This window comes from Bradyrhizobium sp. LB13.1, assembly GCF_054056815.1.
In genome coordinates, this window is the sequence record NZ_JBSRYQ010000001.1 from 7427501 (window position 1) to 7483513 (window position 56013).

Consider the following 56013-nt stretch of genomic DNA (forward strand, 5'->3'; position numbering starts at 1 on the left):
GGTATTCGTCCGAGGCGATACCTAAATATCTTTCGCGGAGAACCAGCTATTTCCCAGTTTGATTGGCCTTTCACCCCTAACCACAAGTCATCGGAGTCTTTTTCAACAGACACCCGTTCGGTCCTCCAGTGAGTGTTACCTCACCTTCAACCTGCTCATGGCTAGATCACTAGGTTTCGGGTCTAATACAACGAACTTGACGCCCTATTCAGACTCGCTTTCGCTACGCCTTCGCCTATCGGCTTAAGCTTGCTCGTTAAATTAAGTCGCTGGCCCATAATACAAAAGGTACGATGTCACCCAGAACGTATCTTGGGCTCCATCTGTTTGTAGGTGTCCGGTTTCAGGTCTATTTCACTCCCCTCGTCGGGGTGCTTTTCACCTTTCCCTCACGGTACTGGTTCACTATCGGTCGCTGAGGAGTACTTAGGCTTGGAGGGTGGTCCCCCCGCGTTCAGACAGGATTTCACGTGTCCCGCCTTACTCGTGGATACATCATCGCATTACTCGTACGGGGCTATCACCCTCTGAGGCCCAGCTTTCCTGACTGGTTCCGATTGTCTTTGATGTATCACTGGCCTGGTCCGCGTTCGCTCGCCACTACTAACGGAGTCTCTGTTGATGTCCTTTCCTCCAGGTACTTAGATGTTTCAGTTCCCTGGGTTTGCTTGAAACCTCCTATGTATTCAGAAGTCTCATACCTTCTCTTGATAACCGGAAATCCAAAACCTCTTCGATCGAAATCTAAAGGTCTAGGCATCTCACATTTCTGTTCGAACCCCACACCGATGTCTTTCGACAAAGGTCTTGGAGTTCCGGCTATCGAAGGTGGGTTTCCCCATTCGGAAATCCATGGATCAAAGCTTCTTCGCAGCTCCCCACGGCTTATCGCAGCGTAGCACGTCCTTCATCGCCTCTCAGCGCCAAGGCATCCACCGAACACCCTTAAGGCACTTGATTGCTCTCATTATCAATGTCCACACACTCGGCAGAATGTTGTCTGTACGATTGCCTTGCGGCGCGCGCCCTCGATGAACGCTACGTACAGCCGGACAATGATTAGAAAGACCAGCTTGCTTCGTAAGATCGTTCCGATAGCGAGGCGGTCAAGCTTCGCTAAAAGGATCATTTACAACTCGCTTGTCTTTCAATGCAGCCTTGTGAGCTACCCTGGAAGACGCACGAGCGCCGAAATGATCCGGAGATAATGGAGTACCGCGCAGAAATCTTCTGCACGATCCAACTCGGATCGATCTCCTCTTTACGATGTCAGAAATCACGCACGTCACTGTCCATCCGGACTAGTGGGTGCGAAGTGATGTTTCGCGGACGACGGTTGAGTTGTCGGTGATCAAACCATCTGGTGGAGCCAGACGGGATCGAACCGACGACCTCATGCTTGCAAAGCACGCGCTCTCCCAGCTGAGCTATGGCCCCGTAACCAGAAGACGAATGCTCACTCGATGAGTGTGGTGGGCCTGGGAAGACTTGAACTTCCGACCTCACGCTTATCAAGCGCGCGCTCTAACCAACTGAGCTACAAGCCCCTAACGCATATCCAGTTAAGGACCGGGATCCTGCAACCATGCAGGCCCAGCGCGTGTTCGTCCGCGAAGAAAGAGAAACGAAGACGGCGAAATCCCGCCAATGCAGCTCAACGATCCTGACGACCGTTGGCCACTGATGTTTCTAAAACGATCCGATAGTTAGCCGAAGCTAAGCTGAAGGATCATCCTTAGAAAGGAGGTGATCCAGCCGCAGGTTCCCCTACGGCTACCTTGTTACGACTTCACCCCAGTCGCTGACCCTACCGTGGCCGGCTGCCTCCATTGCTGGTTAGCGCACCGTCTTCAGGTAAAACCAACTCCCATGGTGTGACGGGCGGTGTGTACAAGGCCCGGGAACGTATTCACCGTGGCGTGCTGATCCACGATTACTAGCGATTCCAACTTCATGGGCTCGAGTTGCAGAGCCCAATCCGAACTGAGACGGCTTTTTGAGATTTGCGAAGGGTTGCCCCTTAGCGTCCCATTGTCACCGCCATTGTAGCACGTGTGTAGCCCAGCCCGTAAGGGCCATGAGGACTTGACGTCATCCCCACCTTCCTCGCGGCTTATCACCGGCAGTCTCCCTAGAGTGCTCAACTAAATGGTAGCAACTAAGGACGGGGGTTGCGCTCGCGTTGCGGGACTTAACCCAACATCTCACGACACGAGCTGACGACAGCCATGCAGCACCTGTGTTCCAGGCTCCGAAGAGAAGGTCACATCTCTGCGACCGGTCCTGGACATGTCAAGGGCTGGTAAGGTTCTGCGCGTTGCGTCGAATTAAACCACATGCTCCACCGCTTGTGCGGGCCCCCGTCAATTCCTTTGAGTTTTAATCTTGCGACCGTACTCCCCAGGCGGAATGCTTAAAGCGTTAGCTGCGCCACTAGTGAGTAAACCCACTAACGGCTGGCATTCATCGTTTACGGCGTGGACTACCAGGGTATCTAATCCTGTTTGCTCCCCACGCTTTCGTGCCTCAGCGTCAGTATCGGGCCAGTGAGCCGCCTTCGCCACTGGTGTTCTTGCGAATATCTACGAATTTCACCTCTACACTCGCAGTTCCACTCACCTCTCCCGAACTCAAGATCCTCAGTATCAAAGGCAGTTCTGGAGTTGAGCTCCAGGATTTCTACCCCTGACTTAAAGACCCGCCTACGCACCCTTTACGCCCAGTGATTCCGAGCAACGCTAGCCCCCTTCGTATTACCGCGGCTGCTGGCACGAAGTTAGCCGGGGCTTATTCTTGCGGTACCGTCATTATCTTCCCGCACAAAAGAGCTTTACAACCCTAGGGCCTTCATCACTCACGCGGCATGGCTGGATCAGGGTTGCCCCCATTGTCCAATATTCCCCACTGCTGCCTCCCGTAGGAGTTTGGGCCGTGTCTCAGTCCCAATGTGGCTGATCATCCTCTCAGACCAGCTACTGATCGTCGCCTTGGTGAGCCATTACCTCACCAACTAGCTAATCAGACGCGGGCCAATCTTTCGGCGATAAATCTTTCCCCGTAAGGGCTTATCCGGTATTAGCACAAGTTTCCCTGTGTTGTTCCGAACCAAAAGGTATGTTCCCACGCGTTACTCACCCGTCTGCCGCTGACGTATTGCTACGCCCGCTCGACTTGCATGTGTTAAGCCTGCCGCCAGCGTTCGCTCTGAGCCAGGATCAAACTCTCAAGTTGGACTTGAACTTTGAACCGGCTGATCACAACGTTTTGACGAGGTCCCACCATTTTTCATCGACCGAAGTCGATGAGCTGCCCGCGATTCACATCGCTGGCAACGATGGTGTAACCTTAAAACGTGTACCGCCGAAGTCTTTCGTCCGGTCCCGATCCAAAAAGCCGAAGCTCTTTAAATGCGAGACCCGCAAGGACTCCGCCGTCCACGTTTCTCTTTCTTCATCTTCACTTGTCAAACAGCCCGGGACCGATGTGGCCCCAACCTTCCAGAGAGGAAGGGTTCCGACACCCTTACCGACGATGAATGAACTCCAATCGACTTACGTCGACTGTTGTGTCACTCAACAAGGTGAGGAGCATCAGTGGCGCGTTCGCTCGCCTTGGTCAGTGACCCGGCGGCGCCGCGCTCAGTGGTCGGGTTATAGGCCCCACCCATCGGAGTTGTCAACGACCATTGTCAGAAAATCGTCGCACGGTGGATTGTTCTAAAAAACCGCGTGATTCCATGCGGTTAGAGAAGCGTGGAGCGGACGGTTTGGATCGGCGCGGCGAAAAAACCCAAAAAAAGTTTGGCCTGCGGGGGCTTCTGGAGGCTGCCTGCAGCGCCCCTCCAGACAGGTCCCTCGCGCCGGGTCGTTCAGGAAACTTTTCCATATTAGGCGCCGTACTTGAGCCACATTCCCGCGGCGTTCTGGTACAGACAGAGCTTGAATCGCAGGAATGCCAGTGGGGGCTGCCGGCGGTTTGCTTGGGGTCAGAGGAAGGCGATCATAGGATGAAGCGGCCTTCTTCAGACGTTCGCGAGACATCGAGAGATCTTTTTTCCGCTTAGCTGTTCGTAGTTTCGGCCGGCCCGTCATCAGGGCCTTCTGACCGCGGACGCCTATGCGGCTTGCCCTTTTCGAGCGGTGCCCCTGAAGAGGGCGGCGTAAGAAGGGGCTCGAAACCGGCTCTTGGGTCGTTGATTGGGGGATTTGGGTTGAACCAAAGGACGTCACGCGGCGCTTACGGGCGTGAGACCGGGATCATCGATCTCGGCCACGAGCCGCCGCTGTCCGTTGATGGTTCGGAAGCCGCGGTCATCGATCGCCGCCGTGTCTCGGTGCAATGGTTCAGCGGGACGATCTTGACCGGACTCTGCGGCGCAGCCCTGATCGGCGGCGCCGTTTTCGCATCGCTCGACGGCGAAATGACCTTCGCCAAGGTGCCGGAGCGGGTCGAAGGCGCGCTGCGCGGCGCATTCGGTGCGGCTGACCGCGCCGCCACGCTGCACAAGAGCGACCGCCTGCCACCGCCCAACGAATCCACGGCCTCGCGCAACATCGTGCGCGTCTCGACCGTCGCCCGCGTCGGCAGCCGCGACGTGATGCGGGTGCGCCCCTTCATCCGGATTGCCGGCAATCTGTCGATGACGACGAGCGACCTGTCGGCGAAGATCCCGCCGTTCAAAACGCCCAGCGCCTTCTCACCGATGTCGGCTCCGATCCGAAGACCGCATCCGACGATCCCAACAATCCGGAAGCGGTCGAACCCGACGCCGAGGTCTCCTTCGTCACCAAGGACCTGTCGCCGGTGCTGCCGAAGGCCAAGATTTCCGCAGTGGTGGCGCTCGACGACATCCTGATGCGGGTGCGCGATGCCGCCAACTGGCGCGGCAATGGCGGGGTGCGCTACGCCACGCTCGCCACCGCCGACGTCTCCGGCGCGACCGGCCCGTCCGACATCAGAAGCGCCTACGCCACCGAAGTGTCGCCGTCCGATCCCTATGCCGGCTTCGAGACGCGCGTGGTGCCGGAAAACGTCACGCTGCTGCCGAAGACCAAGGAGCAGATCACCGGGGGCAATCCCAACGGCGAACGCGTCCACATGGTCAAGAAGGGCGACAGCGTCGCTGGCGTGCTGCGCGATCTCGGCGCCACGGCCGACGAGATCAAGGCGATTGCCGCGACGCTCGGGCCCCGCGGCCGCGACGGCGGCCTGAAGGAAGGCGAGAAGCTGCGCATCCTGATGGCGCCTGCAAGCCCTGGCGCCCGTCTGCAACCCTACCGCGTGGTCATCGCCAACGAGACCATGGTCGAGGCGATCGCGGCGCTGTCCGATCTCGGCAAATACGTCGCGGTCGACGTCTCCAGCATGAACACCGTCGCCGACGCTGGGGCCAACGCCAACAGCGACGACGATGACGACGATGACGGCACTGGCGTGCGGCTCTACCAGAGCATCTACGAGACCGCGATGCGCAACAAAGTGCCGATGCCCGTCATCGAAGACATGATCAAGATCTACTCCTACGACGTCGATTTCCAGCGCAAGGTGGCGCCAGGCGATTCATTCGACGTGTTCTACGCCGGCGAAGACGAGGGCGTGACCGCGAGCGAAAAGAACGACGTGCTGTTCGCTTCGCTCACGCTCGGTGGCGAGACCAAGAAATACTACCGCTACCAGAGCCCTGACGACGGCGTCGTCGACTACTACGACGAGACCGGCAAGAGCGCGAAGAAATTCCTGGTGCGCAAGCCCGTCAACAACGCCATCATGCGCTCCGGCTTCGGCGGCCGCCGCCACCCGATCCTCGGCTATGTGAAGATGCACACCGGCGTCGACTGGGCCACCTCTTACGGAACCCCGATCTTCGCCTCCGGCAACGGCGTGATCGAGAAGGCCGGCCCCGAGGGCGGTTACGGCAAGTACATCCGGATCAAGCATAACAACGGCTACGAGACCGCCTACGGCCACATGTCGGCCTTCGCCAAGGGCATGGAGCCCGGCAAGAAGGTGCGGCAGGGCCAGGTGATCGGCTTCGTCGGTTCGACCGGCGCGTCGACAGGCCCTCACGTCCACTACGAAATCCTCGTCAACGGCCGCTTCGTCGATCCGCTGCGCGTAAAGTTGCCGCGCGGCCGTTCGCTGGAAGGCCCGATGCTGGCCGGCTTCGAGAAGGAGCGCGACCGGCTCGACGGCATGATGAGCGGCCGCGCCGGCGCCATCGCGAGGATGTCGGACGCGACGGGCGGGCCGTTGCAGGTCACCAACCGGTAGCCCACGGTCGTCGCCAATCGTCAGAGAACCCACCGGCGCCCGTCGGGCGTCGGCTCCAGAACCTTCCGTTCTGCATCCGATTTGCGTTCTGCATCCGATTTGGTTGGAACCGGCCGGGGCGCGAACCGGTTGGTTTCCCACTAGGCAGGGGCTGAATGGAGGATGTTATGGACAATTGGACGAACGCAAAGCTGTGCGACGTCGCCAACCTGATCCTCGGTGCATTCCTGTTCTTCTCGCCGTGGATCTTCGGCTTCGACGCCGGAAGGCCCTCCCAGAACGCACATATCGCGGGCATCGTGATCGCAATTTTGGCCATCGCGGCGCTTGCCGCCTTCGCAGTATGGGAAGAATGGCTGAACCTGATCGTCGGCCTGTGGACTCTCATTGCGCCTTGGGTCCTCGGATTCGAGGGGACCAAGACGGCGATGACGATCCACGTCGTGGTCGGCATCGCAGTCGCCGTGCTTGCCGCCATCGAGCTCTGGATCATGTCACAAAACCCGCCGCGGCTGACCGCAGGCCGCTAGTAGACTGCGCCCCGCCCCACGCACGGGCGGGGCCACGATTGGAGCGGCGCTACGGCAACGCAGTTGCGCGCACGATCACGAAGACGATCCCGATCGCCGTAAGACCAAACGAGACGGCCATGAGTGGCAGCAGGACATCGATCGCGGCATCGGTGCCGTGAAGCGTTGCACCCCAAACCTTGAAGTCGCCGGCTTCCCAATCATGCAATGAGGGCTGCTGTGGATGCGGCTCATCGGACACGTGGTGCCTCCAGACCCGCGACAATATCCACGGAATGCCCGCCGCGACCAGGAACAACAGGCTGACAAACGCAAGCAACAGGCTGACATCACTGCTGCGATCGAACAGTACCCAGGCCATCAGCGCGAACCAGGCGACAAGGACGACCGCGGCACCATAGATCTTTGGATGAAGCTCGTCGAAGGCCGGTCGGTTGCGAGAGACAAGATCCTTGTTCATGGCGATACCCCACATTTGCGGGATTCGCCGGGAACCCATGGCAAGTGCCTTAGCAGCCGACAAGAACTATCGGACGCGACGTCGGTCAACTCCGACGCCGGATTGGTGCGTCCAACCGACGGATCCATGTGGGGCAACCTGGCCCGGTCGCAGCAGTTTCATTAAATATCCCCAACTCGAGCCAGAGCGGGCGAGATGCTTCTGTTAGCGGAACCAACCAATGGTCGCCATGATTGGTTTTGGTGGCGGTTTCCTGCCTGTTCAGTCAAGAGGAGGACAATCCATGCAGCGCCTCTCACGTGACGACGTGATCAAGGCCGTCAGCGGAGCTGACGACGTCACAATTGCACAGATAATCGGAACCGGCGCGACAGTCGAGGAGCTTGCCGAGGCCCAGGCATGGCTCGCCAACGACGAGCCCATGATCAACGACCTCCGTCCACTGGCGCAGGGCCGGGTGCGCGAGCTCGTGGATATCCTTTCGGAGCTTGAACAAGAAGGCGACGAGGAAGGTCCGGCCGATCCCGGCTCTGCGCCCGCAGTCAGTTAGCAAGCCGACCGAGTTGACCAAACATTTCGCCCCGGAGAGGCATCGCCTTCCGGGACGTTTTTCATTTTGCGGTGAGCGCTAGGTTCAGTTGAGCTTGCGCTTCGACACGGGCACGTCGAACTGGGCGATTTCCGCAGTCTGCGCCGCCTTGCCGTTGAAGGTCAGCACGTTGCCTGCCGATGAAATCGCAACCGCATCGCCGTCCCTGACGTCGCCGCCGAGGATCATCTCGGCGAGCGGATCCTGGACGTAGCGCTGGATCACCCGCTTCAGCGGCCTGGCGCCATAGGCGGGATCCCAGCCCTTTTCCGCGAGCCAATCGCGCGCCTTGCCATCCAGCGTCAACACGATCTTGCGATCGGTCAACAGGGTTCTGGAGCCGCGCGAACTGGATCTCGACGATCCGGCCCATCTCGCTCTTCTGCAAACGATGGAACAGGATGATTTCGTCGACGCGGTTGAGGAATTCGGGGCGGAAATGTCCGCGCACCGTCGCCATCACGTGCTCACGCACGGCGGAGGTATCCTCGCCCTCCGGTTGATTCACCAGAAACTCCGAACCGAGGTTCGAGGTCATGACGATCAGCGTGTTGCGGAAATCGACGGTACGGCCCTGGCCGTCGGTCAGGCGGCCGTCGTCGAGCACCTGCAACAGGACGTTGAACACATCCGGATGCGCCTTCTCGACTTCGTCGAACAGCACCACCTGGTAAGGCCGGCGCCGCACCGCTTCGGTGAGTGCGCCGCCCTCGTCGTAGCCGACATAGCCCGGCGGCGCGCCGATCAGCCGCGACACCGAATGCTTCTCCATGTATTCGGACATGTCGAGGCGGACCATCGCGGTCTCGTCGTTGAAGAGATACTCCGCGAGCGCCTTGGTCAGCTCGGTCTTGCCGACGCCGGTCGGACCCAAGAACATGAACGAGCCCATCGGCCGGTTCGGATCCTGAAGGCCTGCGCGCGAGCGGCGCACGGCGGTCGCGACCGCACGCACGGCCTCAGCCTGCCCGACGACGCGTTGTCCGAGCTGCGCCTCCATCCTCAGGAGCTTTTCTTTTTCGCCTTCCAGCATCTTGTCGACGGGCACGCCGGTCCAGCGCGAGACCACCTGCGCGATATGATTGGCGGTAACAGCCTCCTCCATCATGTCGCCGGAGCTCTGCGTTGTATTTTCCTTGGCCTCGATATCCGCAAGCTGCCTCTCGAGCTCCGGAATCCGGCCATAGGCCAGCTCGCCGGCGCGCTGGAATTCGCCGCGCCGCTGGGCGCCGGCGAGATCGACACGCAAGCTGTCGAGTTCAGCCTTCAGCTTCTGGGCGTTGGAGAGCTTGTTCTTCTCCGCGCTCCAGCGTGCGGTCAGCGACGCAGATTTCTCCTCAAGCTCGGCCAGCTCCTTCTGGAGCGTCTCGAGACGGGACTTGGAGCCGAGGTCGCTTTCCTTCTTGAGCGCCTCCTGCTCGATCTTGAGCCGGATGATCTCGCGGTCGAGCGAGTCCAGCTCTTCCGGCTTGGAATCGACCTGCATCTTCAGCCGCGCGGCCGCCTCGTCCATGAGGTCGATGGCCTTGTCCGGGAGGAAGCGGTCGGTGATGTAGCGGTTGGACAGCGTCGTCGCCGCCACGAGTGCGGAATCGGCGATCCGCACGCCATGGTGCTGCTCGTATTTGTCCTTCAGCCCGCGCAGGATCGAGATCGTATCCTCGACCGTGGGCTCGCTGACGAAGATCGGCTGGAAGCGCCGCGCCAGTGCCGCATCCTTCTCGACATGCTTGCGATACTCGTCAAGCGTGGTCGCGCCGATGCAATGCAGCTCGCCGCGCGCAAGCGCGGGCTTGAGCAGGTTCGATGCGTCCATCGCGCCATCGCCCTTGCCCGCGCCAATCAGCGTGTGCATCTCGTCAATGAACAGGACGAAATTGCCGTCGCTCGCGGTCACCTCCTGAAGCACGGCCTTCAACCGCTCCTCGAACTCGCCGCGATATTTCGCGCCGGCGATCAGCGAACCGAGGTCCAGCGACAGCAGCTTCTTGTCCTTCAGGCTCTCCGGCACATCGCCATTGACAATGCGCAGCGCCAGGCCCTCGGCGATGGCGGTTTTGCCGACGCCGGGCTCGCCGATCAGAACGGGATTGTTCTTGGTCCGGCGCGACAGCACCTGGATCGTACGGCGGATCTCCTCGTCGCGGCCGATGACCGGATCGAGCTTGCCGTCGCGCGCCGCCTGGGTCAGGTCGCGCGCATATTTCTTCAGCGCGTCATAGGCGTTCTCGGCGGTCGCGGAATCCGCGGTCCGGCCCTTGCGCAGCGCCTCGATCGCCGCATTGAGGTTTTGCGGAGTGACGCCGCCCTTGGCGAGGATCGCGCCGGCCTCGCTGGTCTTCTCCAGCGCGAGGCCAAGCAGCAGCCGCTCGACGGTGACAAAGCTGTCGCCGGCCTTCTCGCCGGCCTTTTCGGCGGCGTCGAAGGTGCGGGCGAGCTCGGGCGCCAGATAGATCTGGCCGGCGCCGCCGCCAGAGACCTTCGGCACCTTGTTAAGAGCGTCCTCGGTCGCCCTCAGAATTGCGCGGGAATTGCCGCCGGCACGGTCGATCAGGCCGGCAGCGAGGCCTTCATTGTCGTCCAGCAGCACCTTCAGCAGGTGCAGGGTCGAAAACTGCTGGTGCCCTTCGCGCACCGCAAGCGATTGCGCGGACTGGACGAAGCCCCTGGAGCGTTCGGTATATTTGTCGATGTTCATTTATCTTCTTTCCCTCGGCCTGCCCCAGGAGCCCTCTAAGGCACTCCAAACGGCATCTTCATTGGGTTTCCGATGACCGCATTGACGTTTCTCAACCGGTAACGGTCGTTATCAGCCGGCGCTGGCGCCGGCCATTGACCCAGATGTGGGAAGCGTGCCCTTGGACCGGAAGAGGCGAGTTCACAATTTCGTGCGCGGATCTGCCAGCTTGGCACCGGTGGGTCGAATCCCCTAAGTAGCGGCATGACAGCTAGCGCAATGACAGCCAACCAGATCGCCGAGATCACCGGCCTCTACCGTTATCCGATTAAAGGCCTGACGCCGGAGTCCCTGCCCCGGATCTCACTGCGATCCGGCCAGACCCTGCCCGCCGACCGCCGCTACGCCATCGAGAACGGCCCGAGCGGGTTCGACCCTGATGCGCCCCAATGGAAGCCGAAAATCCAGTTCCTGATGCTGGCGCGCAATGAGCGGCTGGCTTCCCTCGACAGCCGTTTCGAGGACGCGACCAACCGCCTGACTATCCGCAAGGACGGCCAAATCGTCGCCAGCGGCGATCTCGAGACCGCGGCCGGGCGCGCCGCCATCGAGGGCTATTTCAGCGAGAACTTTCAACCGGAGTTGAAGGGCCCGCCCAAGGTTCTGTCCGGCCGCGACCACAGCTTTTCCGACGTCGCTCGCAAGGTCGTGTCCATCATCAATCTCGACAGCGTCCGCGCGCTCGAGACTATGCTCGGCGCCGCGGTCCACCCTCTGCGTTTCCGCGCCAATCTCTACGCGAAGGGCTGGCCGGCCTGGTCCGAGCTCGACCTCGTCGGCCAGACGCTCGCGATCGGGCGGGCCCGGCTGGAAGTGGTCAAGCGCATCAAGCGCTGCCCGGCCACCAATGTCGACCCTGATACCGCAAGGCGCGATCTCGAAATCCCGGCCACGCTCTCAAGCAATCTCGGCCACATGGACTGCGGCATCTATGCCGAGGTGATCGCCGACGGCGAGATCGGCGTCGGCGATCAGATCGCGGTGGAAGAGCCGAAGCTGGTGTGACGCGGCGCCGGCTCCACGTACTCCGTCATTGCGAGCGCAGCGAAGCAATCCAAATATCTATCTGTTGAGGCAGTCTGGATTGCTTCGTCGCTTTGCTCCTCGCAATGACGGGGCAGAACCTCAGTTCGGCATCACATAGGCATAGATCCGGCCGCGCGAGATCGGCGCTTCGCGGACGCGGTTGCCGTTGTTGCCGGAGATCATGATCGGATTTCCCTGCGCATCGACGCCGGTGATGATGCCGACATGGCCGCCGCCGCGACCGCGCGACATGACCGCGATGGCGCCGACCTGCGGGCCCGAGACGCGCGTGCCATAGCGCGCAAACGAACTCGCCATGTCGGAGCCCGTGCCGCGATGGCCAGTATGCTCGAGCACCATGTTCATGAAACGCGCGCACCACAGGCTGCCGCGGCCGGTCGGATTGCCGCCGACATAGCGGCGTGCCTCGGACACGAGGCCCGACCCGCCGCTGAAGCCGCCGCTGCTCATCGCCACGCCTTCGCCGCTCGCGGCCACTCCACCGCTACGGCTCATGGCCATCCGACGGCTAACGCGCGGGGTCGTTCCACCGCCACCGCTCATGGCAATGCCGCCGCTGTTGGCGTTCGGATCATAGCTGGCGAAGGCGTTGCCGAAGCCGCTCGCCTGCAATTGCGCCGCGCCGCGCTCGAAGCGCGAACTGCGTGCATGATGCCGATAATGATGATGTCTGCTGGCGTGATGCGCGTAAGCGTGCCGCTCTGCGCTATGACGATGAGACCGTGCTGACGCCGGAGAGGAGAACGCGGCGACCGCCGCGAAGAAAACAGCCAGCGCGACGACACAACGCGACAGGCGAGACGCAAACAACTCGAACATTCTTCATCCTTTTGACACCCCCACTTCCCAATCGGCCTGTGCGGTGGCCGACATCCGCCGGCTGTATCAGTATCCCGATGTGGCGAGAACAAGACGGGGTCGCGAAGATTTTGGACGATGATTAACGAGTGTTAGGGTGCATGCGCTGACCGCAGAGCGGCATTCCAATGCCGCAGCCACCTCAGGGAGAAACCGGATGCCGTACGCCCTCACGAAGGACAACCACCGTCTCTATTTCGAAGAAGCAGGCGCGGGCACGCCGATTATTTTTCTGCACGAATTCGCGGCCGACTACACCAATTGGGAGCCGCAGATGCGCTACTTCTCGCGCGGCCATCGCTGCATCACCTATTCGGCGCGAGGCTACACGCCATCGGACGTACCTGATGGCGAAGTCTACAGCTACATGCATTTCTACACCGATGCGCTCGCGGTGCTCGATCATCTCAAGATCGAACGCGCGCACCTCGTGGGACTGTCGATGGGCGCCTATTCGTCGCTCCAGATCGGGCTGAACGCACCGCAGCGCGCGCTATCGATGACGCTCGCCGGCGTCGGCTCCGGCTCGGAGGTCGAGAACCTCGACGCCTGGCGCAAGCAGTGCCGCGCCAACGCGGAGCAATTCGAGACGCTCGGCTCCGCGGAAGTCGCAAAAGTCACGCGCGAAGCGCCGAGCCGGATTCCCTTCTTGGTGAAGGACCCGCGCGGCCACGCCGATTTCTACGCCGCACTGGCACGCCACGACGCCAAGGGATCGGCGCGCACGATGCGCGGCTTCCAGGGCGGCCGCCCCTCGATCTTTGCGATGACGGACGCGATCAGAGGCGCCGCGACTCCGGCACTCATCATCTGCGGCGACGAGGACGATCCATGCATCGCGCCGAGCCTGTTCCTGAAGAAGCATCTGCCTGCGGCAGGGCTCGCGATGTTTCCGAAGTCCGGCCACGTGCTCAATCTCGAAGAGCCGGCGCTGTTCAACGAAACGGTGGAACGGTTCCTCACGCTGGTGGAAACCGGAAGATGGCCGGCGCGCGATCCGAGGTCGCTGGCCGCGCATTAGAGCAAGGGCGTCACCACACGCTCCGTCATTGCGAGCGCAGGCGAAGCAATCCAGAATCCCTCCGCGGGAAGACCCTGGATTGCTTCGCTACGCTCGCAATGACGAAAACTACTTCCTGCCGCCCCGCGTCAGCAGAAACACGCCCTGCTCGCCGAACAGATTCCACACCCCACCACGGCATCCGCAGCCGCAGTGGGCGGCCGTAGAGGTCGAGCGCCTCGGCACGTTCCATCTTGACGTCGATCGCGTCGCAGAGCTCGACGAAATCCTTGATGGTGCAGAAATGAATGTTGGCGGTGTCATACCAGCTTGCGGGCAGATTTTCCGTGCGCGGCATGTGGCCTCCAATCAGGAGCTGGAGCCGCATCTTCCAGAAGCCGAAATTCGGGAACGACACGATGGCGCGGCGGCCGATGCGCAGGAGGTTCTCCAGCACGACCTTGGGCTGCCGCGTCGCCTGCAGCGTCTGCGACAGGATCACGTAGTCGAAGGCGTCGTCGGGATAATTGATGAGGTCGGTGTCGGCATCGCCCTGCACCACCGCGAGCCCCTTGGCGACGCAGCGGTTGACGCCCTCGCGCGACAGCTCGATGCCGCGGCCGTCGATGCCGCGGGTCTCCAGCAGTTGCAGCAGGTCACCCTCGCCGCAACCGACGTCGAGCACCTTCGAGCCCGGCTTGACCATCTCCGCGACCAGCAGATGGTCGGCGCGAAACTGACCGGATTGCCCGGTGGCAAGGCCCCCCAGCGGCAACGCTTCCTGTACAGACATGGCTATCCGTCCCTGAGGGTGAGTCCGCGGGCCTTGCCTGCCGATTGCAGGAAGGCGCGGGAGATATCAAGGAATTCGGGCACGTCGAGCAAGAAGGCGTCGTGGCCGCGATCGGTCTCGATCTCGGCGAACGACACCCGCGCGCTCGATGCGTTCAGCGCATGTACCAGCGCGCGCGATTCCGAGGTCGGGAACAGCCAGTCGCTGGTGAAGGAGACCACGCAGAAGCGAGTCTGGATTGCCGCGAACGCCTTCGCCAGCACGCCGCCATGGTCGCCGGCGATGTCGAAATAATCCATCGCCCGCGTCAGATAAAGATAGGAATTGGCGTCGAAGCGCTCGACGAAGGACGAGCCCTGGTAACGCAGATAGGACTCGACCTGGAAGTCGGCATCGAACGAGAAGGTCGGCAGTTCGCGGTCCTGCATGCGCCGACCGAATTTGCGATGCAGCGCGGCGTCCGAGAGATAGGTGATGTGCGCCGCCATCCGCGCCACAGCGAGGCCGCGATGCGGATGGAGGCCGTGCTCGGCATAGCCGCCACTGTGCCAATCGGGATCGGCCATCACGGCCTGCCGGCCAAGCTCGTGGAACGCGATGTTCTGCGCCGAGTGCCGCGTCGAGCAGGCAATCGCCAGCGCGGAGAACACGCGGCTCGGATATGCCGCGGTCCATTGCAGCACTTGCATGCCACCCATCGAGCCGCCGACCACCGCGAACAACGTGTCGATGCCGAGCCGGTCAATCAGCATGGCCTGCGCGCGCACCATGTCGGGGATGGTGATGACAGGAAAATCGAGGCCCCAGACCTTGCCGGTCGCGGGATTGATCGAAGCCGGACCGGTCGAGCCCATGCAGCCGCCGATCACGTTGGAGCAGATGATGAAGTAGTGTTGAGGATCGATCGGTCGGCCGGGGCCGACCAAGGTGTCCCACCAGCCGGGTTTGCCGGTGACGGGATGCACGTTGGCAACATGCTGGTCGCCGGTCAGCGCATGGCAGAGCAGAACAGCGTTGGAGCGATCGGCATTGAGCACGCCATAGGTTTGATAGGCGATCTGGAATGGGCTGAGATCGACACCGCAATCGAGCCGCAGCGGCTGCTCCGTGCCGAACTGCGCGACCTGCGAGCTCGGATGATCCACCTCGTGCGACCGCTCGTCGGCAGTGATCGCGGGACTCGGAATTGACTGGACGCCAACCATCTGACCATCGACCTCGTTTGCGATCGTAGTGGTGACCGCATTGACATCAGGCCATAAAAAACCCGGCCTGAACGATAGGTTCGGCCGGGATCGAAAGGGTCCCCGGCCTGTTTAGCGAGTTTTTTAACGTGGCTGCAAGCCGGCCGGCTCAAATGACCACGGAACGCGTAAAAGCTACCGTCTTGGACGGTTTTCGTCAAGTCGCGGCCCGGATCAACCAAATTCGCCTGTCGCGCCATCGGCGGAACGGGTCCCATTTCCCTTTGCATTTCTCTTTGCTTTCGCGGCCCTGACTGCCTAATCAGGACAGATAGCAGCGGTGTCGGCTCGACTGATCCGCATTGGAACGCCCTCAACAACGCCTGTCAGACATGTCCCAACGTCCGCCCGCGCCACCATCTCTCCAGGAATTGCGCAAGGAGATCGACGCGATCGACGAGGGCATGCACCGTCTGTTGATGCAGCGCGGCGACATCATCGATCGCCTGATCCAGGTGAAGCAGACCCAGGAGGTCGGCTCGGCGTTCCGTCCGGCGCGCGAGGCTTCCATGATGCGTGACCTCGTCCAGCGTCATCGCGGCATCCTGCCGCTCGACACGGTCGAGAGCATCTGGCGCGTCATCATCGCGACCTTTACCTATGTCCAGGCGCCGTTCTCGGTGCACGCCGACATCTCGGCAAGCGAGCCGGCCATGCGCGATTCCGCGCGATTCCATTTCGGCTTCACCGTGCCTTACGTCGCGCATTTCAGCGCGCAGGCGGCGGTCGAGGCCGTCGCGAAGTCCAAGGGCGATCTGGGACTGGTCTCGGCGACCTCGAGCCGCACGCCATGGTGGCTGTCGCTGGAAGAAGCCGGTGCGCCAAAGATCATCGCGCGGCTGCCCTTCGTCGAGCGCGCGGACCATCCGGCGGCGTTGCCCGTGTTTGCGGTCTCGCGCGTCGCCGACAGCGCCCTGGTGACGGAGGTCGAGACCTTCAGCGTGCGCGTGTCGGGGTGGAACGCCGAGGTCGCGCGCGCCCTGTCGCCGCTCGCCGAGATCGTGGCCGTGCCCGATACCGCCTTCGACGGCGCCGCGCTGCTGGTCTCGGTCACCGCGACGAGCAGCCTCGACAAAATCAAGACTGCCCTGATCGAGGCGGGGGCCTCGGTGCGCTCCACGGCCCTCGTCGGCAGCCATGCAACGCGCTATACGGTGCCCCCGACCGGGTCGAAATCGTAAGTCGCGAACCGCCTAAGCCACTCCGGAGTTGAAGATGTCCCGCCCCGTGCCGAATCCCGGCATTCTCGATATTGCGCCCTACACGCCCGGCAAGAGCCCGGTGGCAGAGCCGGGCCGCAAGGTCTTCAAGCTCTCGGCCAACGAGACGCCGTTCGGGCCGTCGCCGAAGGCGATCGAGGCGTTCAAGAACGTTGCGGATCATCTGGAAGACTATCCGGAAGGAACCTCGCGCGTGCTGCGCGAAGCGATCGGGCGCACCTTCGGGCTCGATCCCAATCGCATCATCTGCGGCGCCGGCTCGGACGAGATCCTCAATCTGCTCGCCCACACCTATCTCAGCCAAGGCGACGAGGCGATCTCCACCACGCACGGCTTCCTGGTCTACCCGATCGCGACCATGGCGGTCGGCGCCAGGAACGTCGTTGCAGCGGAGAAGAACCTCACCTCCGACGTCGACGCCATTCTCAAGGCCGTGACGCCGCGGACAAAACTGGTCTGGCTCGCCAACCCCAACAACCCGACCGGCACCTATCTCCCGTTCGACGAGGTCAAGCGCCTGCGCGCCGGCCTGCCCTCGCACGTGCTGCTGGTGCTGGACGCAGCCTATTGCGACTACGTCTCGCGCAATGATTACGAGATGGGGATCGAGCTCGTCGCCACCACCGAGAACACGGTCGTGACGCACACCTTCTCCAAGATCCATGGTCTTGCGGCGCTGCGCATCGGCTGGATGTTCGGCCCCGAGCACATCATCGACGCGGTCAACCGCATCCGCGGACCCTTCAACGTGTCGACGCCGGCGATGTACGCTGCCGTTGCCGCGATCGAGGACACCGGCCACCAAGCCATGTCGAAGCAATTCACCGAGACCTGGCGCAACTGGCTAACCGAGGAGATCGGCAAGCTCGGGCTGAAGGTGACGCCGAGCGTCGCCAATTTCGTGCTGATCCACTTCCCGACCGAGGGCAAGACCTGCGGACGCGGCCGACGCCTTCCTCACCAAGCGCGGGCTGGTGCTGCGCGGGTTAAAGAACTACGGCCTGCCGTATTCGCTGCGCATGACCATCGGCACCGAGGAGGCCAATCGTCTCGTCGTCGAGGGCCTGCGCGACTTCATGGCCGGCAGATGAGCGCGACCCCGCACTTCCAGCGCGTCGCGCTGATCGGCTTCGGCCTGATCGGCGGCTCGATCGCCCGTGCTGCGAAGCTCCAGGGCCTGGCCGGCGAAATCGTCACCACCGCGCGCTCGGAGAAGACGCGCGCACGCGTGATGGAGCTCGGCATCGTCGACCAGGTCGTCGCGACCAATGCAGAGGCGGTGAAGGACGCCGATCTGGTCATCCTTTGCATTCCCGTCGGCGCCTGCGGGCCGGTGGCGCAGGAGATCGCCGCGCATCTCAAGCCCGGCGCGATCATCTCCGACGTCGGCTCGGTCAAGGGCGCTATTGTCAGGGACATGGCGCCGCATTTGCCGAAAGGCATCCATTTCGTGCCGGCGCATCCCGTCGCAGGCACCGAGCATTCGGGCCCCGATTCAGGCTTCGCCGAGCTCTTCATCAACCGCTGGTGCATCCTGACGCCGCCGGAAGGCGTTGATGCGGCTGCCACCGATCGTCTGCGCGGGTTCTGGGCGGCGATGGGCGCCAAGGTCGAGGTCATGACGCCGGATCATCATGATCTGGTGCTCGCGATCACCAGCCATTTGCCGCATCTGATCGCCTACACCATCGTCGGCACCGCCGACGAGCTCCAGCAGGTGACGGAGTCCGAGGTCATCAAGTTCTCCGCCGGCGGCTTTCGCGATTTCACCCGCATCGCCGCGTCCGATCCGACGATGTGGCGCGACGTGTTCCTCGCCAACAAGGAAGCCGTGCTGGAGATGCTCGGCACCTTCACCGAGGACCTCGCCAAGCTGACGCGTGCAATCCGCCGCGGCGACGGCGAGGCGCTGTTCGACCATTTCACCCGCACCCGCGCCATCCGCCGCGGCATCGTCGAAATCGGCCAGGATTCGGCCGCGCCCGACTTCGGCCGGCCGCATGCGGCGCTGAAAAAGCCGTAGCCACCCTCTCACCTCCTTATTGCGAGGAGCGCAGCGACGAAGCAATCCAGACTGTTTCCGAGGAGAAAGTCTGGATTACTTCGCTTCGCTCGCAATGACGGAGGAATCAATACAGCGGCGGGATCTGGCCGACCTTGATCGGGCCGAGCAGCACAGCGCCGTCGACGAATTTCAGCGGGAAGCTGCGGGCCTTCTTGCCTTCCAGCGTGCTCTCGGTGCCGATCGAATTGATGCCGGCGGCAACGCCGGCATTGGCATTCTGCTTGATGACCTTGCCGAGCCCGGGAACGGCACGGTCGAGTGCACCGAACAGATTGTTGAGGTCCTGCGACTTCACGCCGGGGGCGACGCGATCGAGAGTGGCCTGCGGCACACCCTCCTCCAGCATCTTCTCGATGCCGAGCGCGGGGATCACGCGCTCGAGGCCCGTCACCGTCATCTGCAATTCACCGTCGAGTCGGCCATTGGCCGAGAGCCCAAGCGTGCCGGCCGCGACCGCGATCATCTCGCCCTGCTGGATCCGCGACTGCACGATCTCGATATGGCCGCCGGCGGCCTGGATCTCGCGGAAGCGCTGCGGCCACGGCTTTGGCGTGAGGTCGGACAGACCGGTGATCTTCGCCCGCGTGTCGGCCTCGAACGGCTCGGCGAGCAGCGGATGAACGCCCTGGATGCTGCCCTGCGCGATCTGAACCACGGTCTCGATCACGGGATGATCGGACGGCGATCCGTCCGCGAGGCGTCCATGCAGCTCGACCTGTTTTGCGCGCGCGAGCGGCACCTGCACCGTGCCGTCGAGCCGGTTGACGGTGGGATCGTCGAATACGACGGAGGCGCGCTCGGGCACGGCGGGCAGGCCGACCACGCTGCTGCGACCCTTGCTCCAGTTCACCACGAAAGTGCTTTGCGTGACGCCGTCGGTGAGCGTTGCCGGCGCAGAGAACTCGGCGATGATGCGCTTGGGATCGTAGACCTGGGCGACGACCAGGATGTTGTCGAGCTTCGCCGTGAACGGCGTCTTGCTGGCGTTCTGCGATACCAGAGCGACGCTGGCGCCGGAACATTGGACCTCGAAGCGGAACGGGAAGCCTGCGATCGAGCGCTTCGCGCAATCATAGATGCGGCCGGATTTGGCCTCCTGCGCGCGCCAGGCGTCGGCGGCGATTTCGGCCTGCGACGCGGCATAGAACCAGAAGCCGCTCCACGCGACGGCGAGGATCAGGAGGATAATGGGGGCAATGAAAAGGCCCCAACGGGAGCGCCGGCCTGCGGCAACGGTCATATCGGACATGCGGCGATCCCTTTGACCCCTGATTTTGTCAAATGTAAGCGAGGTACAGCCACGACGAAAGACGGAGAATTCGCTTCGCTTGCGAGCGCGGTTCTGGTAGCCGTGCCCGAAATGTCGGAAACCACCCTTCCCTCCGTCACCGCAGCCAAAGGCGACCTCTGGGTGTTCGGCTACGGCTCGCTAATATGGCGGCCGGGCTTCGAATTCGAGGAACGCGTCCCGGCGCGGCTGGTCGGCGAGCATCGCGCGCTCTGCGTCTATTCCTTCGTGCACCGTGGTACGCCCGAAAAGCCGGGTCTGGTGCTTGGGCTCGACCGCGGCGGCGCCTGCCGCGGCATCGCCTTCCGTGTTGCCGAGAAGAGCCGCGTCGATGTGGTCGCCTATTTGCGCGCGCGCGAGCAGGTCACGTCGGTCTATCGCGAAGTCATGCGCTCGGTGTGGCTGGAGAACGACGCGCGGCAGCGCGTCTCCGCGCTCGCCTATGTCGTCGACCGCGGCCACGTGCAATATGCCGGTCGGCTGTCGCTCACCGACCAGCATCGCCACGTGCTCCAGGGCCACGGCCAGTCCGGCGCCAACCGCGACTACGTGACCGCGACGGTGAAAGCAATTGAGGCCGAAGGCTTTCGCGACACGCAGCTGCATCAGCTCGCGACCATGCTGCATGGTGATGCGCATTCCCCGCACGCGCCGGCTCCCACAGAAGATCGAGAGAGCCGCTAATTCTCCGACGGCGCGTAGCTCGGCGAATTGCCCATCAACTGCTCCTGCTCCTTGCGGCCCGCTTCGACGAGGCGGCCGGTCGCGTCTTCGATCGCCGTTTGCACGCGGGAGAGAAACTCGTCCTTCCGCAGGCCCGGCGGCAGCGGATCGAGGAACTCCACCACCAGCGTGCCGGGATAGCGCATGAAGGTGCGGCGCGGCCAGAACAGGCCTGAATTGAGCGCGATCGGCAGGCACTGCGCGCCGCAGGACGAATAGATCTGCGCAAAGCCGGTCTTGTAGTCCGGTGGCGCGCCCGGTGCGCGGCGCGTGCCTTCGGGAAAGATCACGAGCTGCGCGCCGCTGCGCACCGCCTCACGCGCCCGCCGCGTCATGTCCAGCAGCGCCTTGACGCCGGCGTTGCGGTCGATCGCGATCATCCCGGTCTTGACCAGGAACTGGCCGAACACCGGGATCTGCATGAGCTGACGCTTGAGGATGAAGATCGGGCGATCGAAGAAGCCGGGCAAGACGAACGTCTCCCAGAACGACTGGTGCTTCGCGACGATCACCAATGGCCCCGTCGGGATCTTCTCGACGCCGCGGAATTCCACCTTGATGTTGCAGACCGCCCGCATCAGGAACAGCGTCGCCTTCGCCCACCATTGCGCGACCGTGAGCATGGCGCGCGGCGGCAATGCGAAGGTCGGCAGCGCAACGATCGCGAGGCACACCAGCACGGTGTAGAACAGCACGTTGAACACGAGCGATCGCAGGAAAATCAAGAACATCGAGGATCCAATCAATTGCCGATCAATTGGCCTGTGCGGTGGCGGGACGCTTCGGCTGCAGCCCGGGAGGCTGCTCCGACATCTCGGGCGAAAGGTCAATCCCGAAATCCTCCAATCGCACCCTGAGCTCGGCCGCGATGTACTTGACATATTCGGACAGCAGCAGCCGCAAGGTGGACGCCGAGGTCCACCACGGCTCCTCGCGCCATTTTTCGCCGACCACCACGAACGGGATCAATGTAGTCTCCGGCATCGCATGCGAGAATTCCACCAGCGCGCGGGGCATGTGATAGTTCGAGGTGACCACGATCAGCGATTTGAAGCCGCGCCCCTCGGCCCAGCGCCGCGCTTCCGCGGCATTGCCGCGGGTCGAGACCGCGCTGCGGTCGAGATCGACGCAGCAACGCATGAAGGACTGGCTCTCCGGCAACGTCCGGGAGATGTCGCTCGCCGTCGAGGTCGGGTGCACGCCGGAGATCAGGAGCCTCCTGCCGTAGCCGGCAGCGAGCAGCTCCATCGCATCGGAGACCCGCGAGGAGCCGCCGGTCAGCACCACGATGCCGTCCGCCTTGCGGTCCGGCGCGATCTCGGCGCCGCGCAATTGCGACAGGAACGCGATGAAGCCCGCCGCCGCACCGACGAAGGCGAGCGCAATCGTCGACATCACGGCCGCGCGCAGCCAACCGCGCGGCAGTTTCGGCGATCGATCGTCGGTCGGCGCGGTCATGCGATGTCGGTGGTCCCTTCCCCGGATGATTTTAGGACGTTTTGAGGCGAAGTGGAGTCCGGTTTATCGGCCTCAATCGACATCGTTCAGTGTCGCGAACAGTGTCTGGCGCGAGGCGACTGCGGTGATGGCGCCGATCAGCACGGCCTGCACCGCGAGCACGATGTAGCCCGACGGTCGTAGCGAGAAGGTGCCGAGCAGCGCGGCGAACTGGTCGCCGACGGGGGTGCCGGAAAACCAGCCTGCAATCGACTCGGAGAAGCCGAACACCAGCATGGCGGCGCCGCCGCCGATGACGCCGCCCTCAAGCCCCAGCCTGAGGAAATGGCGCAGGAAGCGGTTGGCGATATAACGGTCGCCGGCACCGACGAAGTGCAGCACCTCGACGATCGGACGGTTCGCCGCCATGGCGCCGCGGGTCGCGAACGACACCGAGATGATGGTGGCGATAATGACGAGCGCGAGGATTCCGAGGCCGGCGAGCACGGTGGCGTTGGTCATCGAGCGCATGCGCTCGATCCAGGCGCGGTGATCGTCGACGCTGGCGCTTGGCGCCACCTGGGTCACGCGGGCGCGCAAGGCGCCGAGATCGAGCGGCGCGCCGGGTTGCACGCGCGCGATGATCATGCGCGGCACCGGCAGATCGTCCAGCGACAGGCCGGTGCCGAGCCAGGGCTCGAGCAGCTTGCCGCTCTCGTCCTTGGTGAACGGCTTGACCTCGACGATGCCGGCTTGCGCGCGCATGGCCTCGGTCACCGCCGCGGTGTCGCGTTCGAGATCGCGTCCCGTCTGCGGCCGGACCTGGATGGTGATTTCGCTCGCAACGTCCGACTGCCATTCGGCGGCGGAGGCGCTCACCAGCAGCACCGTGCCGGTCGTCATCGACGCCAGGAAGGTCATGATGGCGACGACGGCGACCAGCGCGCGGCCATGGATCGAGGCGCGCGGCACGATCGGCGACATGTTGCGCGCCTTGGCCGGCAGCTGCGGACGCTCCTGTCCGAGGTCGACCAGCACGCCACGCTCGTCGGGCCTACTCATAGACGTGCAGCCGTCCCTGGTGCAGCACGAAGCGGCGCGCCTCGTACTGGTCCATCAGGGCGATATCGTGGGTGGCGATGATGACGGCGGTGCCCGATTTGTTGAGCTCGATGAACAGCCGCAGCAGGCGACGGCCGAGCGTCGGATCGACGCTGCCGGTCGGCTCGTCTGCCAGCAGCAGCTGCGGCCGCGAGATCACGGCGCGCGCGATCGCCGCGCGCTGCTTCTCGCCGCCGGACAGGATCGGCGGCAGCGCGTCCATGCGCTCGCCAAGCCCGACCCATTTCAGGAGGTCGATGACCTCCTTGCGGTAGCTCGATTCGCTGCGGCCCATGACGCGGAACGGCAGCGCGACGTTCTCCATATGTCGTCATGTGGTCGAGCAAGCGGAAATCCTGGAGCACGATGCCGATGCGCTTGCGCAGATCCGCGACCTCGTCCTTGCCGAGCTGCGAGATGTCGTGGCCGAACAGATTGACGAGGCCGCGCGTCGGTCGATGCGAGAGGAACAACAGGCGCAGCAGCGAGGTTTTGCCGGCGCCGGACGGGCCGGTGAGAAATTGAAAGGAATGCGCCGGGATATGGAAGCTGAGGTCGCGCAGGACCTCGGGCCCCAGGCCGTAACGCAGTCCGACATTTTCGAACCGAACCAAGTTCAGCTCCGTTCGAGAGAGGGCGCGGGCGACGCGGCTGTGCTCCGCCACACGCGATCAACGGGTTTTGCGACCGTTATGGTTTCCGGTTCGTTAACGGTCGCCCTGTAGCATAATTGGCAGCATTCCTGCCCCTCGGTTCTGCGCGACCGTGTCATCGTCAAGTCCCGTCCATGCATCAAGGCTCGTCCATGCATATCGTCTGCCCGTCATTGTACGACATCCTACGCCATCAAGCTTGCGAGCCTCGGGGTGAACGGACGGACGGTCCGCTGCTCCCGTTGCAAGGAGACCTGGGTTGCCCATGCCGAGAATGCCATCGAGGAGGCGTCCATCCCGGCAATGGCCGCGGCCAGCCAGGCCGACGACCAGGCCGATCTCGCCGAGCAGTGGAACTCCTATGCCCGGGACGACGGCGCCGCCGATGCGCCCGTTGTCGACAGCCCCTCGATCGCCAGTGACTGGCCGGACGAGGAGGCGAGGGACACCGAGGACGAATGGTCGGCGGCGGCCCGGTCCGCCGAGGAGGAAGTCGTCGGCGAACAGCACCAATCCTGGTTCCGCGGCCTGTTCGGCCGCCGGCGCGGCGCGCGGGTGAGCCGTCCGGTCGCCGTCACGGCGCCGCGAAAATCCCATTTCGGCCTGCCGACAGCCTGCGCCGCCATGGGCGCGCTGGTGCTGGCGCTGATGATCTGGCGCGGCGACATGGTGCGGCTGCTGCCGCAGACGGCCGCATTCTACAAGATGGTCGGCCTCGAAGTTAATCTGCGCGCGCTGGCCTTCAAGGACGTCAAGCTTTCCAGCGAGACCGTGGACGGTAAGCAAGTGCTGGTGATCGAGGGCGTGATCGTGGGCCAGGGCAAGAAGCCGCTCGACATTCCCCGGCTGCGCTTCGCGGTGCGCGACGCGCAAGGCGCTGAGATCTACGCCTGGAACACGGTTCTGGAGCAGACCGTGCTACAGCCCGGCGAGCGCGCCTTCTTCCGCTCGCGCCTGGCCTCGCCGCCGCCGGAGGGCCGCAATATCGACGTTCGCTTCTTCAACCGGCGCGACATCACCGGCGGCAGCGTATAATCGATTTTGCAGCTCTCGCAGGAAAAGCTGGTCGCGAGGTTGGTCTCAAGGTTGGTCTCATGCCCAAAATCCTGATCGCCGACGACGAGGATTCGATGCGCCAGCTGGTGGCGCGCGCCATCGCCATGGACGGCCATGAGATCGTCACCGCGCAGGACGGCGCCGAGGCGCTTGAAATCCTGACCCGCGCGGACGGCGCATTCGACCTGCTGCTCACCGACATCCAGATGCCGGTGATGGACGGCATCGCGTTGGCGCTTTCCGTCGCACGCGATTTCCCCGATCTGACCATTCTGCTGATGACCGGCTTTGCCGACCAGCGCGAGCGCGCCTCGAATCTCAACGCGCTGGTGCATGACGTCGTGACCAAGCCGTTCTCGGTCGCCGACATCCGCACGGCGGTGGCAGATGCGCTGGCGGCGAAGAAAGCATAGCGGCGGGCAGGATTGTAGCCCACATGAGCGCGGCGACATGCGGGACCGGCGGCCCCGGATATCGCTGCGCGCATCCGGGCGACGAAAGCTGCGGCAGCCTCTAAAAATCCTTCAGCAGCCGCTCGATATAGTCGAGCTCGATCTGCGGGCGCGAGCTATCCCCTAAGCGGCGGCGGAGCTCTTCGAGGATGCGGCGGACGCGCTGGGCGTCGATCTCGCCGGGGATCTTGACCGTGTAGTCGTCGCTTAGATCGCGGCCGTGAAGGGGGCGGCCGAGCGGATCGGTCTGATTGCCGCCGCTCTGCTGACGGCCGGCACGATTGCCGGGACCATCGCCCTGCCCGTCGCCATCGCCCTGCTGCATCGCCTCGGCCATCTTCTGCGCGCCCTTGCGCAAGGCGTCGAGAGCTTTCCCTTGCGCGTCCACGGCGCCGTCGGAATTGCCCTCGCCAAGCTGCGAGCCGGCATCGCCCATGGCCCCGTCGGCAGCGTCCAGACTGCCGTCGTCATCACCCTGGTCGCCGTCCTGATCGCCATCCTGGCCCGGCTGTCCCTGCTCACCTTGCTGACCCTTCTGGCCTTTCTGATTCTGACCCTTCTGCCCCTTCTGCGTGAGGCCGCGCTTGGCGAGCTCGTCCTGCAGCTTCTTCAGGCGGTCGCGCAGCGACTGCTGATCCTGCTGGAGGTCCGACATCGACTGGTCGCCCTGCTGCTTGCCGCGCGAGCGCTCACGCCGGGAGTCCTGGCCCTGCTTGAAAGTCTTGTCGCGCAATTGCTGCTGCTTGCGGATCATGTCGCTAAGCTCGTTGAGCGCCTGCTCCATGTCGCTGTCGCCGGATTGCCCGGGCTGCGCCATCTGGAGATTTTCCATGATCTGCGCGAGCTGCTCGAGCATGCGCTGGGCCGCCTCGCGATTGCCTTCGCGCGCCGCCTTCTCGATCTGTTTCAAGAGCTCGTCCAGGTCGCGTTGCGTGATGACGGAACGATCGCGATTGGAGGATTGGCTTTTTTCCGTCGCGCGCTTGTAGTCCTCGAGCTTCTGAATCGCATCGGATTGGTTGTTCAGGCTGCGTCCGGACTCCTTTTGCCTGAGACTGTCGCCGGACTCCTGCATCGCCTTTTCCGCGCTGTCGAGCAGCGCGTCGGGATCCTGATCCTGCTGGGCCGAGACCGCAGCGGGAAAGCCTCCCAGGAGGAGGGCGAGACAGGCGATCGACATCGCCTTCAAGGCTGGCACGCGCGCTAGCTTCCGCATTTCCGGTCCCGCGTAAACTGATTGGCCCCGTCCTCGCCCCCCTTCGCCCGGCTGCCCGCCGACTTCCGATAGGCCTGCAGCTGCTGGCGCAAGACGTCCTGCTGCTGCGCCAGCTCTTCGAGCTGCTCGGGCGTGGCATGCTGGGTCTTTTGTCGCAGCTCGACCGACTTGTCGAGAATGAGCTGAACCTCTGCGGGGAACGGCTGCCGGGGTCCAAGCGGATTCTGCTCGGCGCGCCGCGCGAGATCGCGCACCTTGCCGGCCATCGCCTCGCGCAGCTTTTGCGTCAGCGCCTTGATCTCCTCCTCGCTGGCGCCGCGTTCCAGCGCCCGCTTGAGCGCATCCTGCGCGGAGCGCAGCGCGGCGTTGACGCTGCCGGCGACACCGTCGTCCTCGATGGTGACCGCAAACGCCCACATGCTTCCCACCACCTCGCGCAGCGCGTCGTCGGTGCGGGCGGCTTCCACCTGGAGCGCCAGGCTGCGCAGGCCGAGATAGCAGCCTGCATCCGGCGTGAACAATTCGGGCGCGATCATCAGCGCGTCGAGCGCGGCATAGACATCCGAGTTCTTGTTGGCGTCGAGCGCGAGGATGCGGCGCTGCTCGATCAGCGCGCGCGCGAGCGAGTTGGTGAACAACCGCTCGGGCAGGCGCATGTTGAAGGGTTCGCTTTTGGCCTCGTTGCCGGCCTCGTCCTTGGCGGTGAGGGTCAGCGTGACGTCGGCGCCGGCATAGGGGTCCTCGCTGAGGTCCTTCACCGTCTGGCCGACGCCGTTGCGGGTACGCGCATTCGGCAGTACGAGCGGGAATTGCGGCGGCTGGAACAGCGGCCGCGCGGCGACCTTGGTGTCGGCATCCTTGGTGTCGGCATCCTTGCTGCCGTCTTTGGCTTCGGCGGGGCGCAGGCCGATTTGCGCGGCGGCGCCGGTGACGCCGTAATCGTCCTCGATCTTGTAGGAGAGCTGGAGCCCACCGCGGGCCTGACGCTCGGGATCCTTCACAAGGGCGATCGTCGGCGCGCGGTCCGGCGTTGCCGCAAACGCCCATTGCGGCTGGCCGGAGGGCGCGCGGACATGCGCGGTGCCGTCACCGGTGATGGCAAAATGCTTCTCGTTGGTGCCCTTGGGCGTGGCTTCAGCGGGGGCGACCTCCTTGAGGCCGCCGGAGATCACGACATCGAGGCTGCCGCCGGAGGAGCGCACGATCAGGGTCGAGCCGGCGGGAACGGCAAGCGGGCCGCTGGCGGGCAGCGCCGCGGCCTCCTTGTTGGCGGCCGACAGGATGACCGGCGGCTTGCCGGTGTAGAGCGGCGGCGTGACCCAGGCGTCAACGCGAACGTTGGTCGGCGCCAGCACGCCGTTCCAGTCGAAGGCTGCGCCCAGCCGCATCGCACGCTCGTCGCCGGCGGCGAAGAAGGTCGCTACCAGCATCACCATGACCAGCGCGCGGAGCGCCCAGGGATCATGCAGAGCGAGCCGCGGGTTCGGCAGACCGGCGCGGATGCGCCTGATCGAAGCCAGCGTGCGCTCGCGCTGTGCCTGCCACAACGCCTGCGCAACCGGATCCCGCGAGCTCAACGTGTCCGTGAGGGTGGTGGCCGGCCGATGACGGATGCCGGAGCCGCGGTCGAGCCGGGCAAGCGCCTCCTCGCGGCTCGGCCAGCGGAAGCGACGCACCGGGAACAGGACGGCAATCGCCATTCCGGCGAAAACGACGAGACCGATAGCGCGGGCAACGAACGGCAGCACCAGCCAGAGGCCGGCCCAGGACACCACCAGGAACAGGCCGACGACGGTGAGAAGCCGTGCCAGATTCGGCCAGCCACGCTCCCACGCGATGGCATAAGTGGCCCGCTTCAGGGCCTGCGCCAGCTTCAGCCGCGACAGAGCGTCGCCATCGCGGATCGGGTCTGACGGCTCGGGGATGACGCCGTTCAATCAACTCTCCAGGTTGCCCGGTAGAGAAGCTACCACAACGGCAGCACTGAGGCATCCGTTCCTGTGCGGGAGACACCCCTTTTCCCGCATAACACGAGGACGTGACTGCCCCGCCGCAACCCCCTAATTTCCGCGCCGCCATCCAAGGAAACCGAAGGAAACGCCATGGACAAGAAGATGCACGACAAGGGCCTGGAAGTCCGCAAAGCGGTCCTGGGCGAGGCCTATGTCAACAACGCCCTGAAGAGCGTCGATGATTTCAACCGTCCGTTCCAGGAGATGCTCAACGAATATTGCTGGGGCACGGTGTGGGGCCGCGAGGAGTTGCCGCGCAAGACCCGCAGCATGCTCAACATCGCGATGATCGCGATCCTCAACCGCCAGCACGAATTCCGCGCGCATCTGAAGGGCGCACTGACCAACGGCGTCAGCCGGGACGAGATCCGCGAGATTCTGATGCAGGTCGCAATCTATGGCGGCATGCCGGCGGCGGTCGACAGTTTTCGCATCGCGCGCGAGGTGTTCGCGGAGATCGACGGGAAGGCGTGAGCTAGACTAAACCGCTCTTAACTCTATTGCTCCGTCGTTGCGAGCGAAGCAAAGCTTCGTCGCTTCGCTCCTCGCAATGACGACGGGAAGGAAAACACCATGGACATCGGATTCATCGGCCTCGGAAACATGGGTTTCCCGATGGCGCGGCGGCTGATCGAGGCGGGACACAAGCTGATCGTGTTCGACACGCGCCAAGAGGTCCTCGACAAGCTGGTGGCGCGCGGCGCCAGCGCTGCGACATCACCGAAAGACGTGGCCGACCAGGTCGAGACAGTCATGGCAAGCCTGCCCTCGCTGCAGGCTTCGCTCGCGGTTGCGACGGGGCCGAACGGCGTGATCGAGGGAAGCCGCGCAAAACGCTTCATCGATCTCTCCACCGTCGGCTCGCAGATGGCGGCGAAGATTCACGGCCTGCTCGCCAAGCATGGCATCGTGCAGATCGACTGCCCTGTCTCCGGCGGCGTCGGTGGTGCCGAGAAGGGCACGCTGGCGGTGATGGTCTCGGGGCCGAAAGCAGACTTCGAACTGCTCAAGCCCGCGCTCGACGTCATCGGGAAGGTGTTCTTCATCGGCGAGAAGCCAGGCGCGGCGCAGACCATGAAGCTCGCCAACAACTTCCTATCGGCAACCGCGATGGTGGCGACGTCGGAAGCCGTCGTGATGGGCGTGAAAGCCGGGCTCGATCCCGCCGTGATGATCGACGTCATCAATGCCGGGTCCGGCATGAACACCGCGAGCCGCGACAAATTTCCGCGCGTGGTGCTGCCGCGAACGTTCGACTTCGGTTTCGCCACCGGACTGATGGTGAAGGACGTGCGGCTGGCGCTGGAGGAGATGAAGCAGCTCGGCCTGTCGATGGAGGTCGCGGATGCGGTCGGCCGGTTGTGGGAGACCGTGATCAGCGCCGAAGGCGCCGAGTCCGATTTCACCGCGGCGATCAAGCCGATCGAGAAGAAGGCGGGTATTGTGGTTGGCGAGACAACCGCCCGCAGCTAGCGCCGGCGCAAGCGCAGCGCTGGTGACTGGCACTGCGCTGCGCTGCTTGGCTCGGTCGATCGAGCGTGGAAGGAAGCCTATGTGTGGGCCGGGCACGGTGTGCGCCTGCGGCCGGGTCCGATATCTTACGAAGATGCGGCTCAAGCCTTGGCGAGGTAGGGAATCGTGCCGGCCAGATCGGTGTCGTCGATCAGCTGGAAGCGGCTCTCGCTGCCGCCCCGTCGCGCCGCGGCGAAGCGGCCATAGGCCGGATCGGTCACGAAGGATTCCGCTGCCTTCGCCGTGGGAAACGACATGATGGCAATCAGGGAGGTATCGAGGGGAGCACCTTCGAGGGTTTTCACGTTGCCGCTGCGGGAAAGATATTTGCCGCCGTGCTTGTGCACCAGTTCGTGGACGGACGCCGCGTAATCCGGCACCCACTTTCCGTCAGTCACTTTAATGTCCGCGATCAGATACGCTGTCATGTCGTGTCTCCTGGCTCGAGTTCAGCTCCGCCTTGATAGGGGCGGGCATGACTTGGGTGCCAGAACACGGCGGCGGCTCGCCAGTACGGGAACTGTAGCGGGGCGATATAAATACTGAATCGAGCCGCCCTGCATCAGCTCGCCAGCTTGCGTTCCTTGGCGAACGGGCTGAGGCCCAGCCAGCTTTGCATGGCTGCGGCAAGCTGCCGTTCGCCGGTAAGCAGCATCCGCCGGCTGGCGATGGCCGCGCGCACGGTATCGAGCCCCATCCAGATCGCCGTCATGGTGCGCAGATCAACCGACACGTAAAGATCGACGTCGAAACCGGGATCAATCGAGCAGAGGTCGACGCTGTCGTCGGGATCGACAATCAGCCACCACAATCGCTGCGTTGAGGGCAATTCCGGATAGGCGAACTGCAGCACGCTGCGGCGGCTCGGCATCGGAGTCGTGTTCAGATTCCGCCGCATGTCCCACATCAGCAGCTGGACATCGAGATGCTGAAGCGACAGATCCGATTCGATGCGGCGCTGCCCCCAGATGCCGAACGCCTCGACGATGGGACCGAGTTCGCGTCCGGCGGCGGTCAGCTGATACTCGATCACGCCGCGCTCGGAAGCCGACGGCTGGCGGATGACGATGCCTGCGGCTTCGAGCTCCTTCAGGCGCTGCGAAAGCAGCGCAGGCGACATGCGCGGAACGCCGCGGCGCAACTCGTTGAACCGGGTCGAGCCGGCGACGAGTTCACGTAGCAGCACGACGGTCCAGCGCGTGCATAATATCTCGGCCGCCATCGCGACCGGACAGAACTGCCTGTAGCTGCCGATGGTCATGCGGGCCTCCATGACAAGCGAGAGCGGAACCTTAGTGCCGATGCGCGCGGCTTCCTAGTTCAGATTCTGTATTGCGCTCGGTTCATTTGCTGAACTGGCCGCGGACGGCGGGCATCGTCTATCCGACCGGCATTGCAATCCAGACCGGCCGCCGTCGCGGTCCATCAGACAACGGAGATTGATATGAAGAAGCACGTTTCAGCGGCGTTCAGACCCCTTGCCTCGCTAAGCAAGGCGGCGATTTGCGTGATCGGCCTTAGCGCCGCCGTGATGCCGGCTTCCGCAGCCAACCTGACGCGCAGCATTGAGGTCAGCGGCGCAGCGGCCGAGGTGTGGTCTGTCATCGGTCCATTCTGCGCGATCAAGGACTGGCTGCCGCCGGTCGGCATGTGCATCGAGGACGGCAAATCGCCGCCGACCCGAACGCTCGTGACCAAGGACGGAAAGGCCGCGTTCGTCGAGGCGCAGACCGGGCGCGACGACAGAAGCTACAGCTATTCCTACGCATTCCTGACCAGCCCGTTGCCGGTGAGCCAGTACAAGTCGACCATCAAAGTCACCGCGAGGGGCGAGGCGGTATCGGTGGTGACCTGGACCGGAATCTATACGCCCGTTCCCGGCAAGGAGAAGGACGCGATCGACGCCCTGAGCGGGGTCTACGATTCCGGCCTCGCCTCGATCAGGGACAAGTTCAAGAAGTAGGCCGGACGCCCAGCCGGCTGGATGAGCGCGGACGGTGTCCGCGTTCATCGGGCGCAAGGCGCCGACGTGATGCTCACAGCCACGGCGCCGGCGTATCCATCGCGATCAGCTGCTCGACCTCGATGCGCGGACGCACGACGGCGAATTGATCGCCCTTCACCAGCACCTCGGGCACCAGCGGCCGCGTGTTGTAGGTGCCGGCCTGCACCGCGCCGTAGGCGCCTGCGGTCATGATGGCGAGGAGATCGCCAGGCTTCGGCGTCGGCAAAGTGCGATCGAGGGCGATGTAGTCGCCGGTCTCACAGACCGGGCCGACGACGTCAGCCGCGATCGTGGCCGCGCCCTTCGCCGGCTGTGTCACCGGCAAAATGTCGTGATGGGCTTCATACAGTGTCGGACGGATCAAATCGTTCATGGCGGCGTCGATGATGACGAAGTTCTTGCCGTCACCGTGCTTCACATAGATGACCTTGGCGACGAGGATGCCGGCATTGCCGACGATCATCCGGCCCGGCTCGAACATCAGCGTGCAGCCGAGATTGTGGCTGACGCGCTTGACCATGGCGGCATAGACGTCCGGCGCCGGCGGCGCCTCGCGATCCATGTAATAGGGAATGCCGAGACCGCCGCCGAAATCGACATGCGAGATGTTGTGGCCGTCGGCGCGCAGCGTCTGCACGAATTCGGAGAGGATGCGGAACGCGATCTCCATCTTGGAGAGGTCGGTGATCTGGCTGCCGATATGCACGTCGGTACCTGTGACCTCGATGCCCGGCAGCTTCGCGGCGCGCGCATAGACCTCGCGGGCATAGGCGATAGGGATGCCGAACTTGTTCTCGGACTTGCCGGTCGAAATCTTTGCGTGCGTGCCGGCATCGACATCAGGATTGACGCGGATCGAGATGCGCGCGGTCTTGCCCGCCTCGGTCGCGAGCCGCGACAGCAGCTCGAGCTCGGGCTCGGATTCGACGTTGAGGCAGAGGATGTCGGCGGCCAGCGCCGCTCGTAGCTCGTCTTCCGTCTTGCCGACGCCGGAGAACAGGATCTTGCTTGCCGGGATGCCGGCGGCCAGCGCGCGCTTCAATTCGCCGCCGGAGACCACGTCCGCGCCGGCCCCCAGCTTGGCCAGCGTGCGCAGCACCGACTGGTTGGAGTTCGCCTTCATGGCGTAGCAGACCAGCACCTTCTCGCCGGCGAAGGCGTCGGTGAAAACGCGATAGTGCCGCTCAAGCGTTGCGGTCGAATAGCAATAGAACGGCGTGCCGACGGTTGCAGCCAGCTCGGACAGGTTCACCGCCTCGGCGTGCAGCACGCCGTTGCGATAGTCGAAATGGTTCATGGCGTTGGCTCGGTTGCTCCAGCCTATCGGCTGGGTCTTTCGTCCAGGAGCGGGTCGAGGATGAACGGTCTCTTTTTGCCCTTGGTCGCCGCCGGCGCGGCGTCCGCACCGTAGGTGGGATTGAACACGCTCGGCGTCTTCTGGGCTTCGGTCTCGGTGTCGGTCGGCGGCGCGACGTTGGCCGTGGACGCGCTGGAGGCGGTCGGCGGCAGATCCAGCGGGCCCTTGCGGCCACAGCCGGCAAGCGCGAGCGCCGTCAGGCTCAAGACAATGATGGCCCACCCCGAGCCGGCCGGGCGAAACTTTGACGTCACGACGAAATCCCCACTATGCGGCGCACCATACAGAGATTGGCGCGCTCTGGCGAGAGCCGGATGACCATGAAACATAAGCGAAATTTTGCCCCTCAGCCCAATTTTCGCTCTTTTTCCAACCGCTTCAGCCAGGCCTTGGCCTGCGATGCCACGTTCTTCGGCGCGGTGCCGCCAAAGCTGGTCCGGCTCTTCACCGACGATTCGACCGAGAGCACGCCGAGCACGTCTTTCGTGATGTCAGGTTCGATCGCCTGCATCTCCCTCAGCGGCAGTTCGTGCAGCGCCACGCCGCCCTCGGCGGCTTTCGCGACGATGCGGCCGGTGACGTGGTGGGCCTCGCGGAACGGCATCTTCAGCGTCCGCACCAGCCAGTCGGCAAGGTCGGTCGCGGTGGCGTAGCCTTCGCCTGCAGCAAGCTTCATCTTCGCTTCATCGGGGACGAGATCGCGGACCATGCCGGTCATGGCGCGGATCGCGAGCGACAGCGCGGCGAAGCCTTCCATGGCGCCCTGCTTGTCCTCCTGCATGTCCTTTTGATAGGCGAGCGGCAGACCCTTCATCACGATCAGCAGGCCGTTGAGCGCGCCGATGACGCGGCCGGTCTTGGCGCGCACCAGCTCGGCGGCGTCAGGATTCCGCTTCTGCGGCATGATCGAAGATCCGGTGGTGAACTTGTCGCTGAGGCGGATCATGCCCACCAGCGGCGAGGTCCAGATCACGATCTCCTCGGCAAAGCGCGACATGTGCACGGCGCAGATCGAGGCCGCCGACAGCGTCTCCAGCACGAAGTCGCGATCGGAAACCGCATCGAGCGAATTCGCCATCGGACGATCAAAACCGAGCGCCTTCGCCGTGGCGTGCCGATCGATCGGGAATGAGGTGCCGGCGAGCGCGGCAGCTCCGAGCGGAGATTCGTTGAGCCGCTTGCGCGCATCCTGGAAACGGCCGCGATCGCGCGCGGCCATCTCGACATAAGCGAGCAGATGATGACCGAAGGTCACGGGCTGCGCGGTCTGCAGATGAGTGAAGCCGGGCATGACCGTTCCGGCATGCTCCAGCGCGCGCTCCACCAGCGCCTGTTGGAACGCGGCGAGCGCGGCGTCGGTCGCATCGAGAACATCGCGGACATAGAGACGGAAATCAGTCGCGACCTGATCGTTGCGCGAGCGCGCGGTGTGGAGACGGCCGGCGGCCGGGCCAATCAGCTCGGACAGGCGGCTCTCGACATTCATGTGAATGTCCTCGAGCGCACGCTTGAATTCGAAGCTGCCCTTGCCGATCTCTGACAAAATCGTGTCTAGACCCTTGCCGATATTTTTCGCATCAGAGGCCGTGATGATGCCCTGTGCGGCAAGCATCGCGGCGTGGGCCTTGGACGCGGCAATGTCCTGGGCAAAGAGGTGACGATCGACGTCTATGGAGACGTTGATCTCTTCCATGATCTCGTCGGGACGTTCCGAGAACCGGCCGCCCCACATCTTGTTGCTCATGATCGCCTGCTCACGCCTTGCCTGTCGCCGCCGCACGTTTGCTGACTGCTGCCAGCCGTATTAAGAGGCCTCTGATAGCCATATCTGCGACCGGATGACAAACGATATGCTCGACCCCAACGACATGCTCGACTCAAGGAAAGCGCGGTTAGCCACGCGCCGGATCCCCGTCGTCATCGCCACCGTGGTGGTCGGGGGCCTGGCAGGCTTTGCTGCGCTGTACGGGCTGGGCCTGAGCCGGGCTCCATCCGGCGATCCGGCCTGTCGGGCGGCCGTGGCGACGGCCTCGAGGATCGCCCCCCTCGCCCATGGCGAGCTGGCGGCCCTGACCATGGCGAGCGCGCCGTTGAAACTGCCGGACCTCGCCTTCGAAGACGCCGACGGCAAGCCGAAGAAGCTGTCCGACTTCCGCGGCAAGACGCTTCTGGTAAATCTCTGGGCCACCTGGTGTGTGCCCTGCCGCAAGGAGATGCCGGCGCTGGACGAGCTTCAGGGCAAGCTTTCGGGCCCCAATTTCGAGGTGGTGGCGATCAATATCGACACCCGCGACTCCGAGAAGCCCAAGACCTTCCTGAAGGAGGCCAGCCTGACCCGGCTCGGCTATTTCAACGATCAGAAAGCCAAGGTTTTTCAGGATCTTAAGGCGATAGGCCGGGCGCTGGGCATGCCAACCTCGGTGTTGGTCGACCCGCAAGGTTGCGAGATCGCGACGATCGCGGGACCGGCGGAATGGGCAAGCGAGGACGCGCTCAAGCTGATCCGGGCAGCGACGGGCAAGGCGGCCGCGGCATTCTAGGCGGAAATATTGAGATTGCCGCCGACGCCGGCACCGACATTGGCGAGCGAAGGTTGTCCGGCGCCGAGCAGCGTCAGGACGGTGGATTTCTCTGCATCCGCGCTCTGCTTCATCAGCGTCGCCGAGATATTCGACTGCAGCGCGCCTTGCTGAGCGGCCAGCATGCTGCTGACCATTGCCATCATGTCCATTACGCGAACCCTCGTACTGGGCGTAACCTAGAGGCGAGCGGTTAACGCGACATGAATTGTCACGAAGCGGATGCAGGCAGGATGGGCGGTGCCCGTGTCCCGGACGCGGCGCGGCATGCTATGACGCGACGCAGAGCCGGGATCCATGCTTCAGCCTGCACGCGGCCTCTGGGCTCCCGGCCTGCAGCGCTTCGCGCTGCGTCCAGGGCACAAGACCCCTCTACCTTGTCGGAACCGGCTTAGCGCCGCGGTAGTCGTAGAAGCCGCGCTGGGTCTTGCGGCCGAGCCAGCCCGCCTCGACGTATTTCACCAGCAGCGGGCACGGACGATATTTGGAGTCGGCGAGACCCTCGTGCAGCACCTGCATGATGGACAGACAGGTATCGAGGCCGATGAAATCGGCGAGCTCCAGCGGGCCCATCGGATGATGCGCCCCGAGCTTCATCGCCGCGTCGATCGCCTCGACGTTACCCACGCCTTCGTACAGCGTGTAAATCGCCTCGTTGATCATCGGCAGCAGGATGCGGTTGACGATGAAGGCCGGGAAATCCTCGGAGACCGCGACCTGCTTGCCGAGCTTGGCGACGAATTCCTTGGACGCCTCGAAGGTGTGGTCGTCGGTGGCGATGCCGCGGATCAGCTCCACCAGCTCCATCAGCGGCACCGGATTCATGAAGTGAATGCCGATGAAGCGCTCGGGCCGGTCGGTGGCGGCGGCAAGCCGCGTGATCGAGATCGAGGAGGTATCGGAGGCGACGATCGCCTCCGGCTTCAACACCGCACAGAGCTCGTGGAAAATCTTGCGCTTGACCTCTTCCTTCTCGACCGCGGTCTCGATCACGAGATCGCAGTCCGCGAGATCGTCCAGCTTCTCGCCGGCCACGATACGCGCCATCGCCGTGGCTTTGTCGTCCTCGCTGACGGCCTTCTTGGAGACCTGGCGCGCCAAATTGCCGTTGATCGTGGCCATGCCTGACTTGAGGCGGTCGGCCGAAATGTCGTTGAGCACGACGTCGAAACCGGCCAGCGCAGCGACATGCGCGATGCCACTGCCCATCTGCCCAGCGCCGATCACGCCGACCTTCTTGATTACTGCCGCCATAATATCATCCACCGGAACGGCGCGCTGCTAACCGCGCCTGCCTATCCCCTGAGCCGGGAAGTCTGATTTAATCAGAAACTCGATTAGATCAGAATCCTGCCTCGAAACCTAGATTGGATCGCTTCGAAGGCGTGCCCCACGCCAAAGAAAACGCCTCAAAAAGCAACACCGGCCGGAGTTTATACCTCCGGCCGGTGTTTTTACGCGTTTTACTTGCCGAGCTTGCCGAGTTCGGCCGTCAGCTCCGGAACCGCCTGGTAGAGGTCAGCGACCAGGCCGTAATCGGCAACCTGGAAGATTGGCGCGTCCTCGTCCTTGTTGATCGCGACGATCACCTTGGAGTCTTTCATACCGGCCAGATGCTGGATCGCGCCTGAAATGCCGATCGCGACATAAAGCTCGGGGGCCACGACCTTGCCGGTCTGGCCGACCTGCCAGTCGTTGGGCGCATAGCCGGCATCCACCGCCGCCCGCGAAGCGCCGACGCCGGCGCCGAGCTTGTCGGCGAGCGGCTCGATGTACTTTGCGAAGTTCTCACGGCTCTGCATGGCACGACCACCGGAAACGATGATCTTGGCCGAGGTCAGCTCCGGACGGTCGCTCTTGGCGACTTCCTCGCCGACGAAGGACGACAGGCCCGGATCGGCGGCCGCTGCGACGCTTTCGACCGACGCGTTGCCGCCTTCACCCGCCGCAGCGAAGGTGGAGGTGCGCACCGTGATGACCTTCTTGGCGTCCTTCGACTTCACCGTCTGGATGGCGTTGCCGGCATAGATCGGGCGCTCATAGGTGTCGGGGGCGACCACCTTGGTGATCTCCGAGACCTGCATGACGTCGAGCAGCGCGGCGACGCGCGGCATCACGTTCTTGAAGCGCGAAGTCGCGGGAGCGACGAACGCGTCATAGGACGGGGCCAGCGAGACGATCAGGGCGGCCAGCGGCTCGGCAAGATCGTGCGCGTAGAGGTCGCCCTCGGCGACGAGCACCTTGGCGACTCCGGCAAGCTTCGCGGCAGTATCCGCCGCAGCCTTGGTGCCCTGCCCGCCGCCGGCAACCAGCACGTGGACGTCACCGCCGAGCTGGGAAGCTGCGGTCAGCGCCTTGTTGGTGGAGTCCTTGAGGACCTCCTGTTCGTTTTCGGCAATCAGCAACGTCGTCATCAGAGCACCCCGGCTTCGTTCTTGAGCTTCGACACCAGCTCGGCGACGTCCTTGACCTTGACGCCGGCCCTTGCGGCCCGCGGGCTCCGTCGTCTTGAGAACTTCGAGGCGTGCGGTGACGTCGACGCCGTAGTCGGCAACGCTCTTGTCCGCGATCGGCTTCTTCTTGGCCTTCATAATGTTGGGCAGCGAGGCGTAGCGCGGCTCGTTGAGACGGAGATCGGTGGTGACGATCGCCGGTCCCTTCAGCTTCACTGTCTGCAAGCCGCCGTCGACTTCGCGGGTGACCTTGAAGTCAGAACCATCGACCTCGAGCTTCGATGCAAAGGTCGCCTGTGACCAGCCGAGCAGCGCGGCCAGCATCTGGCCGGTCTGGTTGCTGTCGTCGTCGATCGCCTGCTTGCCGAGAATGATCAGGCCCGGCTGCTCTTCGTCTGCGATCTTCTTCAGTATCTTGGCGACCGCGAGCGGCTCGACCGCGCCGTCGGCCTTCACCAGGATGCCGCGATCGGCGCCCATGGCGAGACCGGTGCGGATCGTTTCCGACGCCTGCGCCGGTCCGATGGAGACCACCACGACTTCGGTCGCCTTGCCGGCTTCCTTCAGGCGCAGCGCTTCCTCGACTGCGATTTCGTCGAACGGGTTCATCGACATTTTGACGTTGGCGAGTTCAACGCCCGATCCATCGCTCTTGACGCGAACCTTGACGTTGTAATCGACCACCCGCTTTATCGGCACCAAGACCTTCATCGATCCTCTTTCACTCAATTCAGGAGGGGGTTATCAACTGGCGCGGAACCTAAAGGCCTGATCAGGCCCGGTCAACGCGCGAAGGGGGCTAATTTTGCCCCCAGAAGTATGCCCCTCAATGGGTCAGCGATTCTGCCCGGGAACCCAGAGCACGTCGCCGGCGCCGTCATGGTTGGCAGCACGGCTGGCCACGAACAGAAAGTCGGACAAACGGTTCATATACTGGATGCCAGCCGCGCCGACGGGCTCGCCGGGCCGGGCTGCCAGTTCCACCATCACGCGTTCCGCCCTGCGGCAAATCGTACGGGCGACGTGTAGGTAGGCGGCGACCGGCGTCCCGCCCGGCAGCACGAAGGAAGTCAGCGGCATCAGCTTGTCGTTGAGCGCGTCGATGTCGCGCTCCAGCCGCTCAACCTGGCTCGCCACCACCCGCAGCCGCTCGACTTTGCCTTCACGCTCCGGGACCGCAAGGTCGGCGCCGAGATCGAACAAATCGTTCTGGATCCGCCCGAGCATCGCGTCGAGCTCGGACGCGTCCTTTGTGTACAGACGAACGACGCCGATCGCAGCATTGGTCTCGTCGACCGTGCCATAGGCCTCGATGCGCAGATCGTATTTCGGCCGGCGCTCGCCCGAGCCGAGCGCTGTCGTGCCGTCGTCACCGGTTTTCGTATAGATGCGGTTGAGCACGACCATGTTAACGCCCCATCGCCCACACGGCGAGCATCGCGATGACGATCGCCACGAACTGAAGCAGCACGCGCCAGCGCATCAGCTTCTGCGAGGTGTTGGGCGAGCCGCCGCGCATCATGTTGATGAGACCGAGCAGCAGCACCAACGCCACGGCGCCGACCGCGATCGGCAGGATGAAAGTACTCAGGAGGGATGCCATCCGAGGGTAGATAACACCCTGCGCGCCGGTCCGCCATGGCGTTCCCGATCTGGCTTTTAAGCCAATAATATCAGAAGCTAGTTGGATGAATCTGGATTTGCGCGAATTGCCCATCCTCCTCGCCGATCCCCGCTTGCGGGGCGAGGCCGGAATGCGCTCCCCGCGCGCGGCAAGAAGAAGTGGCAACAGCAGTGTAGGTGGCGCGTGAAGGCGATCCGCACCATCTACGTCGTCGTGATGGACGCGTTCTACACGTTCCTGGCCGACGATGGCTGGGCGATCGCGAGCCACATCGCACTGTCGACGCTGATGGCGCTGTTCCCGTTCCTGATCGTGCTGACCTCGCTGGCCGGCTTCTTCGGCTCCAAGGAACTCGCGGACCAGGCCGCAAGCCTGATGCTTCAGGTCTGGCCCAAGCAAGTCTCCGATTCGATCTCGGGCGAGGTGCACGACGTTCTCACCACGACCCGCTCCGGCGTACTGACCGTCGGCGCAGTGCTGTCGGTCTACTTCGCGTCGAACGGCGTCGAGGCACTCAGGGTCGCGTTGAACCGCGCCTATGCGGTGGTCGAGATGCGGCGCTGGTACTGGCTACGTCTGGAGTCGATCGGCTACACGCTGGTCGCCGCCTTCACAGCACTTGCCATGGCGTTCCTGATCGTGCTCGGCCCGCTCCTCATCGAGGCGGCGCGGCGCCACATTCCGCTGTTCGTCGAGTCCAACGAGAGCATCCTCACCTGGCTGCGCTACGGCATCACCGTGGGCGCGCTGGTGGTGGCGCTGCTCATCCTGCACGCCTGGCTGCCGGCGGGGCGGCGCGGCTTCCTCCAGATCCTGCCCGGCATCGTGTTCACCATCGTGGCGTCGCTGATATCAGGCATCGTGTTCGGGCAATATCTGGCGCGCTTCGCCAACAATTACGTGACGATGTATGCGGGGCTCGCCTCGGTGATCATCGCGCTGGTGTTCCTGTACTTCATCGCCGCGATCTTCGTTTTCGGCGGCGAGCTCAACGCCGCGATCATCAAGTCGCGGCTTCCTCACGGCGTGTCGCTTCAAGCAGCGCAGTCGCTAAAGCCCGCGGAGACACAGGCTTGACCAGAAAAGCGTCGGCGCCGGCCTCGCGTGAGGCGACTTCGTCCTCGCCGCGACCGGACACCCCGATGATGGGGATCTGAGCCAGCGGCGTTGCCATGGTGCGGATCCGTCTGATCGCCTCGACGCCATTGATGCCAGGCAACACCATATCCATCAGCACCGCGTCGAACGCACCCTGCGCGAGCCGGTTCACCGCGTCTTCGCCGCGCCCGATGAATTCGGCATGATGGCCGAGCTCTGTCAAAATGGTGTTGAGCACGACGCGGCCGAACGGATTGTCCTCGACGCTGAGCACGCGCAGCGCCGCGACCGCATCCGCCTCGGCTTCGCCCTTCGATTTGCGGGGCTTGCCCGATCCCGTCGCGTCCAGTGACATCGTCAGCGTGAAGGTGGCGCCGCCACCACGACGTGGGGCGACGGTGATGTCGCCGCCCATCGCGCGCGCCAGTTGCTTCACCGAGGACAGGCCCAAGCCCGCGCCGCCGAAGCGCGAGGCGATGGTGACATTGGCCTGGGTGAACGGGCGGAACAGCCGCTTGATCTCGGCCATGGTGAGGCCGATGCCGCTGTCGGACACCGCGAAGGCGACACCGACCCTGCCTTTGCCCTTTGTTTTGCCCTTGCTCTTGTCCTTGCTCTTGGCGGAACGCCAAGGCGCGACCGCGAGCGCCACGCCGCCGTGCTCGGTGAATTTCACGGCATTGTCGATCAGATTCTCGAGTGCTGCCCGAAGGCGGACGGGATCACCGACCACCAGCCCCGGCAGCTTCTCGGAGATGTCGACCTCGGCCTGGAGGCCCTTGGCCGCAGCGCGACCGGCCAGCGAATCGCCGGCGTTGCGGGCCAGCGTCCGCAGGTCGAACAAATCCTGCCGCAGCGTGCTTCCACCCCCGACCCCCTTGCCGGCCCCCTTGCTGGATCTGGCCGCATCCACGAACAGAGTGGCAAGGCTGGCCAGATGCTCGGCACCGGCCTTGATCGTGTCGGCCCAGCGCCGTTCCCGCTCGCCGAGATCGGAGGTCGCGAGCAGGTCGCTGATCGCGAGAATACCGGTCAGGGGGGTGCGGACTTCATGGGCAAAGGCGGCAAGCGCGGCCTGGACTACGTCCGGCTTGGCCGCCTTGGTGCTGCGCTTAGGCAGCCGGGCGGCCGGCCATGACCGCTTCCGAGCCACTCGCTTGGACGTCCGCGTAGTGCGCGCTGCGCGCGTTTTCGCCGCCATAACTCCCCTTCGAAGTATCCCCTTCGAACCCCGGGCCGTCGCGCGAGCATGGCATGGCGGCACGCCCGGAGTCACGGCGGCGTTTGGCTAACCCCCAGAGAAACTTAACCTAATCCCACCAACCGGCGGATACCGGCCGGCGTGACGTCTGCCGCGCGCAACTCGCGCAGACCGGTCGCCCGGGTCGACTTCGACAGCTTCCGCCCCATCTCGTCGCAAATCAGCCGGTGATGGCGGTAGGCGGGCGCCGGCAGGCTGAGCAGGATCTGAAGCAGGCGGTGCACCGAGGTGGCGTGAAACAGGTCCTGGCCCCGTACGATCTCGCTGACGCCCTGGAGCGCGTCGTCGACGACCACCGACAGATGGTAGCTGGTCGGGGTCTCTTTGCGGGCCAGAATGACGTCGCCCCAGGCCTCCGGTCGCGCCGGGACGATGCCGCGCTCACCATCGGGCCCCGTGCCCAGCTCGTTCCAGGTCAGGCCGGCGGCGCGGCGGCAGGCGGCCGCCATGTCGAGCCGAAGCGCATAAGGCGCGCCGGTGTCTATGAGCCGTTCACGCTCGCCGGCCGACAGCGATTTTCCGTCGCCGGGATAAAGCGGCGCGCCGTCGGGATCGCGCGGCCATGGCCCATCCGCTTCGCGGGCCGCAACCCGCCTTGCGATCTCGGCGCGGCTTTCGAAAGCGGAATAGACCAGGCCGAGCGCCGACAGCCTGTCCAGCGCCGCGCGATACTCGCCGAGATGCTCCGACTGCCGCCGCACCGGCATCTCTAAGGCGATGTCGAGCCAGGCGAGGTCCTCGTAGATCGCCGTCTCGAACTCCGGCCGGCAGCGCGTCGCATCGATATCCTCGATCCGCAGCAACAACCGCCCGCCGGTCTCGCGCGCGCGGTCGGAATTCAACAGCGCCGAATAGGCGTGGCCGAGGTGCAGGTGGCCGTTTGGACTGGGGGCAAATCGGAAAACGGGTGGCGACATATGCACAGATCTCGTCATGGCCGGGCTTACCCGATCATCCATCTTCCAAGACTCTGTTACGATAGGAGATGGATGCGCGGGTCAAGCCCGCGCATGACGAGTTGAGCAAGCAATGACCATCCACCTCGAAACCCAGTCCGATCTCGAAGAGGCCGTCCACGCGCTGATCAAGCGCGATCCGCGGCTCAAGCCGGTGCTCGCGACGGCCGGCATGCCGGCATTGCGGCGGCGCGAGCCGGGTTTTGCCGGGATCGCGCATATCATCTGCGGGCAGCAGCTCTCGACCGCGAGCGCCGCGGCGATCTGGGGGCGGCTGTCCACAGCATTCGATCCGTTCGATCATGAGGCGGTGCGCCGCGCCCGCACCGATCGGCTAGGGCGGCTCGGCCTGTCCGCCGCCAAGATCAAGACGCTGAAACATCTTGCGCGCGAGATCATCGCGGAGCGCGTGAACCTCGACGTGCTGGCGGAGGAAGATGCCGACGCCGCGCATCACACGCTGATTTCGCTGCCCGGCATCGGCCCCTGGACCGCAGACGTCTATCTGCTGTTCTGCCTCGGCCATGGCGACGCCTGGCCGGCCGGCGACCTCGCCGTGCAGGAAGGCATCCGCATCGGGCTGGGTTTGCCGGCGCGGCCGACGGAGAAGCAGATGGTGCCACTTGCCGAACCCTGGCGTCCCCTGCGCGGCGCCGCCGCGCATCTGTGGTGGAGCTATTACCGCGCGGTGAAGAAGCGCGAGGGCGTGATCGCCGGATCTGCCTAGCCCCGCAGCCTGATGCGATCGGCCCGGGCGCATTCGGCGACGAAGTCGACCACAGCGCGCTGGCGCGATCAGGTCACTACTTTCGGCTTACGACCGATACCATTCGAGATTCCCGGTCTTCCGCAGCCGTCCCCGTATCGACCTGTAGGGGCGAACGTCCTCGTTCAGACTCGCTCGTATCGAATACAATCCGCTCGGGTAAAGCACGCATTGAGTGGATGCGGGTGACCGTCCTGTCGACGTCCACTCCAGCGCCAGGTTCGGGAGCCGCTAGTAGAAAATAATCCGCCTAGGAAAAGCACGGCGGCAAGCAGGCCGCCCGCGAACATGAAGTACCGAATGATGGGCATGTGAAAAGGCGAGCGTCCCAGAGTACGAGACTACATAAACGGGAAATAGTGGCAGTTGTTCCCACGCGTCTTCAATGCATCCAGAGGACATTTTAAGGCACGCGCTTCGATCTCTCTTCGATCTCGAAGGCCGAGCAACCAATTCGAATCTCGTCTGTTGTCGACCGGCACAATCAACAGCCGGAGAACAAATTATGTCACGTCTAACTATGCTCGCCGCAGCTCTCTTGCTGCTCGGATCAGTGCCCGTCAGCGCACAGTCGCAAAAGGCACAAAGCGGCCCGGGCAACAACGCCGTCAACAGCTCTGATCACAACAACTCCAACGCACCGGTTGCAGGCCGCAACAGCTTCACCGAGGGTCAGGCGAAGTCAAAGATCGAGTCGGCTGGATACTCCAATGTTTCCGGCCTGCAAAAAGACGACAGCGGCGTCTGGCGCGGCAAGGCCGACAAGGCCGGGACCAAGGCGGATGTGAGCGTGGACTTCCAGGGCAACGTGAACCCCGCCAAGTAAGAACCCCGCAAGTAAGCAGGAGGACGAAACATGACGATCACCATTTCTCGACTCTATGACAACTATTCGGATGCGGAACGTGCGGTCAGCCGTCTCGAGGCCGCAGGCGTGCCGCACTCCGACATCAGCATCGTCGCGAACAATTCCGACAATTGGTACGGCTCATCGACCGGCAAGATCGATCGTGATCGCGACGGCGTCGACGATCGCGCCGAAGGCGCTGGTACGGGTGCCGGCATCGGCGCAGGCCTCGGCACTGCGGCGGGCTTGCTTGCAGGACTTGGCTTGCTCGCTATTCCGGGACTCGGACCGGTCGTTGCTGCCGGATGGCTGGCTTCAACCGCAGTGGGTGCCGCAGCCGGCGCCGCGACGGGCGGCATCGTCGGCGCGCTGACCCAAGCCGGGGTGTCGAAGGAAGATGCATCGCGCTATGCGGAGGGCGTCCGACGTGGCGGAACGCTGGTATCGGCGCGGGTTGCCGAGCAGGACCGCGCGCGTCTTGATGCCCTTCTGAATGAGAAGTCGGTGAACCTGCAGGAACGAAGCACCGCCTGGCAGAAGTCCGGCTGGAATGGCTTCGATGCCGCAAGCTCGCCGTTGTCACCTGACGATGTCGGCCGTGAGCGTGAGTTGTACGGCGCCGGCACGCGGGACAGATAAGGATCCGCAAACCACACCAGCAGTGCGAGGAGGCTCCACTCAGGCGGAGCCTTTTCTTGCGTACACCTCTCTCGTTCCGCGAGCGTGCGGTAGGCTATCTCGCTGCGCTAACGGGGGCGCATTCCGCCTGAGCAGGGCCACATGCTTTCACTGCTCGGGTAAAGCGCTTTCGACGCCCCTCTTTCCAGTATAGCGTTCGACATCAGAGGAAACGCCGCGAAGACGGCACGAGGTCGCGCATGCTGGACAGGACGAAGGATATCGCCGCATCCGCGCAAGCCTGGCTCGATGAATTCGAGCGGACGCTTGGCGCGCCCGATCGCGCTGCGCTGGATCATCTTTTCCTCGCCGAAAGCTATTGGCGCGACGTGCTGGCACTGAGCTGGAACCTGCAAACTATCGCCGGCCGCGACTCGATCAAGCGGGAGCTGACAACGCTTGCGGCAAAGGTCGCGCCGGGCAGCTTCAAGATCGCGCCGAACCGTGCGCCGCCGCGCTGGGTGACGCGCGCCGGCACCAACAATATCGAAGCAATCTTCAATTTCGAAACCGTACTGGGACGCGGCAGCGGCATCGTCAGGCTTATGCCCGACGCTGCCGACGGCGACCGGTTGAAAGCGTGGACGCTACTCACCGCGCTCGACGAGCTCAAAGGGTTCGAGGAACAGATCGGCACCTCGCGGCCGCGCGGCCAGGCCTATTCGCGCGACTTCCGTGGACCGAACTGGCTCGACCTGCGCAACGCCTCGCGCGACTACACTAATCGCGATCCCGTCGTGCTGGTGGTCGGCGGCGGCCAGGCCGGCCTTGCGATTGCGGCAAGGTTGAAGCAGTTGGGGAGTCGACACCCTGATCGTCGATCGCGAGGCGCGGATCGGGGACAATTGGCGCAAGCGCTATCACGCGCTGACCCTGCATAACCAGGTGCAGGTCAATCATTTGCCCTACATGCCGTTTCCGCCGAGCTGGCCGACCTATATCCCCAAGGACAAACTCGCCAACTGGTTCGAAGCTTACGTCGATGCGATGGAGCTGAACTTCTGGACCGGCACCGAATTCGAGGGCGGCGCCTACGACGATGCAAAAGGCCACTGGACGGTCACACTGCGGCACGCCAACGGCAGCAAGCGCATCATGCATCCGCGCCATGTGGTGATGGCGACCGGCGTCAGCGGCATCGCAAATGTGCCTGTTATTCCGACCCTCGATAACTTCAAGGGCACGCTGCTGCATTCGAGCCGCTACGAGGACGGCGAGAACTGGACAGGCAGGCGCGCCATCGTCATCGGCACCGGCAACAGCGGCCACGACATCGCGCAGGATCTCCACTCCAGCGGCGCGGAAGTGACGCTGGTGCAGCGTTCACCCACGCTCGTCACCAATATCGAGCCGTCGGCCCAACTTGCTTATGCCACCTACAACGAAGGCACGCTCGAGGACAATGATCTGATCGCGACCTCGATGCCGACGCCACTCGCGAAGAAGACCCATGTGATGCTGACGGAGCAGTCGAAGGAGCTCGACAAGGAGCTGCTCGACGGACTCTCCCGTGTCGGCTTCAGCCTCGATTTCGGCGAGGCCGGCACCGGCTGGCAGTTCAAATACCTCACCCGCGGCGGCGGCTATTACTTCAACGTCGGCTGCTCCAACCTGATCGCCGAAGGCGCGATCAAGCTCAGGCAGTTTTCCGATATCGAGGGTTTCGTCACCGAGGGCGCGCGAATGAAGGATGGCACGACCCTTCCGGCCGACCTGATCGTGCTCTCGACCGGTTACAAGACGCAGGAATATCTGGTGCGGAAACTGTTCGGCGACGATGTCGCCGACCGGGTCGGCCCGGTCTGGGGCTTTGGCGACGGCCTCGAGCTGCGCAACATGTATGCGCGCACCAGGCAGCCCGGCCTCTGGTTCATCGCCGGCAGCCTCGCACAATGCCGGATCAACTCGAAATATCTCGCACTCCAGATCAAGGCGATCGAGGAAGGGATTTTGGCGCGTGAGGCGGGCGCAACTTGAGCCTCTCCGTCATTGCGGATGCAAACGAGCACGACAGAAATAGCTAGAGGAAGGGACCACCCATGCCAGCCATTCTCGGCACCGGCGAACACCGCTACCGCGTCGTCGAAAATTTCGCGAAACTTCCCGACGGATGGCAGCTCACCGACGTCGCTTCGGTCGCGGTCGACAGCAAGGACCGCGTCTACGTCTTCAATCGCGGGGCCCATCCGATGGTCGTACTGGACCGCGAGGGCAGTTTTCTCGGCAGTTGGGGCGAAGGTCTGTTCTCGCGCGCCCATGGCCTGCACATCGATGCCGACGACAATCTCTATTGCACCGACGACGGCGACCACACCGTGCGCAAATGCACCACCGACGGCAAGGTGCTCCTGACGATCGGCATTCCCGAAAAACCATCACCGTTCATGAGCGGCGATCCCTTCCACCGCTGCACCCACACCGCGCTCTCGCCGAAGGGCGAAATCTATGTCTCCGACGGCTATGGCAATGCGCGCGTGCACAAGTTCACGCCCGATGGCAAGCTGATGAAGAGCTGGGGTGAGCCCGGCACCGATCCCGGCCAGTTCAACATCGTGCACAACATCGCCACCGACTCCGACGGTTTTGTCTATGTCGCCGACCGTGAGAACCACCGCGTGCAGGTGTTCGACGGCAACGGCAGGTACGAGACGCAGTGGAACAATCTGCACCGCCCCTGCGCGCTGTGCTGTTGCGGCGGCGGCAAAACCCCGACCTTCGTCATCGGGGAACTCGGCCCCGGCCTCGCCGTCAACCGCAAGGTGCCCAATCTCGGCCCGCGGCTGTCGATCGTGGATGCGAAGGGCAACCGCATCGCGCGGCTCGGCGGCGAGGAAGGCCCCGGCGTTGCGAGCGGAAAGTTCTTGGCCCCGCACGGCATCGCGCTGGATTCCAGGGGCGACATCTATGTCGGCGAGGTCGGCGTCACCGACTGGAGGACCAGCTTTCCGGACGAGGAGATGCCGGCGGCGGTGCGCGGGACGCGATGTTTGCAGAAGCTGGAGCGGGTGCGGGAGTAGCTGCCCCAGCAACGCCGCGACGCGCTGTCAGGACGACACCGGCTCCCCCGACGTCGTCCTCATTCCCGCAAATCACGGCGTTTTTGAGCGCTTTGCCACTCCCCGGCCGCATTGCTTGCGCCGGAATAACTCGCTCAACGGGCTTCACAATCCCGTCACGCTGCATGTAGTATGTCAGTACATGCTGCTTCGCAGCGTACATTTGGAGGCCAGGAGCGTTACTTGAACGCACATGTCTCGCAAGGTCATTGGCCGGTGTTGGTGCTGAATGCGGACTTCCGGCCGCTGAGTTACTATCCACTGTCTTTGTGGTCGTGGCAGGACGCGATCAAGGCGGTGTTCCTCGACCGCGTCAACATCGTCGCGCATTACGATCAGGCGGTGCATAGTCCCACGCTGCAAATGCAGCTGCCGAGCGTCGTCTCGCTCAAATCCTTCGTCAAGCCGACCACCCACCCCGCCTTCACCCGGTTCAACGTCTTCCTGCGCGATCGCTTCAACTGCCAATATTGCGGCTCGCCCGAAGACCTCACCTTCGACCACATCATCCCGCGCAGCAAAGGCGGCCAGACCACTTGGGAGAACGTGGTCGCGGCCTGCTCGCCTTGTAATTTGCGCAAGGGCAATCTCACGCCGGTCCAGGCAAAAATGTTTCCGCGCCAGCACGCCTTCGCGCCGACCGTGCACCAGCTCCACCGCAACGGCCGGCTGTTTCCGCCAAACTATCTGCATGATAGCTGGCTGGATTATCTCTACTGGGACACGGAGCTGGATCCGTAGGGTTCAGAGGCAGCGCCTCACACCCCGATCGCATTCCTTGCCACCACGTCGCGATAGAACGCCGCACTGAGTTTCGGCACGTGCGCCTGCGTTTCGAAATCGACCCGGTACAGGCCAAACCGCTTTCCGTAACCAAAAATCCACTCGAAATTGTCCATCAGGCTCCACAGGAAATAGCCGCGGATCGGCACGCTTTCAGCGGCCGCGCGCTGCATCTGGGTCAGGTAGTTGCGCAGGAACATGATGCAGTCGAGGTCGTAAACCTAGCCATCAGCGGCGAGCTCGTCCTCTGACGAGGTCCCGTTCTCGCTGATGTAGATGCTGATGTAGATATTGTCGATGTTCCAGATTTTGGCGGCGATGCGCGGCGCCCAGTAGATCACTTCGGGCCAACGCGCAGCCATTCCGAATTCATGTGCGGGAACGAGGCCGGAAACGGCAGTACGCGGAAGCCCGGCGCGCGGTCGGAGGCCGTGGCGTAGTATTGCGGGGCGTAGATGTTGAGGCCGACGAAGTCATTTGGCGGGCCGATGATCTTTAACTCCTCAGACGTGGATTTCGGCGCGTCCGCGCCCGCATAGCGAGGAAACCATCGGTGTATTTGCCCTCCAGCACCACGCCCAGGAAGCCGGCGTTGAGCTCGCGCGTCGCGATCTCGGCAGCATGGATGTTTTCGGGCGTCGCGATCGCCGGCACGCAGGCGGCAATGTTCTCGGCCGCGCCGATGCGGGTGCCGGCGCGCCCCGCTCGCTCGCATCGGAACGGGCAAGAGCAGCCCCGCGACCGTGCGCCAATTCGGGAGCGCAGTGCGCAGGCGCGACCCACATTTCCGTGCGCTTACAAAAAGGGAGCCACGGCCATGGACAGGGTCTAGCGGGGCGAGCGCCGGGGGACGGAACCCGAAGCGCCGGCATCCGTTCAGAGTCGAGGCTGGATGTCTTGCGAGCGCCGACTGTCCGCGACAGACATTTCCGGCCTCGCCACAGCAAAAAGGGGAGAATCGTTATGCCTACAAGCGAGACGGATCACGTCTACAAAATCCTGGAACTGGTCGGATCGTCGGAGACCTCGATCGAGGATGCGATCAAGAACGCGATCAGCCGTGCCGCCAAGACTCTTCGCGAGATGAAATGGTTCGAGGTGGTGCAGACGCGCGGCCACATCGAGAACGGTGCCGTGCGCCACTACCAGGTCACGCTGCGCGTCGGCTTCACGCTGGATGGATGATACGGCAACGGGCGAAGCCGTCACGCCCCGGGGGCGTGGCGAATGAACGCCGCCTCAAGCGACATCAGCGCCGTACCCCCCGGCCTCACGCCAGATGGCATGCCACAAAATGCCCGCCTGCGCCTTCCCTCAGCTCTGGGGCGCTCTCCGAACAGCGCGGCTGGGCGATCGGACAGCGGGTGTGGAAGTGGCAGCCTGACGGCGGCTTCATCGGACTCGGGACGTCGCCCTTGAGACGGATGCGCTCGCGCTTGAGCCTGGGATCGGGCACTGGCACCGCGGACAACAGCGCCCTGGTGTAGGGATGCTGCGGGTTACGATAGAGGTCACTGGCCTTGGCAAGCTCGACGATGCGGCCGAGATACATCACCGCGACGCGGTCGGAGATGTGCTCGACCACCGACAAATCATGCGCGACGAAGAGATAGGTGAGGTTCAACTCGGCCTGAAGATCTTCCAGCAGGTTGATGACCTGGGCCTGAATCGACACGTCGAGCGCCGACACCGGTTCGTCGCAGACGATCAGCTTCGGCTCGACCGCGAGCGCACGCGCGATCACGATGCGCTGGCGCTGGCCGCCGGAGAATTCGTGCGGATAGCGGCGCATATGCTCGGCTTTGAGCCCGACCTTCACCAGCAGGCTCGCGACGCGATCCTCACGCTCCTTGGCCGATGAGCCAAGCTTATGGATGATCAGCGCCTCGCCGAGGATCGCGCCGATTGTCATGCGCGGGTTGAGTGAGGCGAAGGGATCCTGGAACACGAGCTGCATGTTCCGCCGCATCGCGCGCAAATCGGTGCCGCCGAGCTGGCGGACGTCCTGGCCGTCGAACACCACCTCGCCGTCGGTCGGCTCGATCAGGCGCAGCACGCAGCGTCCCGTCGTCGACTTGCCGCAGCCGGATTCGCCGACCAGGCCGAGCGTCTCGCCGCGATTGACCGAGAACGAGACGCCGTCGACCGCGTAGACGCTGCCGACCTGGCGCGACAACAGCCCGCCGTGTACGGGGAAATATTTCTTCAGGCCGCTGACGCGCAGCAGGGGTTCGCTCATGCCGCACCTTCCAACTGCGTATCGCCGAGATGACAGGCCATGCGGTGGCCGGGCGCGATCTGGCGCAGCAGCGGCTCCTTCTCGGTGCAGACGTTCATGGCGTGGCGGCAGCGCGGGGCGAAGCGGCAGCCGACCGGCGGATTGATCAGGATCGGCACCGAGCCGCCAATCGCCTCCAGGCGCGTCTTGTGCTCGCTGTCGAGATCGATGCGCGGGATCGAGCGGATGAGTCCTTGCGTATAGGGATGGCCGGGACTGCTGAAGAGGTCGTCGACAGGCGCCTCCTCCACCACCTTGCCGGCATACATCACGACGACCCGCTGCGCGGTCTCGGCGACGACGCCCATCGCATGGGTGATCAGCATCACCGCCATCCCGAAGCGTTCCTTCATGTCCTGGAGCAGGTCGAGGATCTGCGCCTGGATGGTGACGTCGAGGGCCGTGGTGGGCTCGTCGGCGATGATCAGCTTCGGCTTGCAGGCGAGCGCCATCGCGATCATCACGCGCTGGCGCATGCCGCCGGAGAACTGATGCGGATAGTTGTGCACGCGGCCTTCGGCGTTGGGAATCTGCACCAGCTTCAACATCTCGATGGTGCGCTCGAGCGCCTGCTTCCTGGTCACCGCTTCGTGGCGGCGCAGGCTCTCGGCGATCTGCTCGCCGATGGTGAGCACCGGATTGAGCGAAGTCATCGGCTCCTGGAAGATGAAGCCGATTTCCTTGGCGCGGATCTCGTCGAGCTGACGGCTCGTCAGCGGCACCAGATCGCGGCCCTCGAAGATGATCTCGCCCGCAGCGATGCGGCCCGGCGGCATCGCGATCAGCTTCAGGATCGACATCGCGGTGACGGTCTTGCCGCAGCCGGATTCGCCGACGACACAAAGCGTCTCACCCCTGTTGATGGAGATGTCGACGCCGTCGACGGCCTGGAGGATGCCGTCCTCGGTCGAGAAGTGGGTCTTCAGTCCCTTGATCTCGAGCAGCGGCGCCATCAGATCACCCGCCGCGCATCGAGCGCATCACGCAGGCCATCGCCGATGAAGTTGATGGCGACCACCGCGATGAAGATCGCGCCGCCCGGAAACAGAGCCCAGTGCGGCCCGATGTCGAGGAAATCCTTGGCGTCATAGAGCAGTCGACCCCAGGTCGGTGTATCCGGAGGGAAGCCGAGGCCGAGGAAGGACAGTGTCGATTCCGCGATGATGGCGGCGGCGACGTCGATGGTGCCGGCGATGATCACCGGACCGAGCGCATTGGGCAGGATGTGGCGGACCACTTGCCGCACCGGGCTCGCCCCGAGCGCGCGCGCGGCTTCGACGAATTCCTTCTCACGGATCGACAGGAACTGCGCGCGAACGAGCCGGGCGACCGGCATCCAGCGCAAGCCACCGATCACGAGTACGATCAGGATGAAAATGCCGCCCTCCGGGCCGAACGCGGCCTTCAGCCCGTCGCGGAACAGATAGATCAGCAACAACAGCAGGGGCAATTGCGGCAGCGACAAAAAGAGATCGGTGAGCCACATCAGCCCATGCCCGAGCGCGCCGCGCGACATGCCGGCGAGCGAGCCGATCAGCACGCCAACAAAGACCGAGACCAGCATCGCGGCGAGGCCGACCGCGAGCGAGATGCGCCCGCCATAGATCATGCGGGCGAGGATGTCCTGTCCGAGATCGTCGGTGCCGAAGGGATGGGCCAGCGACGGCCCCTGCATGCCCGCCACGATATCGATGTCGTCGATCTTGACCCGCCAGACAAAGGGGCCGGCCACCACCGCCAGGATCAGAATGAGGAGCAGGAACGCACTGACCACGGCAAGCTTGTGGCGGCTATAGCGCCGCCACGTCTCGCGCCAGGGCGAGTAGACCCGCCGCTCAGCGGAGGGAGATGCGAGGGTCAAGCCAGCCATAAAGAACGTCCGCGATGAGATTGAACAGCACGACGAGGCACGCAAAGACGAAGGTGACGGCCATCACCACCGGCGTGTCGTTTGAAAGGATGGAGGAGATCAGCAGCGAGCCGATGCCGGGGATGCGGAAAATCTGCTCGGTGACGATGGCGCCGCCGAACACCGCCGGGATTTGTAACGCGATGAGCGTGACGACCGGGATCATCGCGTTGCGCATCACGTGCTTGACGATCACCCGTCGCTGGCCGATGCCCTTGGCGCGCGCGGTGGTGACGTAATCCAGCCGAATGACGTCGAGCATCGCCGAGCGCACGAAGCGCGTCATCGACGCAGCCTGGAACAGGCCGAGCACCGCTACCGGCATGATCGCCTGACGGATCATCTCCAGCACCCAGTGAATCCCCGTGCCCTTGATGTCGGTCGTGTAGACGAAAGGCAGCCAGTCCAGCGTGACCGAGAAGATCAGGATGAACAGGATGCCGGTGAAGAAGGTCGGCAGCGAGAAGCCGACAAAGGCGAGCGTGTTGGCAACCTGGTCGAACAGCGAATAAGGTTTCGTCGCGGCATAGACCCCGACCGGGATCGCGATCAGGAGCGCCAGAATCTGCGCCGAGCCGATTACGTAAAGCGTCGTAGGCAGTCGCTGGAGAATGAGCGTGTCGACGTTCATCCGGCTGACGAAGGAGAAACCCCAGTCGCCGTGCAGCATGGCGTTGAGCCAGTGCAGGTAACGAAGGTAGATCGGATCGTCGAGGCCGAACCTCGCCCGAAGCGCGGCTTGCACTTCGGGCGGCACGTTCGGATTGGTCGCCAGTTCCGAGAACGGATCGCCCGGCGCTAGTGCGAGCACGACGAAGAGCACGAGCGAAATTCCGAGCAGGCTCGGAATCGCGATCAGGAGGCGACGCAGGACATACTGACTCATGAGAGAAGGACCCGCTCTAGGCGCGCGTGATCATTCCTCGCGATACCAGTCGAACAAATTATCGGTCTCGTTGGCCCAGCCGGAAATGACCGGGCGCAGATTGGTGGCGGCCGCCTCGACCTTCAGGCGGTGCTGCACCGGGATGAACACGGTGTCCTGGTACATGAGGTCATTGGCCTTGATGTAGAGCGCCGCGCGCTTGACCGGATCCATCTCGCCGTCGGCGGCCTGGATGGTCGCGTCGTAGTCCTTGTTGACCCAGCGCGGGAAGTTGGTGCCCTGCCACTTGTTCTCCTTGGTGGCGACAAGGTTCGAAAGGTAGCGACGCATGTGTTGCGACGGATCGGGCTGGCTCAGCGGGATCTGGAACATCTCCATGTCGGCGTAGAACTTGGAATAGGTATCGGGATTGCCGACGTCGGAGGAGAAGAACACGGAGGCGACGACCGATTTCAGCTCGACTTCGATGCCCGCCTTCTGGCAGGCCTGCTTGACGATCGCCTGGGTCTTCTGGCGCGGGCCGTTGATCGAGGTCTGGTAGACGAGCTTCAGCTTCTTGCCGTCCTTCTCGCGGATGCCGTCGGCGCCCGGCTTCCAGCCGGCATCGTCGAGGATCTTCGAGGCCTTCTCCACGCTGAACTCCCATGAGGTGTTCTTGGAGACGAATTTTTCCGGCCCGTTGAGGAAGTTGGCGGAGGTGCGGCCGGCGCGGCCGTAGATCGCCTTCTTGACCGACTCGCGATCGATCAGCATCGAGAGCGCCTTGCGCACCGCCGGATCGGAAAACAGCGGGTGCTTGGTCTTCATCGAAGAGCGTTCGCCATCGACCTCGGTGTTGGGATCGGTGAAGTTCAGTGCGATGAATTCAGTGTCGCCGCCGACTGCGTAGACGGTCTTTCCCTTGCCGCCCTTCTCCAGGCGCAGCAGCACGTCATCCTCGACCTGAATGTTCCAGCCGAAATCATACTCGCCGGTCTGGATCACCGCGCGCGCGGCAGAGACGGCATCGCCGCCGCCCTTCATCTCGATCGAATCGAAATAGGGGCGGTTCGCCATGTGATAATCGGGATTGATCACGCCGCGGACAACATCGCCCGGCTTGAACTCGACGAACTTGTAGGGGCCGGTGCCGACCGGCGAGAGGTTGCTCGGCGCCTCCCGCGATTTGGACCCCATATAGTCCTTGAACAGATGTTTCGGGATGAGGGTATTGG

Annotated in this window: 46 protein-coding genes, 2 tRNA genes, 2 rRNA genes, 9 pseudogenes and 1 riboswitch (2 of these 60 only partly in view); of the genes and pseudogenes, 23 read left to right on the forward strand and 36 right to left on the reverse strand. The window is 63.7% G+C overall.

The window, feature by feature from the left end; all coding sequences use genetic code 11:
- The 4 genes from ACVWYI_RS35990 to ACVWYI_RS36005 form a co-directional block, all read right to left on the reverse strand.
- Nucleotides 1-960 (reverse strand): 23S ribosomal RNA (locus tag ACVWYI_RS35990) (it extends 1913 nt beyond the left edge of the window).
- Nucleotides 961-1361: 401 nt separating this feature from the next.
- Nucleotides 1362-1437, reverse strand: a tRNA-Ala gene (locus ACVWYI_RS35995).
- Nucleotides 1438-1470: 33 nt separating this feature from the next.
- Nucleotides 1471-1547: transfer RNA gene (locus tag ACVWYI_RS36000), tRNA-Ile, on the reverse strand.
- A gap of 192 nt (nt 1548-1739) precedes the next feature.
- Nucleotides 1740-3231: ribosomal RNA gene (locus tag ACVWYI_RS36005) — 16S ribosomal RNA — on the reverse strand.
- The 16S and 23S rRNA genes sit together here with 2 tRNA genes alongside, the layout of an rRNA operon.
- A gap of 979 nt (nt 3232-4210) precedes the next feature.
- On the opposite strand from ACVWYI_RS36005, the pseudogene ACVWYI_RS36010 reads away from it, so the two are divergent.
- Together ACVWYI_RS36010 and ACVWYI_RS36015 are read left to right on the forward strand one after the other, a co-directional pair.
- Nucleotides 4211-6270: pseudogene (locus tag ACVWYI_RS36010) on the forward strand (M23 family metallopeptidase).
- A 167-nt stretch (nt 6271-6437) separates the two neighbouring features.
- Complete coding sequence (locus tag ACVWYI_RS36015) at nt 6438-6800, forward strand: SPW repeat protein (RefSeq protein ID WP_354050657.1); 363 nt, start codon at nt 6438-6440, stop codon at nt 6798-6800.
- A 49-nt stretch (nt 6801-6849) separates the two neighbouring features.
- Here the strand turns inward: ACVWYI_RS36015 and ACVWYI_RS36020 are convergent, their stop codons facing one another.
- Entirely contained in the window at nt 6850-7260 is a 411-nt protein-coding gene (locus ACVWYI_RS36020) for a hypothetical protein (protein WP_247339972.1), read from the reverse strand.
- 220 nt (nt 7261-7480) lie between these two features.
- On the opposite strand from ACVWYI_RS36020, the gene ACVWYI_RS36025 reads away from it, so the two are divergent.
- Nucleotides 7481-7810, forward strand: a complete 330-nt coding sequence (locus ACVWYI_RS36025; protein WP_456664389.1) for a hypothetical protein — start codon at nt 7481-7483, stop codon at nt 7808-7810.
- Between the two features lie 84 nt (nt 7811-7894).
- Here the strand turns inward: ACVWYI_RS36025 and clpB are convergent.
- A pseudogene (gene clpB / locus ACVWYI_RS36030) lies at nt 7895-10547 on the reverse strand (ATP-dependent chaperone ClpB).
- Between the two features lie 258 nt (nt 10548-10805).
- Here clpB and ACVWYI_RS36035 point away from each other — a divergent pair.
- Nucleotides 10806-11591: an MOSC domain-containing protein gene (locus tag ACVWYI_RS36035; RefSeq protein ID WP_247339968.1), complete on the forward strand. Its 786-nt coding sequence runs from the start codon at nt 10806-10808 to the stop codon at nt 11589-11591.
- A gap of 120 nt (nt 11592-11711) precedes the next feature.
- Here ACVWYI_RS36035 and ACVWYI_RS36040 read toward each other — a convergent pair whose 3' ends face one another.
- Nucleotides 11712-12452 carry a TIGR02594 family protein gene (locus tag ACVWYI_RS36040; RefSeq protein WP_247339966.1) on the reverse strand — a complete coding sequence of 247 codons (741 nt, stop codon included), beginning with the start codon at nt 12450-12452 and terminating at the stop codon, nt 11712-11714.
- A gap of 196 nt (nt 12453-12648) precedes the next feature.
- On the opposite strand from ACVWYI_RS36040, the gene ACVWYI_RS36045 reads away from it, so the two are divergent.
- Nucleotides 12649-13512, forward strand: coding sequence for an alpha/beta fold hydrolase (locus tag ACVWYI_RS36045; RefSeq protein WP_247339964.1), 864 nt, complete (start codon nt 12649-12651; stop codon nt 13510-13512).
- Nucleotides 13513-13620: 108 nt separating this feature from the next.
- On the opposite strand, the pseudogene metW reads toward ACVWYI_RS36045, so the two are convergent.
- Nucleotides 13621-14284, reverse strand: a pseudogene (gene metW / locus ACVWYI_RS36050) (methionine biosynthesis protein MetW).
- Nucleotides 14285-14286: 2 nt separating this feature from the next.
- Entirely contained in the window at nt 14287-15489 is a 1203-nt protein-coding gene (metX, locus tag ACVWYI_RS36055; RefSeq protein ID WP_247339960.1) for a homoserine O-acetyltransferase MetX, read from the reverse strand.
- 90 nt (nt 15490-15579) lie between these two features.
- Nucleotides 15580-15659, reverse strand: a riboswitch (SAM riboswitch).
- A gap of 201 nt (nt 15660-15860) precedes the next feature.
- On the opposite strand from metX, the gene ACVWYI_RS36060 reads away from it, so the two are divergent.
- From ACVWYI_RS36060 to ACVWYI_RS36070, 3 genes and pseudogenes are all read left to right on the forward strand, one after another.
- Nucleotides 15861-16709 carry a chorismate mutase gene (locus ACVWYI_RS36060; protein WP_247339951.1) on the forward strand — a complete coding sequence of 283 codons (849 nt, stop codon included), beginning with the start codon at nt 15861-15863 and terminating at the stop codon, nt 16707-16709.
- Nucleotides 16710-16743: 34 nt separating this feature from the next.
- Nucleotides 16744-17839 (forward strand): annotated as a pseudogene (hisC, locus tag ACVWYI_RS36065) (histidinol-phosphate transaminase).
- Nucleotides 17836-18771, forward strand: a complete 936-nt coding sequence (locus tag ACVWYI_RS36070) for a prephenate/arogenate dehydrogenase family protein (protein WP_247339938.1) — start codon at nt 17836-17838, stop codon at nt 18769-18771. The pseudogene hisC and the gene ACVWYI_RS36070 overlap by 4 nt, the downstream one beginning before the upstream one ends.
- 106 nt (nt 18772-18877) lie before the next feature.
- On the opposite strand, the gene ACVWYI_RS36075 is transcribed toward ACVWYI_RS36070, so the two are convergent.
- A complete protein-coding gene (locus ACVWYI_RS36075; protein WP_247339936.1) occupies nt 18878-20062 on the reverse strand; it encodes a DUF2125 domain-containing protein in 1185 nt (394 codons plus the stop codon).
- A 111-nt stretch (nt 20063-20173) separates the two neighbouring features.
- Between ACVWYI_RS36075 and ACVWYI_RS36080 the strand changes: the two genes are divergently transcribed.
- Entirely contained in the window at nt 20174-20785 is a 612-nt protein-coding gene (locus tag ACVWYI_RS36080) for a gamma-glutamylcyclotransferase (RefSeq protein WP_247339932.1), read from the forward strand.
- Here the strand turns inward: ACVWYI_RS36080 and ACVWYI_RS36085 are convergent.
- The 5 genes and pseudogenes from ACVWYI_RS36085 to ACVWYI_RS36105 all read right to left on the reverse strand — a co-directional run.
- Nucleotides 20782-21555 carry a lysophospholipid acyltransferase family protein gene (locus ACVWYI_RS36085; protein WP_247339929.1) on the reverse strand — a complete coding sequence of 258 codons (774 nt, stop codon included), beginning with the start codon at nt 21553-21555 and terminating at the stop codon, nt 20782-20784. The genes ACVWYI_RS36080 and ACVWYI_RS36085 overlap by 4 nt on opposite strands.
- Before the next feature lie 22 nt (nt 21556-21577).
- The gene (locus ACVWYI_RS36090; protein WP_247339927.1) at nt 21578-22282 is read right to left on the reverse strand and encodes a YdcF family protein; all 705 of its coding nucleotides are present in this window, start codon (nt 22280-22282) and stop codon (nt 21578-21580) included.
- A 72-nt stretch (nt 22283-22354) separates the two neighbouring features.
- Nucleotides 22355-23323: a cell division protein FtsX gene (locus ACVWYI_RS36095; protein WP_247339926.1), complete on the reverse strand. Its 969-nt coding sequence runs from the start codon at nt 23321-23323 to the stop codon at nt 22355-22357.
- Nucleotides 23316-23522: an AAA family ATPase gene (locus ACVWYI_RS36100; protein WP_456664615.1), complete on the reverse strand. Its 207-nt coding sequence runs from the start codon at nt 23520-23522 to the stop codon at nt 23316-23318. The genes ACVWYI_RS36095 and ACVWYI_RS36100 overlap by 8 nt, the downstream gene beginning before the upstream one ends.
- 18 nt (nt 23523-23540) lie before the next feature.
- Nucleotides 23541-24027, reverse strand: a pseudogene (locus ACVWYI_RS36105) (cell division ATP-binding protein FtsE); the annotation flags it as partial.
- Between the two features lie 140 nt (nt 24028-24167).
- Here ACVWYI_RS36105 and ACVWYI_RS36110 point away from each other — a divergent pair.
- Nucleotides 24168-25050: pseudogene (locus ACVWYI_RS36110) on the forward strand (MJ0042-type zinc finger domain-containing protein).
- Between the two features lie 59 nt (nt 25051-25109).
- Nucleotides 25110-25484, forward strand: coding sequence for a response regulator (locus tag ACVWYI_RS36115; RefSeq protein ID WP_211381237.1), 375 nt, complete (start codon nt 25110-25112; stop codon nt 25482-25484).
- Nucleotides 25485-25584: 100 nt separating this feature from the next.
- Here the strand turns inward: ACVWYI_RS36115 and ACVWYI_RS36120 are convergent, their stop codons facing one another.
- Together ACVWYI_RS36120 and ACVWYI_RS36125 are read right to left on the reverse strand one after the other, a co-directional pair.
- Nucleotides 25585-26739, reverse strand: coding sequence for a DUF4175 family protein (locus ACVWYI_RS36120; protein WP_247339921.1), 1155 nt, complete (start codon nt 26737-26739; stop codon nt 25585-25587).
- Entirely contained in the window at nt 26727-28676 is a 1950-nt protein-coding gene (locus tag ACVWYI_RS36125) for a TIGR02302 family protein (protein WP_247339919.1), read from the reverse strand. The genes ACVWYI_RS36120 and ACVWYI_RS36125 overlap by 13 nt, the downstream gene beginning before the upstream one ends.
- 165 nt (nt 28677-28841) lie before the next feature.
- Here ACVWYI_RS36125 and ACVWYI_RS36130 point away from each other — a divergent pair, with 165 nt between their 5' ends.
- Together ACVWYI_RS36130 and ACVWYI_RS36135 are read left to right on the forward strand one after the other, a co-directional pair.
- The gene (locus ACVWYI_RS36130) at nt 28842-29225 is read left to right on the forward strand and encodes a carboxymuconolactone decarboxylase family protein (RefSeq protein WP_027514149.1); all 384 of its coding nucleotides are present in this window, start codon (nt 28842-28844) and stop codon (nt 29223-29225) included.
- 99 nt (nt 29226-29324) lie between these two features.
- The gene (locus ACVWYI_RS36135) at nt 29325-30224 is read left to right on the forward strand and encodes an NAD(P)-dependent oxidoreductase (RefSeq protein WP_456664390.1); all 900 of its coding nucleotides are present in this window, start codon (nt 29325-29327) and stop codon (nt 30222-30224) included.
- A gap of 140 nt (nt 30225-30364) precedes the next feature.
- Here ACVWYI_RS36135 and ACVWYI_RS36140 read toward each other — a convergent pair whose 3' ends face one another.
- Entirely contained in the window at nt 30365-30691 is a 327-nt protein-coding gene (locus ACVWYI_RS36140; RefSeq protein WP_018453248.1) for a DUF1330 domain-containing protein, read from the reverse strand.
- 134 nt (nt 30692-30825) lie between these two features.
- Entirely contained in the window at nt 30826-31524 is a 699-nt protein-coding gene (locus ACVWYI_RS36145) for a winged helix-turn-helix transcriptional regulator (RefSeq protein ID WP_247339915.1), read from the reverse strand.
- A gap of 183 nt (nt 31525-31707) precedes the next feature.
- Between ACVWYI_RS36145 and ACVWYI_RS36150 the strand changes: the two genes are divergently transcribed.
- On the forward strand, nt 31708-32226 hold the full coding sequence (locus ACVWYI_RS36150; RefSeq protein ID WP_247339913.1) for an SRPBCC family protein: 519 nt from the start codon (nt 31708-31710) through the stop codon (nt 32224-32226).
- A 73-nt stretch (nt 32227-32299) separates the two neighbouring features.
- Here the strand turns inward: ACVWYI_RS36150 and lysA are convergent, their stop codons facing one another.
- The 3 genes from lysA to argH form a co-directional block, all read right to left on the reverse strand.
- Entirely contained in the window at nt 32300-33565 is a 1266-nt protein-coding gene (lysA, locus tag ACVWYI_RS36155) for a diaminopimelate decarboxylase (RefSeq protein ID WP_247339911.1), read from the reverse strand.
- A gap of 23 nt (nt 33566-33588) precedes the next feature.
- Nucleotides 33589-33879, reverse strand: coding sequence for an LPS translocon maturation chaperone LptM (gene lptM / locus ACVWYI_RS36160; protein ID WP_247323420.1), 291 nt, complete (start codon nt 33877-33879; stop codon nt 33589-33591).
- A gap of 92 nt (nt 33880-33971) precedes the next feature.
- Complete coding sequence (gene argH, locus ACVWYI_RS36165; protein WP_247339909.1) at nt 33972-35369, reverse strand: argininosuccinate lyase; 1398 nt, start codon at nt 35367-35369, stop codon at nt 33972-33974.
- Between the two features lie 106 nt (nt 35370-35475).
- Here argH and tlpA point away from each other — a divergent pair, with 106 nt between their 5' ends.
- Entirely contained in the window at nt 35476-36165 is a 690-nt protein-coding gene (tlpA, locus tag ACVWYI_RS36170; RefSeq protein ID WP_456664391.1) for a thiol:disulfide interchange protein TlpA, read from the forward strand.
- Here the strand turns inward: tlpA and ACVWYI_RS36175 are convergent.
- The 6 genes and pseudogenes from ACVWYI_RS36175 to ACVWYI_RS36200 all read right to left on the reverse strand — a co-directional run bounded on the left by ACVWYI_RS36175 (nt 36162) and on the right by ACVWYI_RS36200 (nt 40260).
- On the reverse strand, nt 36162-36356 hold the full coding sequence (locus ACVWYI_RS36175) for a hypothetical protein (RefSeq protein WP_247339907.1): 195 nt from the start codon (nt 36354-36356) through the stop codon (nt 36162-36164). The genes tlpA and ACVWYI_RS36175 overlap by 4 nt on opposite strands.
- Before the next feature lie 220 nt (nt 36357-36576).
- Nucleotides 36577-37458, reverse strand: coding sequence for a 3-hydroxybutyryl-CoA dehydrogenase (locus ACVWYI_RS36180; RefSeq protein WP_247339905.1), 882 nt, complete (start codon nt 37456-37458; stop codon nt 36577-36579).
- Between the two features lie 209 nt (nt 37459-37667).
- On the reverse strand, nt 37668-38618 hold the full coding sequence (locus tag ACVWYI_RS36185) for an electron transfer flavoprotein subunit alpha/FixB family protein (protein ID WP_247339904.1): 951 nt from the start codon (nt 38616-38618) through the stop codon (nt 37668-37670).
- A pseudogene (locus ACVWYI_RS36190) lies at nt 38618-39368 on the reverse strand (electron transfer flavoprotein subunit beta/FixA family protein). Before ACVWYI_RS36190 ends, ACVWYI_RS36185 begins: the two are co-directional and overlap by 1 nt.
- A gap of 123 nt (nt 39369-39491) precedes the next feature.
- Nucleotides 39492-40064 carry a cob(I)yrinic acid a,c-diamide adenosyltransferase gene (locus ACVWYI_RS36195; protein WP_456664392.1) on the reverse strand — a complete coding sequence of 191 codons (573 nt, stop codon included), beginning with the start codon at nt 40062-40064 and terminating at the stop codon, nt 39492-39494.
- Nucleotide 40065: 1 nt separating this feature from the next.
- Nucleotides 40066-40260, reverse strand: coding sequence for a twin transmembrane helix small protein (locus ACVWYI_RS36200; protein ID WP_247339988.1), 195 nt, complete (start codon nt 40258-40260; stop codon nt 40066-40068).
- Nucleotides 40261-40464: 204 nt separating this feature from the next.
- Between ACVWYI_RS36200 and ACVWYI_RS36205 the strand changes: the two genes are divergently transcribed.
- Nucleotides 40465-41358 (forward strand): YihY/virulence factor BrkB family protein, encoded by an 894-nt coding sequence (locus ACVWYI_RS36205; protein ID WP_247339897.1) that lies wholly within the window; start codon nt 40465-40467, stop codon nt 41356-41358.
- Here ACVWYI_RS36205 and ACVWYI_RS36210 read toward each other — a convergent pair.
- Nucleotides 41285-42580, reverse strand: coding sequence for an ATP-binding protein (locus ACVWYI_RS36210; RefSeq protein ID WP_456664393.1), 1296 nt, complete (start codon nt 42578-42580; stop codon nt 41285-41287). The two genes, ACVWYI_RS36205 and ACVWYI_RS36210, sit on opposite strands and share 74 nt — an antisense overlap.
- A gap of 104 nt (nt 42581-42684) precedes the next feature.
- Nucleotides 42685-43557 carry a tRNA glutamyl-Q(34) synthetase GluQRS gene (gene gluQRS, locus ACVWYI_RS36215; RefSeq protein ID WP_456664394.1) on the reverse strand — a complete coding sequence of 291 codons (873 nt, stop codon included), beginning with the start codon at nt 43555-43557 and terminating at the stop codon, nt 42685-42687.
- Nucleotides 43558-43669: 112 nt separating this feature from the next.
- Between gluQRS and ACVWYI_RS36220 the strand changes: the two genes are divergently transcribed.
- The 6 genes and pseudogenes from ACVWYI_RS36220 (at nt 43670) to ACVWYI_RS36245 (ending at nt 49684) form a co-directional block, all read left to right on the forward strand.
- Nucleotides 43670-44323, forward strand: coding sequence for a DNA-3-methyladenine glycosylase family protein (locus tag ACVWYI_RS36220; RefSeq protein ID WP_456664395.1), 654 nt, complete (start codon nt 43670-43672; stop codon nt 44321-44323).
- Between the two features lie 544 nt (nt 44324-44867).
- Nucleotides 44868-45188 carry a hypothetical protein gene (locus ACVWYI_RS36225; protein ID WP_456664616.1) on the forward strand — a complete coding sequence of 107 codons (321 nt, stop codon included), beginning with the start codon at nt 44868-44870 and terminating at the stop codon, nt 45186-45188.
- 30 nt (nt 45189-45218) lie between these two features.
- Entirely contained in the window at nt 45219-45848 is a 630-nt protein-coding gene (locus ACVWYI_RS36230; RefSeq protein ID WP_456664396.1) for a hypothetical protein, read from the forward strand.
- A gap of 239 nt (nt 45849-46087) precedes the next feature.
- Nucleotides 46088-47864, forward strand: a pseudogene (locus ACVWYI_RS36235) (flavin-containing monooxygenase).
- A 62-nt stretch (nt 47865-47926) separates the two neighbouring features.
- On the forward strand, nt 47927-48904 hold the full coding sequence (locus ACVWYI_RS36240) for a peptidyl-alpha-hydroxyglycine alpha-amidating lyase family protein (RefSeq protein WP_456664397.1): 978 nt from the start codon (nt 47927-47929) through the stop codon (nt 48902-48904).
- A gap of 222 nt (nt 48905-49126) precedes the next feature.
- A complete protein-coding gene (locus tag ACVWYI_RS36245) occupies nt 49127-49684 on the forward strand; it encodes an HNH endonuclease (RefSeq protein WP_247445180.1) in 558 nt (185 codons plus the stop codon).
- Nucleotides 49685-49701: 17 nt separating this feature from the next.
- Here the strand turns inward: ACVWYI_RS36245 and ACVWYI_RS36250 are convergent.
- Nucleotides 49702-50428, reverse strand: a pseudogene (locus tag ACVWYI_RS36250) (family 1 glycosylhydrolase); the annotation flags it as partial.
- Nucleotides 50429-50689: 261 nt separating this feature from the next.
- Here ACVWYI_RS36250 and ACVWYI_RS36255 point away from each other — a divergent pair.
- Complete coding sequence (locus ACVWYI_RS36255) at nt 50690-50911, forward strand: dodecin (RefSeq protein WP_247339886.1); 222 nt, start codon at nt 50690-50692, stop codon at nt 50909-50911.
- 85 nt (nt 50912-50996) lie between these two features.
- On the opposite strand, the gene ACVWYI_RS36260 is transcribed toward ACVWYI_RS36255, so the two are convergent.
- The 5 genes in view from ACVWYI_RS36260 to ACVWYI_RS36280 are tightly spaced (at most 30 nt apart) and all read right to left on the reverse strand, a layout consistent with a single transcriptional unit that may run on beyond the window.
- A complete protein-coding gene (locus ACVWYI_RS36260) occupies nt 50997-51965 on the reverse strand; it encodes an ABC transporter ATP-binding protein (RefSeq protein ID WP_247339884.1) in 969 nt (322 codons plus the stop codon).
- Nucleotides 51962-52957, reverse strand: coding sequence for an ABC transporter ATP-binding protein (locus ACVWYI_RS36265; RefSeq protein WP_456664398.1), 996 nt, complete (start codon nt 52955-52957; stop codon nt 51962-51964). The genes ACVWYI_RS36260 and ACVWYI_RS36265 overlap by 4 nt, the downstream gene beginning before the upstream one ends.
- A complete protein-coding gene (locus ACVWYI_RS36270; protein WP_247339880.1) occupies nt 52957-53874 on the reverse strand; it encodes an ABC transporter permease in 918 nt (305 codons plus the stop codon). Before ACVWYI_RS36270 ends, ACVWYI_RS36265 begins: the two co-directional genes overlap by 1 nt.
- Nucleotides 53840-54799, reverse strand: coding sequence for an ABC transporter permease (locus ACVWYI_RS36275; protein ID WP_247445184.1), 960 nt, complete (start codon nt 54797-54799; stop codon nt 53840-53842). The genes ACVWYI_RS36270 and ACVWYI_RS36275 overlap by 35 nt, the downstream gene beginning before the upstream one ends.
- A gap of 30 nt (nt 54800-54829) precedes the next feature.
- On the reverse strand, nt 54830-56013 hold the 3' portion of the coding sequence (locus ACVWYI_RS36280) for a peptide ABC transporter substrate-binding protein (protein WP_456664399.1). The gene runs 607 nt beyond the window's last position; only the last 1184 of its 1791 coding nucleotides appear in the window; the start codon falls outside the window, past its right edge — the gene reads right to left on this strand; its stop codon occupies nt 54830-54832.

Excerpts from the sequence above, each read along its gene's own strand:
- ACVWYI_RS36180 (WP_247339905.1), bottom strand. The coding sequence starts at position 37,458 with ATGGCGGCAGTAATCAAGAAGGTCGGCGTGATCGGCGCTGGGCAGATG.
- ACVWYI_RS36140 (WP_018453248.1), bottom strand. The coding sequence starts at position 30,691 with ATGACAGCGTATCTGATCGCGGACATTAAAGTGACTGACGGAAAGTGG.
- ACVWYI_RS36070 (WP_247339938.1), top strand. The coding sequence starts at position 17,836 with ATGAGCGCGACCCCGCACTTCCAGCGCGTCGCGCTGATCGGCTTCGGC.
- ACVWYI_RS36175 (WP_247339907.1), bottom strand. The coding sequence starts at position 36,356 with ATGGACATGATGGCAATGGTCAGCAGCATGCTGGCCGCTCAGCAAGGC.
- ACVWYI_RS36210 (WP_456664393.1), bottom strand. The coding sequence starts at position 42,580 with ATGGCGGCGAAAACGCGCGCAGCGCGCACTACGCGGACGTCCAAGCGA.
- ACVWYI_RS36060 (WP_247339951.1), top strand. The coding sequence starts at position 15,861 with ATGTCCCAACGTCCGCCCGCGCCACCATCTCTCCAGGAATTGCGCAAG.
- ACVWYI_RS36040 (WP_247339966.1), bottom strand. The coding sequence starts at position 12,452 with ATGTTCGAGTTGTTTGCGTCTCGCCTGTCGCGTTGTGTCGTCGCGCTG.
- ACVWYI_RS36200 (WP_247339988.1), bottom strand. The coding sequence starts at position 40,260 with ATGGCATCCCTCCTGAGTACTTTCATCCTGCCGATCGCGGTCGGCGCC.
- ACVWYI_RS36115 (WP_211381237.1), top strand. The coding sequence starts at position 25,110 with ATGCCCAAAATCCTGATCGCCGACGACGAGGATTCGATGCGCCAGCTG.
- gluQRS (WP_456664394.1), bottom strand. The coding sequence starts at position 43,557 with ATGTCGCCACCCGTTTTCCGATTTGCCCCCAGTCCAAACGGCCACCTG.
- ACVWYI_RS36275 (WP_247445184.1), bottom strand. The coding sequence starts at position 54,799 with ATGAGTCAGTATGTCCTGCGTCGCCTCCTGATCGCGATTCCGAGCCTG.
- ACVWYI_RS36085 (WP_247339929.1), bottom strand. The coding sequence starts at position 21,555 with ATGTTCTTGATTTTCCTGCGATCGCTCGTGTTCAACGTGCTGTTCTAC.
- ACVWYI_RS36255 (WP_247339886.1), top strand. The coding sequence starts at position 50,690 with ATGCCTACAAGCGAGACGGATCACGTCTACAAAATCCTGGAACTGGTC.
- ACVWYI_RS36225 (WP_456664616.1), top strand. The coding sequence starts at position 44,868 with ATGTCACGTCTAACTATGCTCGCCGCAGCTCTCTTGCTGCTCGGATCA.
- lysA (WP_247339911.1), bottom strand. The coding sequence starts at position 33,565 with ATGAACCATTTCGACTATCGCAACGGCGTGCTGCACGCCGAGGCGGTG.
- ACVWYI_RS36095 (WP_247339926.1), bottom strand. The coding sequence starts at position 23,323 with ATGAGTAGGCCCGACGAGCGTGGCGTGCTGGTCGACCTCGGACAGGAG.
- ACVWYI_RS36185 (WP_247339904.1), bottom strand. The coding sequence starts at position 38,618 with ATGACGACGTTGCTGATTGCCGAAAACGAACAGGAGGTCCTCAAGGAC.
- ACVWYI_RS36265 (WP_456664398.1), bottom strand. The coding sequence starts at position 52,957 with ATGGCGCCGCTGCTCGAGATCAAGGGACTGAAGACCCACTTCTCGACC.
- ACVWYI_RS36195 (WP_456664392.1), bottom strand. The coding sequence starts at position 40,064 with ATGGTCGTGCTCAACCGCATCTATACGAAAACCGGTGACGACGGCACG.
- ACVWYI_RS36230 (WP_456664396.1), top strand. The coding sequence starts at position 45,219 with ATGACGATCACCATTTCTCGACTCTATGACAACTATTCGGATGCGGAA.
- ACVWYI_RS36270 (WP_247339880.1), bottom strand. The coding sequence starts at position 53,874 with ATGGCTGGCTTGACCCTCGCATCTCCCTCCGCTGAGCGGCGGGTCTAC.
- metX (WP_247339960.1), bottom strand. The coding sequence starts at position 15,489 with ATGGTTGGCGTCCAGTCAATTCCGAGTCCCGCGATCACTGCCGACGAG.
- ACVWYI_RS36025 (WP_456664389.1), top strand. The coding sequence starts at position 7,481 with ATGGTCGCCATGATTGGTTTTGGTGGCGGTTTCCTGCCTGTTCAGTCA.
- ACVWYI_RS36220 (WP_456664395.1), top strand. The coding sequence starts at position 43,670 with ATGACCATCCACCTCGAAACCCAGTCCGATCTCGAAGAGGCCGTCCAC.
- ACVWYI_RS36130 (WP_027514149.1), top strand. The coding sequence starts at position 28,842 with ATGGACAAGAAGATGCACGACAAGGGCCTGGAAGTCCGCAAAGCGGTC.
- argH (WP_247339909.1), bottom strand. The coding sequence starts at position 35,369 with ATGAGCAACAAGATGTGGGGCGGCCGGTTCTCGGAACGTCCCGACGAG.
- ACVWYI_RS36260 (WP_247339884.1), bottom strand. The coding sequence starts at position 51,965 with ATGAGCGAACCCCTGCTGCGCGTCAGCGGCCTGAAGAAATATTTCCCC.
- ACVWYI_RS36120 (WP_247339921.1), bottom strand. The coding sequence starts at position 26,739 with ATGCGGAAGCTAGCGCGCGTGCCAGCCTTGAAGGCGATGTCGATCGCC.
- ACVWYI_RS36075 (WP_247339936.1), bottom strand. The coding sequence starts at position 20,062 with ATGTCCGATATGACCGTTGCCGCAGGCCGGCGCTCCCGTTGGGGCCTT.
- ACVWYI_RS36020 (WP_247339972.1), bottom strand. The coding sequence starts at position 7,260 with ATGAACAAGGATCTTGTCTCTCGCAACCGACCGGCCTTCGACGAGCTT.
- ACVWYI_RS36135 (WP_456664390.1), top strand. The coding sequence starts at position 29,325 with ATGGACATCGGATTCATCGGCCTCGGAAACATGGGTTTCCCGATGGCG.
- ACVWYI_RS36045 (WP_247339964.1), top strand. The coding sequence starts at position 12,649 with ATGCCGTACGCCCTCACGAAGGACAACCACCGTCTCTATTTCGAAGAA.
- ACVWYI_RS36150 (WP_247339913.1), top strand. The coding sequence starts at position 31,708 with ATGAAGAAGCACGTTTCAGCGGCGTTCAGACCCCTTGCCTCGCTAAGC.
- ACVWYI_RS36145 (WP_247339915.1), bottom strand. The coding sequence starts at position 31,524 with ATGACCATCGGCAGCTACAGGCAGTTCTGTCCGGTCGCGATGGCGGCC.
- ACVWYI_RS36240 (WP_456664397.1), top strand. The coding sequence starts at position 47,927 with ATGCCAGCCATTCTCGGCACCGGCGAACACCGCTACCGCGTCGTCGAA.
- ACVWYI_RS36035 (WP_247339968.1), top strand. The coding sequence starts at position 10,806 with ATGACAGCCAACCAGATCGCCGAGATCACCGGCCTCTACCGTTATCCG.
- ACVWYI_RS36080 (WP_247339932.1), top strand. The coding sequence starts at position 20,174 with ATGTCGGAAACCACCCTTCCCTCCGTCACCGCAGCCAAAGGCGACCTC.
- ACVWYI_RS36015 (WP_354050657.1), top strand. The coding sequence starts at position 6,438 with ATGGACAATTGGACGAACGCAAAGCTGTGCGACGTCGCCAACCTGATC.
- tlpA (WP_456664391.1), top strand. The coding sequence starts at position 35,476 with ATGCTCGACCCCAACGACATGCTCGACTCAAGGAAAGCGCGGTTAGCC.
- ACVWYI_RS36090 (WP_247339927.1), bottom strand. The coding sequence starts at position 22,282 with ATGACCGCGCCGACCGACGATCGATCGCCGAAACTGCCGCGCGGTTGG.